The sequence below is a fragment of the Actinophytocola xinjiangensis genome (genome assembly GCF_001921215.1).
Lineage (GTDB): Bacteria > Actinomycetota > Actinomycetes > Mycobacteriales > Pseudonocardiaceae > Actinophytocola > Actinophytocola xinjiangensis.
Genome location: NZ_MSIF01000013.1, coordinates 55,501 through 113,171, shown reverse-complemented (window position 1 = coordinate 113,171; position 57,671 = coordinate 55,501). Strand labels below are relative to the sequence as shown.

The 57,671-nt window shown below is 71.5% G+C and carries 50 protein-coding genes, 1 tRNA gene and 1 pseudogene (2 of these 52 only partly in view); 27 read left to right on the top strand and 25 right to left on the bottom strand.

The window, feature by feature from the left end; all coding sequences use genetic code 11:
* Positions 1-212 carry the 3' portion of a hypothetical protein gene (locus tag BLA60_RS24760; RefSeq protein WP_075135383.1) on the top strand. Its footprint begins 154 nt before the window's first position, so only the last 212 of its 366 coding nucleotides appear in the window; its start codon lies beyond the left edge, outside the window; its stop codon occupies positions 210-212.
* A 5-nt stretch (positions 213-217) separates the two neighbouring features.
* Here BLA60_RS24760 and rho read toward each other — a convergent pair whose 3' ends face one another.
* The 6 genes from rho to argS all read right to left on the bottom strand — a co-directional run bounded on the left by rho (position 218) and on the right by argS (position 9,012).
* On the bottom strand, positions 218-2,254 hold the full coding sequence (gene rho / locus BLA60_RS24755) for a transcription termination factor Rho (protein ID WP_075135382.1): 2,037 nt from the start codon (positions 2,252-2,254) through the stop codon (positions 218-220).
* Positions 2,255-2,639: 385 nt separating this feature from the next.
* On the bottom strand, positions 2,640-3,554 hold the full coding sequence (gene thrB, locus BLA60_RS24750) for a homoserine kinase (RefSeq protein ID WP_245812134.1): 915 nt from the start codon (positions 3,552-3,554) through the stop codon (positions 2,640-2,642).
* A complete protein-coding gene (gene thrC / locus BLA60_RS24745) occupies positions 3,551-4,627 on the bottom strand; it encodes a threonine synthase (protein ID WP_075135381.1) in 1,077 nt (358 codons plus the stop codon). Before thrC ends, thrB begins: the two co-directional genes overlap by 4 nt.
* Positions 4,624-5,910 carry a homoserine dehydrogenase gene (locus tag BLA60_RS24740; RefSeq protein ID WP_425427088.1) on the bottom strand — a complete coding sequence of 429 codons (1,287 nt, stop codon included), beginning with the start codon at positions 5,908-5,910 and terminating at the stop codon, positions 4,624-4,626. The genes thrC and BLA60_RS24740 overlap by 4 nt, the downstream gene beginning before the upstream one ends.
* Complete coding sequence (gene lysA / locus BLA60_RS24735) at positions 5,907-7,343, bottom strand: diaminopimelate decarboxylase (protein WP_075135380.1); 1,437 nt, start codon at positions 7,341-7,343, stop codon at positions 5,907-5,909. Before lysA ends, BLA60_RS24740 begins: the two co-directional genes overlap by 4 nt.
* 4 nt (positions 7,344-7,347) lie before the next feature.
* On the bottom strand, positions 7,348-9,012 hold the full coding sequence (gene argS / locus BLA60_RS24730) for an arginine--tRNA ligase (protein ID WP_075135379.1): 1,665 nt from the start codon (positions 9,010-9,012) through the stop codon (positions 7,348-7,350).
* Positions 9,013-9,066: 54 nt separating this feature from the next.
* Between argS and BLA60_RS46445 the strand changes: the two genes are divergently transcribed.
* From BLA60_RS46445 to BLA60_RS24710, 3 genes are all read left to right on the top strand, one after another.
* Positions 9,067-9,798, top strand: a complete 732-nt coding sequence (locus BLA60_RS46445; RefSeq protein WP_154814562.1) for a DUF3105 domain-containing protein — start codon at positions 9,067-9,069, stop codon at positions 9,796-9,798.
* A 135-nt stretch (positions 9,799-9,933) separates the two neighbouring features.
* Entirely contained in the window at positions 9,934-10,818 is an 885-nt protein-coding gene (locus BLA60_RS24715; protein WP_075135376.1) for a thioredoxin-like domain-containing protein, read from the top strand.
* Entirely contained in the window at positions 10,815-11,516 is a 702-nt protein-coding gene (locus tag BLA60_RS24710) for a DUF305 domain-containing protein (RefSeq protein ID WP_075135375.1), read from the top strand. Before BLA60_RS24715 ends, BLA60_RS24710 begins: the two co-directional genes overlap by 4 nt.
* Here BLA60_RS24710 and BLA60_RS24705 read toward each other — a convergent pair whose 3' ends face one another.
* Together BLA60_RS24705 and BLA60_RS24700 are read right to left on the bottom strand one after the other, a co-directional pair.
* Positions 11,517-12,428 carry a cation diffusion facilitator family transporter gene (locus BLA60_RS24705; protein WP_075135374.1) on the bottom strand — a complete coding sequence of 304 codons (912 nt, stop codon included), beginning with the start codon at positions 12,426-12,428 and terminating at the stop codon, positions 11,517-11,519. It abuts the gene before it with no gap.
* Between the two features lie 60 nt (positions 12,429-12,488).
* Positions 12,489-14,144 carry an SDR family oxidoreductase gene (locus BLA60_RS24700; protein ID WP_075135373.1) on the bottom strand — a complete coding sequence of 552 codons (1,656 nt, stop codon included), beginning with the start codon at positions 14,142-14,144 and terminating at the stop codon, positions 12,489-12,491.
* Positions 14,145-14,216: 72 nt separating this feature from the next.
* Between BLA60_RS24700 and BLA60_RS24695 the strand changes: the two genes are divergently transcribed.
* From BLA60_RS24695 to BLA60_RS24685, 3 genes are all read left to right on the top strand, one after another.
* Positions 14,217-14,289 (top strand) — tRNA-Arg (locus BLA60_RS24695).
* 89 nt (positions 14,290-14,378) lie between these two features.
* A complete protein-coding gene (locus BLA60_RS24690) occupies positions 14,379-15,074 on the top strand; it encodes an NUDIX hydrolase (RefSeq protein WP_154814561.1) in 696 nt (231 codons plus the stop codon).
* Positions 15,075-15,312: 238 nt separating this feature from the next.
* A complete protein-coding gene (locus BLA60_RS24685; RefSeq protein WP_075135371.1) occupies positions 15,313-18,294 on the top strand; it encodes an AfsR/SARP family transcriptional regulator in 2,982 nt (993 codons plus the stop codon).
* A 154-nt stretch (positions 18,295-18,448) separates the two neighbouring features.
* Here the strand turns inward: BLA60_RS24685 and BLA60_RS24680 are convergent, their stop codons facing one another.
* The 8 genes from BLA60_RS24680 to BLA60_RS24645 all read right to left on the bottom strand — a co-directional run bounded on the left by BLA60_RS24680 (position 18,449) and on the right by BLA60_RS24645 (position 28,680).
* Entirely contained in the window at positions 18,449-19,600 is a 1,152-nt protein-coding gene (locus tag BLA60_RS24680; RefSeq protein WP_075135370.1) for a hypothetical protein, read from the bottom strand.
* A gap of 1 nt (position 19,601) precedes the next feature.
* Positions 19,602-20,105: a hypothetical protein gene (locus BLA60_RS24675; protein WP_154814560.1), complete on the bottom strand. Its 504-nt coding sequence runs from the start codon at positions 20,103-20,105 to the stop codon at positions 19,602-19,604.
* A gap of 104 nt (positions 20,106-20,209) precedes the next feature.
* The gene (locus tag BLA60_RS24670; RefSeq protein WP_084735240.1) at positions 20,210-20,902 is read right to left on the bottom strand and encodes an NADPH-dependent F420 reductase; all 693 of its coding nucleotides are present in this window, start codon (positions 20,900-20,902) and stop codon (positions 20,210-20,212) included.
* Between the two features lie 2 nt (positions 20,903-20,904).
* Positions 20,905-22,212: a threonine/serine exporter family protein gene (locus BLA60_RS24665; RefSeq protein WP_084735239.1), complete on the bottom strand. Its 1,308-nt coding sequence runs from the start codon at positions 22,210-22,212 to the stop codon at positions 20,905-20,907.
* Between the two features lie 10 nt (positions 22,213-22,222).
* Positions 22,223-23,902: an aspartate-alanine antiporter gene (gene aspT / locus BLA60_RS24660; RefSeq protein WP_075135367.1), complete on the bottom strand. Its 1,680-nt coding sequence runs from the start codon at positions 23,900-23,902 to the stop codon at positions 22,223-22,225.
* A gap of 4 nt (positions 23,903-23,906) precedes the next feature.
* Positions 23,907-25,607 carry a bifunctional aspartate transaminase/aspartate 4-decarboxylase gene (locus BLA60_RS24655; protein WP_075135366.1) on the bottom strand — a complete coding sequence of 567 codons (1,701 nt, stop codon included), beginning with the start codon at positions 25,605-25,607 and terminating at the stop codon, positions 23,907-23,909.
* 34 nt (positions 25,608-25,641) lie between these two features.
* Positions 25,642-27,342: an aspartate-alanine antiporter gene (gene aspT / locus BLA60_RS24650; protein ID WP_075135365.1), complete on the bottom strand. Its 1,701-nt coding sequence runs from the start codon at positions 27,340-27,342 to the stop codon at positions 25,642-25,644.
* Between the two features lie 141 nt (positions 27,343-27,483).
* Positions 27,484-28,680, bottom strand: coding sequence for a hypothetical protein (locus BLA60_RS24645; protein WP_154814558.1), 1,197 nt, complete (start codon positions 28,678-28,680; stop codon positions 27,484-27,486).
* Between the two features lie 170 nt (positions 28,681-28,850).
* Here BLA60_RS24645 and BLA60_RS24640 point away from each other — a divergent pair, with 170 nt between their 5' ends.
* The 3 genes from BLA60_RS24640 to BLA60_RS24630 are packed head-to-tail and all read left to right on the top strand — an operon-like array spanning position 28,851 to position 30,750.
* A complete protein-coding gene (locus tag BLA60_RS24640; RefSeq protein WP_075135363.1) occupies positions 28,851-29,312 on the top strand; it encodes a hypothetical protein in 462 nt (153 codons plus the stop codon).
* Between the two features lie 32 nt (positions 29,313-29,344).
* Positions 29,345-29,938 (top strand): TetR/AcrR family transcriptional regulator, encoded by a 594-nt coding sequence (locus tag BLA60_RS24635; RefSeq protein WP_075135362.1) that lies wholly within the window; start codon positions 29,345-29,347, stop codon positions 29,936-29,938.
* Complete coding sequence (locus BLA60_RS24630; protein WP_075135361.1) at positions 29,935-30,750, top strand: maleylpyruvate isomerase family mycothiol-dependent enzyme; 816 nt, start codon at positions 29,935-29,937, stop codon at positions 30,748-30,750. Before BLA60_RS24635 ends, BLA60_RS24630 begins: the two co-directional genes overlap by 4 nt.
* A gap of 114 nt (positions 30,751-30,864) precedes the next feature.
* Here the strand turns inward: BLA60_RS24630 and BLA60_RS46565 are convergent.
* Positions 30,865-30,954 (bottom strand): annotated as a pseudogene (locus BLA60_RS46565) (DUF1232 domain-containing protein); the annotation flags it as partial.
* A gap of 329 nt (positions 30,955-31,283) precedes the next feature.
* On the opposite strand from BLA60_RS46565, the gene BLA60_RS43560 reads away from it, so the two are divergent.
* Together BLA60_RS43560 and crcB are read left to right on the top strand one after the other, a co-directional pair.
* Positions 31,284-31,742 carry a fluoride efflux transporter FluC gene (locus BLA60_RS43560; protein ID WP_075135359.1) on the top strand — a complete coding sequence of 153 codons (459 nt, stop codon included), beginning with the start codon at positions 31,284-31,286 and terminating at the stop codon, positions 31,740-31,742.
* Positions 31,739-32,152, top strand: coding sequence for a fluoride efflux transporter CrcB (gene crcB / locus BLA60_RS43555; protein WP_075135358.1), 414 nt, complete (start codon positions 31,739-31,741; stop codon positions 32,150-32,152). The genes BLA60_RS43560 and crcB overlap by 4 nt, the downstream gene beginning before the upstream one ends.
* Here the strand turns inward: crcB and BLA60_RS24610 are convergent.
* Complete coding sequence (locus BLA60_RS24610; RefSeq protein WP_245812133.1) at positions 32,115-34,994, bottom strand: glycosyl hydrolase 115 family protein; 2,880 nt, start codon at positions 34,992-34,994, stop codon at positions 32,115-32,117. The two genes, crcB and BLA60_RS24610, sit on opposite strands and share 38 nt — an antisense overlap.
* A gap of 388 nt (positions 34,995-35,382) precedes the next feature.
* Between BLA60_RS24610 and BLA60_RS24605 the strand changes: the two genes are divergently transcribed.
* Positions 35,383-36,366, top strand: coding sequence for a S1 family peptidase (locus BLA60_RS24605; protein ID WP_075135357.1), 984 nt, complete (start codon positions 35,383-35,385; stop codon positions 36,364-36,366).
* Here the strand turns inward: BLA60_RS24605 and BLA60_RS43550 are convergent.
* A complete protein-coding gene (locus BLA60_RS43550; protein ID WP_154814557.1) occupies positions 36,354-36,512 on the bottom strand; it encodes a hypothetical protein in 159 nt (52 codons plus the stop codon). The genes BLA60_RS24605 and BLA60_RS43550 overlap by 13 nt on opposite strands.
* 156 nt (positions 36,513-36,668) lie before the next feature.
* Between BLA60_RS43550 and BLA60_RS24600 the strand changes: the two genes are divergently transcribed.
* The 5 genes from BLA60_RS24600 to BLA60_RS24580 all read left to right on the top strand — a co-directional run bounded on the left by BLA60_RS24600 (position 36,669) and on the right by BLA60_RS24580 (position 40,215).
* Positions 36,669-37,241 carry a GTP-binding protein gene (locus tag BLA60_RS24600; RefSeq protein ID WP_075135356.1) on the top strand — a complete coding sequence of 191 codons (573 nt, stop codon included), beginning with the start codon at positions 36,669-36,671 and terminating at the stop codon, positions 37,239-37,241.
* A gap of 81 nt (positions 37,242-37,322) precedes the next feature.
* A complete protein-coding gene (locus BLA60_RS24595; RefSeq protein ID WP_075135355.1) occupies positions 37,323-37,568 on the top strand; it encodes a hypothetical protein in 246 nt (81 codons plus the stop codon).
* A gap of 137 nt (positions 37,569-37,705) precedes the next feature.
* A complete protein-coding gene (gene phoU, locus BLA60_RS24590) occupies positions 37,706-38,350 on the top strand; it encodes a phosphate signaling complex protein PhoU (RefSeq protein ID WP_075135505.1) in 645 nt (214 codons plus the stop codon).
* 125 nt (positions 38,351-38,475) lie between these two features.
* Entirely contained in the window at positions 38,476-39,306 is an 831-nt protein-coding gene (locus BLA60_RS24585; protein WP_075135354.1) for an SAM-dependent methyltransferase, read from the top strand.
* Between the two features lie 294 nt (positions 39,307-39,600).
* Positions 39,601-40,215: a response regulator transcription factor gene (locus tag BLA60_RS24580; protein ID WP_075135353.1), complete on the top strand. Its 615-nt coding sequence runs from the start codon at positions 39,601-39,603 to the stop codon at positions 40,213-40,215.
* 43 nt (positions 40,216-40,258) lie between these two features.
* On the opposite strand, the gene BLA60_RS24575 is transcribed toward BLA60_RS24580, so the two are convergent.
* Positions 40,259-42,349 carry a M14 family zinc carboxypeptidase gene (locus BLA60_RS24575; RefSeq protein ID WP_075135352.1) on the bottom strand — a complete coding sequence of 697 codons (2,091 nt, stop codon included), beginning with the start codon at positions 42,347-42,349 and terminating at the stop codon, positions 40,259-40,261.
* A 144-nt stretch (positions 42,350-42,493) separates the two neighbouring features.
* On the opposite strand from BLA60_RS24575, the gene BLA60_RS42355 reads away from it, so the two are divergent.
* Entirely contained in the window at positions 42,494-43,462 is a 969-nt protein-coding gene (locus BLA60_RS42355; protein WP_084735237.1) for a DUF742 domain-containing protein, read from the top strand.
* 66 nt (positions 43,463-43,528) lie between these two features.
* On the opposite strand, the gene BLA60_RS24565 is transcribed toward BLA60_RS42355, so the two are convergent.
* Positions 43,529-45,274, bottom strand: a complete 1,746-nt coding sequence (locus BLA60_RS24565; RefSeq protein ID WP_075135351.1) for a discoidin domain-containing protein — start codon at positions 45,272-45,274, stop codon at positions 43,529-43,531.
* A 305-nt stretch (positions 45,275-45,579) separates the two neighbouring features.
* Here BLA60_RS24565 and BLA60_RS24560 point away from each other — a divergent pair, with 305 nt between their 5' ends.
* The 3 genes from BLA60_RS24560 to BLA60_RS24550 are packed head-to-tail and all read left to right on the top strand — an operon-like array spanning position 45,580 to position 48,037.
* A complete protein-coding gene (locus BLA60_RS24560; protein WP_154814555.1) occupies positions 45,580-46,437 on the top strand; it encodes a DUF1996 domain-containing protein in 858 nt (285 codons plus the stop codon).
* Complete coding sequence (locus tag BLA60_RS24555; protein WP_075135349.1) at positions 46,434-47,000, top strand: DUF305 domain-containing protein; 567 nt, start codon at positions 46,434-46,436, stop codon at positions 46,998-47,000. Before BLA60_RS24560 ends, BLA60_RS24555 begins: the two co-directional genes overlap by 4 nt.
* Positions 47,001-47,026: 26 nt before the next feature.
* A complete protein-coding gene (locus BLA60_RS24550; RefSeq protein WP_075135348.1) occupies positions 47,027-48,037 on the top strand; it encodes a LacI family DNA-binding transcriptional regulator in 1,011 nt (336 codons plus the stop codon).
* A gap of 2 nt (positions 48,038-48,039) precedes the next feature.
* Here the strand turns inward: BLA60_RS24550 and BLA60_RS24545 are convergent, their stop codons facing one another.
* Together BLA60_RS24545 and BLA60_RS24540 are read right to left on the bottom strand one after the other, a co-directional pair.
* Entirely contained in the window at positions 48,040-48,978 is a 939-nt protein-coding gene (locus BLA60_RS24545; protein WP_075135347.1) for a GNAT family N-acetyltransferase, read from the bottom strand.
* Positions 48,979-49,150: 172 nt separating this feature from the next.
* Positions 49,151-50,620, bottom strand: a complete 1,470-nt coding sequence (locus BLA60_RS24540) for a peptide MFS transporter (RefSeq protein WP_075135503.1) — start codon at positions 50,618-50,620, stop codon at positions 49,151-49,153.
* A 455-nt stretch (positions 50,621-51,075) separates the two neighbouring features.
* Here BLA60_RS24540 and BLA60_RS24530 point away from each other — a divergent pair, with 455 nt between their 5' ends.
* Positions 51,076-51,792 (top strand): SDR family oxidoreductase, encoded by a 717-nt coding sequence (locus BLA60_RS24530; RefSeq protein ID WP_075135345.1) that lies wholly within the window; start codon positions 51,076-51,078, stop codon positions 51,790-51,792.
* Here the strand turns inward: BLA60_RS24530 and BLA60_RS24525 are convergent.
* A complete protein-coding gene (locus BLA60_RS24525; protein ID WP_075135344.1) occupies positions 51,743-52,534 on the bottom strand; it encodes a TetR/AcrR family transcriptional regulator C-terminal domain-containing protein in 792 nt (263 codons plus the stop codon). The two genes, BLA60_RS24530 and BLA60_RS24525, sit on opposite strands and share 50 nt — an antisense overlap.
* 60 nt (positions 52,535-52,594) lie before the next feature.
* On the opposite strand from BLA60_RS24525, the gene BLA60_RS24520 reads away from it, so the two are divergent.
* The 3 genes from BLA60_RS24520 to BLA60_RS24510 are packed head-to-tail and all read left to right on the top strand — an operon-like array spanning position 52,595 to position 56,245.
* Positions 52,595-54,862, top strand: a complete 2,268-nt coding sequence (locus BLA60_RS24520; protein ID WP_075135343.1) for an ATP-binding cassette domain-containing protein — start codon at positions 52,595-52,597, stop codon at positions 54,860-54,862.
* A complete protein-coding gene (locus tag BLA60_RS24515) occupies positions 54,862-55,638 on the top strand; it encodes a siderophore-interacting protein (RefSeq protein WP_075135342.1) in 777 nt (258 codons plus the stop codon). The genes BLA60_RS24520 and BLA60_RS24515 overlap by 1 nt, the downstream gene beginning before the upstream one ends.
* Before the next feature lie 25 nt (positions 55,639-55,663).
* Complete coding sequence (locus BLA60_RS24510) at positions 55,664-56,245, top strand: P-loop nucleotide/nucleoside kinase family protein (protein ID WP_075135341.1); 582 nt, start codon at positions 55,664-55,666, stop codon at positions 56,243-56,245.
* A 38-nt stretch (positions 56,246-56,283) separates the two neighbouring features.
* Here the strand turns inward: BLA60_RS24510 and BLA60_RS24505 are convergent, their stop codons facing one another.
* Positions 56,284-56,937 carry a GntR family transcriptional regulator gene (locus tag BLA60_RS24505; RefSeq protein WP_075135340.1) on the bottom strand — a complete coding sequence of 218 codons (654 nt, stop codon included), beginning with the start codon at positions 56,935-56,937 and terminating at the stop codon, positions 56,284-56,286.
* A 290-nt stretch (positions 56,938-57,227) separates the two neighbouring features.
* Between BLA60_RS24505 and BLA60_RS24500 the strand changes: the two genes are divergently transcribed.
* Positions 57,228-57,671 carry the beginning of a M14 family zinc carboxypeptidase gene (locus tag BLA60_RS24500; protein ID WP_084735235.1) on the top strand. The gene runs 2,148 nt beyond the window's last position, so the window shows 444 of its 2,592 coding nt (coding positions 1-444); the start codon lies at positions 57,228-57,230; the stop codon falls past the right edge of the window.

Genomic DNA, 57,671 nt, shown 5'->3' with positions numbered 1-57,671 from the left:
CCGCCGCGGTGACCGCGTTGGTCGAGGTGCGACCGGGGTCGTGGCCGGCGCGGCGGCGCTGGGCGTTGCGGGTCGGCTACCCGGCGGCGGTGTTCGGCTCCGGGCTGTGGCTGGGCGGGGTCACGATCCCCACGCCGACGGCCATCGCCGTCGGCCTGCCGGCACTGGGCATGTTGCTGCTGCTGTGCCGGCAGGCGCGATGGCGACGGTGAGACACCTAGTCGTCGTTGACCGACGGGGTGTTCTTCGCGACCTGCATCAGGAACTCGATGTTGGTGCGGGTCTTGCGGAGCTGGGTCAGCAGCAGGTCGATGGCCTGCTGGTTGTCCAGCGCGTGCAGCACGCGGCGCAGCTTGACCGTCACCGCCAGCTCGTCCGGCGAGAGCAGCAGCTCCTCCTTGCGGGTGCCGGACGCGTCGACGTTGACCGCGGGGAAGGTGCGCTTGTCGGCGATCTTGCGGTCCAGGATCAGCTCGGCGTTGCCGGTGCCCTTGAACTCCTCGAAGATCACCGTGTCACCGGCCGACCCGGTCTCCACCAGCGCGGTGGCGAAGATGGTCAGCGAGCCGCCGTCCTCGATGTTGCGCGCCGCGCCGAGGAACCGCTTGGGCGGGAACAGCGCGGTCGAGTCGACACCACCGGACAGGATCCGGCCCGACGCCGGCGCGGCCAGGTTGTAGGCACGGCCGAGGCGGGTGATGGAGTCGAGCAGCACGACCACGTCGTGGCCCATCTCGACCAGGCGCTTGGCCCGCTCGATGGACAGCTCCGCGACCGTGGTGTGGTCCGACGGCGGGCGGTCGAAGGTCGAGGCGATGACCTCACCCTTCACCGACCGCTGCATGTCGGTGACCTCTTCCGGACGCTCGTCCACCAGCACGACCATCAGGTAGCACTCGGGGTTGTTGGTGGTGATGGCGTTCGCGATCGCCTGCAACACCGAGGTCTTGCCGGCCTTGGGCGGCGAGACGATCAGCGCGCGCTGGCCCTTGCCGACCGGCGTCACCAGGTCGATGACCCGGGTGGTCAGCAGGTGCGGCTCGGTCTCCAGACGCAGCCGCTCGTTCGGGTACAGCGGCGTCAGCTTGGTGAACTCCGGCCGGTTCTTGGCCTGGTCCGGGTCCAGCCCGTTGATCGTCTCGACGCGCACCAGCGGGTTGAACTTCTGCCGCTGCTGCTCGCCCTCACGCGGCTGGCGCACCATGCCGGTGATCGCGTCGCCCCGGCGCAGGTTGTACTTGCGCACGAGCGAGAGCGAGACGTACACGTCGTTGGGGCCGGACAGGTAACCGGAGGTCCGCACGAACGCGTAGTTCTCCAGCACGTCGAGCACACCGGCGACCGGCAGCAGGACGTCGTCCTCGCGCACCTCGGTGTCCGGGCTCTCGCCCCGCCCACCGCTGCTGCCACCGCGACGGCGGCGGTCCCGGAAGCGCCGGCCGCGACGCCGACCGTCGTTGTCGTCGTCATCGTCGTCCGGGCCGTTGTCCCGGTTGTCCCGGTCCCGGTTGCGGTCCTGACCGCGCTCCTGGTTCCGGTTCTGGTTGCGGTCGCGGCCACCCCGGCCGTCACGGCCGTCCCGGCCATCGCCCTGGCGCTCGCCCCGGCTCTGCCGGTCGCTCTTGTCGCCACCGCGGTCACCGCCCCGGTCACCACGGTCACCGCGATCGCCGCGGTCACCGCCCCGGTCGCCGCCCCGGTCACCACGGTCGGAACGCTCGGTGCGCTCGTCGGTGCGCTGCTCGGCTTCCGGGCTGCCGGCCGCCCGGACCGAACCCCGGCGCCGCCGGCTGCCGCTCTCGCGGGTCTCACCGTCGGTGGCCGGCGCGGTCACGGCCGGCGCGGTCTCGGTCTTCGGCTCGGCCTTGGCGGCCTTGCTCTCGGACTTGGCCTCGGTCCTGGTCTCGGACTTCGTCGCGGTCCGGGACGCGGACCTCGGCTCGTCCTTCCCGCCGATGCCCAGTGGCAGCGTGTCGGCGGAGTCGGACTTCGCGGGGGCCGAGCCACCGCTCTGCCGCTCCTTGATGGCGGCGATCAGGTCACCCTTGCGCATACCGGTCGTCCCGGTGATGCCCAGCTGGCCGGCGAGCTCCCGCAGCTCTGCCAGAACCATGCCGGACAGCCCGGCGCGCCGCTTGGTCGTGCCCCCGTTTGCGCTGGTGCGCGGCGCCTGCGCCGCGTCGGCGACAGTCCCGGGCGCGGATTCGACCGCACCGTTGGCTGTTTCGCTGCCCAGCAGATCAGTGTTGCTCACTCATGTCCTTCCTGACCAGGTCCCCGCCTCCACAGGAGGACCCGTGTACCAGCGGACCGCCGCTCGACGAACTCGATACGGCGTATGCCCCGGCTGACTGACCTTCGTCTCGGCCATGGCTACCTGGCTATTCACCATTGCGGACGATGATCGTCAACGCGAAGCTATCTCGGTCACCACGGCTTTGGGTATCCCCCAGCGACGACGTCGACCTCTGGGAGGCCGAGTCGGCATCTGGAACGGATTGATGCGACCCGGAAAGAGTGATCCGGGAACGACACCGGGCGCCCGTACGCGCGGTGACTGAACGCCCCTGAGGGTAGACCGCCCCGCATCCGCGTGCAACAACCGGGTGTGCCGGCGTGGCTGACCGGTACAACCTCGACTACCTGGAATTTGTTCCTGCCGGCTCGACCGTGACCCCGTCCCTGGCGATCTCCAGCGGGCGCACGGCGAAGCCCGAGGTGTCCACCTCCGGTGGCAGCAGCCCGTCACGGGTCGCGGCGAACACGGTCGGTCCGGCACCGGAAACCGTTGCGGCGACACCGTTGTCCCGAAGTTCACGGACCACTCGGCTGGTGTTGGGCCAGGCGTCGGCGCGGTAGTCCTGGTGCAGCACGTCGGCGGTCGCGGGCAGCAGCAGATCGGGACGTTCGGTGAACGCGTGCACGGCCAGCGCCGCCCGGCCGGCGGCGAACGCGGCGTCGGCGTGCGGCACCGTGGCCGGCAGCAGACCCCGGGTGAGCGCGGTCGCCGACTTCTCCGCCGGCACCAGCACGACCGGCCGCAACGCGGCGTGTGGTTCCAGCCGCACGGCGTGATATCGCGGGCCGGTCGGGTCCCGGTCGACCCAGGCCAGCGCCAACCCACCCAGCAGGCTGGCGGCCACGTTGTCGGCGTGACCCTCGAACGAGGCGGCCAGCTCCAGTGCCTCGTCGTCGCGCTCACGGCCCGCCAGGGCGTAGCCGGCGGCCACCCCCGCGACGACCGCCGCGGCCGACGAGCCGAGCCCTCGGGCATGCGGGATGGCGTTCACGCAGGTCAGCGTCACGCCCGGCAGGCGAAGGCCGAGTGCGTCGGCGGTCGCGTACAGCGCGCGCACGACCAGGTGCTTCTCGTCGACGACCAGGCCGGCGCCCTCCCCGGTGACCGTGCCGGTCACCGCACCGTCGGTGACCGTGACCTCCACCCGGTCGTACAGGGCCAGCGCCAGACCCAGCGCGTCGAAACCGGAACCCAGGTTGGCCGTGGACGCCGCAACCGTGACCCGAATGGAACGTTCGCGCGGGGAAAGGCTCAACTCAGTTCCAACGCCGAGGCGACCGCGCCCGGCTCCACCGGAACCGGCTCCACCGGCGCCATGCCCGACAGCGCGGTGTCCGGATCCTTGAGACCGTGCCCGGTGACCGTGCACACCGCCAGCGAACCGGCCGGCAGCCGCCCGTCGCGGGCGGTGCGCAGCAGGCCGGCGACGCTCACCGACGACGCCGGCTCCACGAACACGCCCTCACGCCGGGCCAGCAGCCGGTAGGCGTCGAGCAGATCAGCGTCGGACACCGCGTCGATCAGCCCGTTCGAGGCGTCCCGCGCGGCGATCGCGCCCCGCCACGACGCCGGGTTGCCGACCCGGATCGCGGTGGCCACGGTTTCCGGGTCGCGCACCGGCTCGCCGAGCACCAGCGGCGCGGCGCCCTCGGCCTGGAAACCGAACATCCGGGGGGTGCCGGTGACGACACCGTCGGCGGCATAGGCGGAGTAGCCCTGCCAGTAGGCGGTGATGTTGCCGGCGTTGCCGACCGGCAGCAGGTGCACGTCCGGCGCGCGGCCCAGCGCGTCGCAGACCTCCCACGCGGCGCTGCGCTGACCGACCAGCCGCACCGGGTTGACCGAGTTCACCAGCTCCACCGGGTACTCGGCGGCGGTTTTGCGCGCCAGTTCCAGGCAGTCGTCGAAGTTGCCGTCGATCTGCAGGATCCGCGCGCCGTAGGCGACGGCCTGGGCGAGCTTGCCCAGCGCGATCTTCCCGCTGGGCACCAGGACCGCGCAGGTCATCCCGGCGCGCGCGGCGTAGGCGGCGGCCGAGGCCGACGTGTTGCCGGTGGACGCGCAGATCACCGCGGTGGCGCCGGTGGCCAGCGCGTGCGAGATGGCCACGGTCATGCCGCGGTCCTTGAACGAGCCCGTGGGGTTGGCGCCCTCGACCTTCAGGTACACCTCGCACCCGGTCACCTCGGACAGGTGCCGCGCGGGCAGCAGCGGCGTGCCGCCCTCCTGCAACGTCACCACCTTCGCGCCATCGGGCAGCGTGATCCGGTCGGGGTAGGCGCGGATCACCCCTGGCCAGGCCTGCCGGACTCCGGCCGATGCTGTCATGGTTCCTCTCCTTCGACCCGCATGACGCTGACCACGTCGTGCACCGCCGGCAAACCGGCGATCTTGTCCACTGTGGACCTCAGGGCGCGGTCGGGCGCCGAGTGGGTGACGATCACCAGGCTGGCGTCGTTGGCGCGCCCGCGCTGGCGCACCGCGGCGATGCTGACGTCGTGCTCGGCGAACACCGAGGCCACCGAGGACAGCACGCCCGCGCGGTCGGCCACGTCCAGGCTGACGTGGTACCGGGTGTCCACCTGGGAGATCGGCCGGATCGGCAGCGCCGCGTAGGCCGACTCCCCCGGCCCGCGCCCGCCGACCAGCCGGTTACGCGACACCGCGACCAGGTCGCCGAGCACCGCGCTCGCCGTCGGCGCGCCACCGGCGCCCTGGCCGTAGAACATCAGCGAACCGGCGGCGTCGGCCTCGACGAACACCGCGTTGAACGCGCCGCCGACCCCGGCCAGCGGGTGGCTGCGCGGAATCATCGCCGGGTGCACGCGGACCGCGACCGACTCGACGCCGTCGGTGTCGACGCGTTCGCAGATCGCCAGCAGCTTGATGGTGCGGCCCAGCGTGCGGGCGGCGGCGATGTCGGCCGGGGTGACCGAGGTGATGCCCTCGCGGTACACGTCGGCGGCGGTCACCCTGGTGTGGAAGGCGATCGAGGCGAGGATCGCCGCCTTGGACGCGGCGTCGTAGCCGTCGACGTCGGCGGTCGGGTCGGCCTCCGCGTACCCCAGGCGCGAGGCCTCGTCGAGCGTCTCGGCGTAGCCGGCGCCCGAGGAGTCCATGGCGGACAGGATGTAGTTGGTGGTGCCGTTGACGATGCCCATGACCCGGTTGATCCGGTCACCGGCCAGCGACTCGCGCAGCGGACGCAGCAACGGGATCGCGCCGGCGACCGCCGCCTCGAAGTACAGGTCGGCCCCGGAGGACCCGGCGGCGGCGAACAGTTCGGCGGCGTGCTCGGCGAGCAGCGCCTTGTTCGCGGTGACCACGGACTTGCCCGCCCGCAACGCTGTCGTCAGCAGCGTGCGCGCCGGCTCGATCCCCCCGATCACCTCCACCACGACGTCCACATCGGACTCGACGAGCGCGGCGGCGTCGGTGGTGATCAGGTGCGCCGGGACGTCGGGGTGCCGGTGCGGCCGGCGCACCGCCACCCCCACCAGCTCGACCGACCCGCCGATGCGCGCGGTGAGGTCGTCGGCCTGCTCGGTGAGCAGCCGAACCACCTGCGCCCCAACGGTTCCACACCCCAGCATGGCCACCTTGACACTCACGAAACCTCCAGCCGGAGCAGGTCGTCGATGGTCTCGCGGCGCAGCAGCTGCCGGGACTCGCCGTCGCGGACGGCGACCACCGCCGGGCGGGGCAGGCGGTTGTAGCTCGACGCCATCGCGTAGCAGTAGGCGCCGGTGGCGGCGACCGCGATCAGGTCGCCCGGCGCGAGGTTGCGCGGCAGCCAGCAGTCCCGCACGACGACGTCCCCGGACTCGCAGTGCTTGCCGACCACCCGCGAGAGCACCGGCTCGCCGCCGTGCAGGCCCTCGTCGGAGAACCGGGACACCAGCCGGCAGTCGTACTCGGCGTCGTAGAGCGCGGTGCGGATGTTGTCGCTCATCCCGCCGTCGACGCTGACGTAGCGGCGCGCGGTGCCGTGCCCCAGTTCGACGTCCTTGATGGTGCCGACCTCGTAGAGGGTCACCGTACCCGGTCCGACGATCGCCCGGCCCGGCTCGACCGCGACCTTGGGCACCGGCAGCTCGAACTGCTCGCACTCCTTGGTGACGATGGTGCGCAGCTGCTCGGCCAGCCAGGCCGGCGGCGGCGGGTCGTCCAGCGCCGTGTAGGCGATCCCCAACCCACCCCCGAGGTCCACTGTGGACACGTCGGCGAGCGCCTCGGCGCCGTGCTCGTCACGCAGCTGCGCCAGCAGCGCGATCACCCGGTGGGCCGACAGCTCGAAGGCGTTGGCGTCGAAGATCTGCGAGCCGATGTGGCTGTGCAGACCGACGAGCTTGAGCCCCGCCGAACCCAGCACCCGGCGCACCGCCTCGGCGGCGTCCCCGCCGGCCAGCGAGAAACCGAACTTCTGGTCCTCGTGCGCGGTGGCGATGTACTCGTGGGTGTGCGCCTCGACCCCGACGGTGACCCGCACCAGCACCGGCTGCACGACCCCCTGGTCGCGGGCGATCCGGTCCAGCCGGGCGATCTCGTAGAACGAGTCGAGCACCACCGCACCGACCCCGGCGGACACCGCCTCGGCCAGCTCGGCGGCCGACTTGTTGTTGCCGTGCAAGGTGATCCGCTCCGGCGGGAACTCCGCGCGCAGCGCGATCGCCAGCTCGCCGCCGCTGCACACGTCCAGCGACAGGCCCTCCTGCGCGACCCACTGGGCGATCCGCACCGACAGGAACGCCTTCGACGCGTAGTGCACCAGCGCCGGGTCACCGAAGGCCCGCGCGTGCTCGGCGCAGCGCGCCCGGAAGTCGTCCTCGTCCATCACGAACAGCGGCGTGCCGTACTCGGCGGCCAGCTCGCGCACGTCCACCCCGGCCAGGCGCACCGCGCCGTCCTCGGAGCGGGTGGCGTTGCGCGGCCACACCTCGGGGTGCAGCCCGTCGAGGTCGTCGGTGGTGGACGGTCGGGGAACCGCCGGCCCGCCCGGGGGCAGGACTTCGGCGTGCCGTGGTCCGGCCGGATGTGCCCTCACGACCTCACATCCGTTCCGGCGCGGACACGCCCAGCAGCCCGAGCCCGTTGGCCAGCACCTGCCGGGCGGCCTCGCACAGGGCGAGGCGAGTGGTCATCAGCGGTGTGATCTCCTCGTCGCCCTTCGGCAGGACCCGGCAGCTGTCGTAGAACTTGTGGTAGGCGCTGGCCAGTTCCTCCAGGTACCGGGCGATCCGGTGCGGCTCGCGCAGCGCGGCGGCCGTCGCGATCACTCCGGGGAAGTCGCCGATCGTGCGGATCAGGTCCCCTTCCCGCTGGTGGGTGAGCAGGCCGAGGTCGAGCCCGTCCGCGCTGTCGGGCATCACGAGGCCGACGTCCTCGGCGTTGCGCGCCAGCGAGGACAGCCGGGCGTGCGCGTACTGCACGTAGAAGACCGGGTTCTCGTTGGTGCTGCTGGTCCACAGGTTGATGTCGATGTCGATCGACGAGTCCACCGAGGAACGGACCAGCGCGTAGCGCGCGGCGTCCACACCGACCGCGTCGACCAGGTCCTCCATCGTCACCACGGTGCCCGCGCGCTTGCTCATCCGCACCGGCTTGCCGTCGGCGACCAGGTTCACCATCTGCCCGATGAGGACCTCGACGGTGGCCGGGTCGTCGTCCAGCGCGGCCGCGGCGGCCTTGAGCCGGGCGATGTAGCCGTGGTGGTCGGCGCCGAGCATGTAGATGCACAGGTCGAACCCCCGGCGGCGCTTGTCCCGGAAGTAGGCAATGTCCCCGGCGATGTAGGCCGGGGCGCCGTCGGACTTGATCGCCACCCGGTCCTTGTCGTCGCCGAAGGCGGTGGTGCGCAGCCACCAGGCTCCGTCGGCCTCGTAGAGGTGACCGTGGGCCTTCAGCTCGTCGACCACCTCGGCGACCTGGCCGGAGGAGTGCAGCGAGTCCTCGTGGAAGAACACGTCGAAGTCGGTGCCGAAGTCGTGCAGGCTGCGTTTGATCTCGTCGAACATCAGCCCGACGCCGATGCGCCGGAACGTCTCGGCTGACTCGGCCGGCGGCAGCGACAGCGCGTTGGGCTCGGCGCGCAGCACCTGCGCCGCCACGTCCGACAGGTAGGCGCCGGCGTAGCCGTCCTCGGGCGGCGGCTCCCCCTTGGCCGAGGCGATCAGCGACCGGACGAACCGGTCGATCTGCGCGCCGGCGTCGTTGAAGTAGTACTCGCGGACCACCTCGGCGCCCTGCGCGGACAGCACCCGGCCCAGCGCGTCGCCGGCCGCCGCCCAGCGGGTGCCGCCCAGGTGCAGCGGGCCGGTCGGGTTCGCCGAGACGAACTCCAGGTTGATCCGGTCGCCGGCCAGCGTGTCCGACCGGCCGTAGGCCTCGCCGGCGGCCAGCACCTGGCGAACGATCTCGCCCTGGGCGTCGGCGGCCAGCCGCAGGTTGATGAACCCCGGGCCGGCGACCTCGGCGGTGGCGACGCCGTCGCGGCCGGTGAGGGCCGTGGCCAGCCAGCCGGCGAGGTCGCGCGGCGGCACGCCGACCTTCTTCGCCACCTGCAGGGCGACGTTCGTGGCGTAGTCACCGTGGTCGGGGTTTCGCGGTCGCTCGATCGTCACCGAGGGCGGCAGTGCGGCGTCATCGAGGTCTCGGCTGGTCAGCACGTCCACGGCGACGGTACGGACCAGGTCGGCAAGAGCGGCGGGAGTCACCCGCAGAAGTCTAGGTAGCCCGCCCCTACCCGGCGGAGTGGCCTCGGCCATACGCTGACCAGCGGGGGGACCGACCGGGAGACGATCACCATCGACATCACACGCACGGCCGTCGCCCTGACGGCCGTTCTCGCCCTGCTCGGCGGCTGCAGCAGCAGAACCGGCAGCGATCCGAACGCCGGCCAGAACGGCGACCAGGCCGGCGGGCAGACCCCCGCCCCGGCCCCGTTCCAGCCGGTCGAGTCCAACCCCGACCCGTCCACGAAGATCGAGGGCGTCGAGCTGACCGACCACGCCGGCGGCCTGCACACCCTGCCCGGCCAGCGCGTCGCCTACGACCGGCACCCGCCCACCGGCGGCGCCCACGACGAGGTGTGGGCCAACTGCAACGGCACCGTCTACACCCGGGCGGTGCGTACCGAGCACATGGTGCACGCCCTGGAGCACGGCGCGGTGTGGATCGCCTACGAGCCGACCCTGCTGCCCGCCGCCGACGTGTCCGCCCTGGCCGAGCTGGTCGACGGCCAGCCGTACCTGATGCTGTCCCCCTACCCCGGGATGGACACGCCGATCGCGTTGCAGGCCTGGGACCACCAGCTGCGGGTCACCGAGGCCGGCGACGAGCGGATCGACCAGTTCGTCCAGGCGCTGCGGGACAACGAGTACACCGCGCCCGAGCCGGGGGCACCGTGCGAGACCGACCCGTCGCTGTTCGACACGACCAACCCGCCCCCGTTCGACCCGAGCCCGCCCGGGCCGGACGCCGTGCCCGTCGACGGACCGTGAACCGGTGGTCAGCGGCCTGTGAGCGGCGGGTGAGCGCCGGCCGTTGACGCCGACCCAACAAGATGTCCTTACACTTACCGGTTGGGGTGTGTACATCCGGGTAACAGCGGTGACGAGACGAGGTCCGAGACCGGCATGGCGAGCGGGACGAAGAGCAAGGGCACAACCAAGCCCAAGAGTAAGAACGGCGCCAAGGGGCGCTCCCGCTCGTCGGCCGGGAGGCCGACGCGGCCCAAGCCCTGGGGCACGATAGCGGCCGTGCTGGCCGTCGTGCTGCTGGCCGGCGGGGTGTTCACCTACGCCTTCCTGGAGATCAACGAGAAGGAGCAGTGGGTCGCCTCGGAGGAGAACCCCGACCCGTCGGAGAACATCGACGGGGTGAAGCGGGAGAAGTACGAGTCCGGCCAGCACGTCACCGGTGCGCAGCGGGTGGCCTACGACCAGTCACCGCCCTTCGGCGGCCCGCACGACCAGGCGTGGGCGGCGTGCAGCGGCGTGGTGTACGACACGGCGGTGCGCACGGAGAACATGGTGCACTCGCTGGAGCACGGGTCGGTGTGGATCGCCTACAACCCCGACCAGGTCAAGGGCGGTGACCTCGACAAGCTCAAGGGCAAGGTCGAGGGCCAGCCGTACATGATGATGTCGCCGTGGCCCGGGCTGGACAAGCCGATCTCGCTGCAGTCGTGGGGCCACCAGCTCAAGCTGGACAAGGCCGACGACACCCGCATCGACGAGTTCATCCGGTCGCTGCGCGAGAACCAGTACCAGAACCCCGAGCCAGGCGGTCGCTGTGACGTCGACGGCACCGGGTTCGACCCGGCCAACCCGCCGCCGTTCGTGGCCGAGCCCCCTGGCGACGACGCGGTGAAGATGGACGGCACCGGCGCGGTCGACGAGTCGGCGCAGGAGATGCAGGGCCAGCAGGTCCCGCCGCCCGCGACGGAGGGCACGGCCCCGCCCGCCAGTGAGCAGCCCCCGGCCGCGTCCGGCACGGGCGCCCCACCGCCGAGCCAGTGACCGACACCGACACCGACGCCTCACCGCCCACGAGCAACTCGAGCCGGGTACTGATCATCGTCGCGGCGATGGTGGCCGTGCTGCTCGTGGGCGCCGCCGGCGGCATGCTCCTCGCGATGTCCCGCTCCAACGACGTCACACCGGGCCCCGACTCGGTCGACGTGGGGTTCGCCCAGGACATGCGCGTCCACCACCTGCAGGCCGTCACGATGGCCGGCATCGAACGGGACCGCACCGACGACGGCGAGCTGCGCCGCCTGGCCTTCGACATCGAGTCGACGCAGCTCGCCCAGGCCAGCGAGATGGCAGGGTGGCTGACCGTGTGGGGCCGCCAGAGCCTGCCCGACCCCGGCGCCGGGCACATGGAGTGGATGTCCCAGGGCGGCACCCACGAACACACCGACGCCCTCGGCCAGACGACCACAGGCGCGGTCGACCGCATGCCGGGCATGGCCACCAGCCAGGAACTCGACCAGCTGCGCGCGGCGACGGGCCGGGAGCTGGACGTGCTGTTCCTGCAACTGATGCTGCGCCACCACCAGGGCGGGTTGCAGATGGCGGAGTACGGGGCCCAGCACGCGAGTGCCGGCTACGTACGGAACCTGGCGAAGAAGATCGTGTCCAGCCAGGTCTCCGAGGTCAACCTGCTGACCGACATGTTGACCAGGAGAGGCGCCCAGCCGCTCCCACCGGCCTGATCACCACTGGAGTTCGTGGCAGCCGCCGGCGGCCTCCCCGGTCTCCACCTGAAGCGTCGCATGGTCGATCTGGTACTCCCGCGCCAACAGCTTCCGGGCCGCCGCCAGCACCTCGCCCTGATCCGCCCCCGGCAGCACCGTCAGGTGGGCCGAGGCGACCTCCATCCCCGACGTCAGCGTCCACACGTGCACGTCATGCACCTCGCCCACTCCGCGAAGCGCGCACAACGCCGTGGTCAGCGCGTCGACGTCGACGCCTTCCGGCGCGTGCTGGAACAGGATCCGCAGTGACCGCCGGGCCAGCGTCCAGGTTCTCGGCAACACGAACAGCCCGATGGCGACACCGATGATCAGGTCGGCGTAGCGCCAGCCGAACAGCAGGGTGACCAGCCCGCTGACGAGCACTCCCACCGAGCCGACGAGGTCGGCGAGCACTTCCAGGTAGGCGCCCCGCAGGTTGAGGCTTTCCTTGGCGCCGGCCCGGAGCAGCAGGAACGCGACGACGTTGGCGAGCAGGCCGGCGACGGCCACCAGCGACACCGTCAGGCCCGGTACCTCGGTCGGGTCGCTGATCCGGTGGATCGCCTCGTACAGGACGTAGGCGGCCACGCCGAAGAGCAGGACGGCGTTCGCCAGGGCGGCGAGGACCTCGGCGCGGTAGAGCCCGAAGGTGCGCCCGGCCTTCTGTCGCGAGCGGCGGGCGGCGAGGATCGCGGCGAGGGCGAGGCCGACGCCGATGACGTCGGTGACCATGTGGGCGCCGTCGGAGAGCAGGGCCAGCGACGAGGTGGTGACGGCGACGGTCAGTTCGAGCACCATGAAGGCGGCCGTGACGGCGAAGGCCATGGCCAGACGCCCGACGTGCCGGCCGGACGCGCTCAGCGCCTGGCCGTGCCCGTGTCCCTGCCCCATGCTTCGGCTCCTTCGTCCGGTCCCAGCCGAAACATATAGTCACATGCGCATGAGTGCAACTCAGGAGCTGGTCAAGGAGTCGATCCAGCGGGCGAACGCCCTGGTCGTGGCCGGGAGGTAGCGCACCCCCACGGCCCCCACCCGGGCCTCCGGCGTGACCGGCACGACCAGCCGGTTGTCCTCCACCGCCCGAACCACGGCCGCCGCCACCCGCTCCGGCTCGTAGCCGCGCCGGCGGTAGGCCGCGGTAGCCCGCGCCTGGCGGCGACGCTGCTCGTCGGGACCGGTGCCGGCGAACCGGGCCGTCGCGGTGATGTTCGTGTGCACGAAACCGGGACAGATCGCGCTGACCCCGATCCCCGCCGGCGCCAACTCCGCCGACAGGCACTGGGCCAGCAACAACACCCCGGCCTTCGTCGTGCCGTACGCCGGCAGCGAGGGCAACGGCACGATGCCCGCCGCCGACGCGGTCACCACCACGTGCCCACCCTCGCCGCGCTCGACCATCGCCGGCAGGAAGGCGCGCAGCGTGTGGATGACGCCCCACAGGTTGACGTCCAGCACCCGCCGCCAATCGTCGACCGAGGTCTCCAGGAACGACCCGCTCAGCCCCACGCCCGCGTTGGCCATCACCAGGTCCGGCACCCCGTGCTCGGCCAGCACCCGCCGCGCCACCCGCCCGGTGGCCTCCCCGTCCGCCACGTCCAGCTGACAGGCCGACCCGCCGACCTGCGACGCCACCCGCGCCGCCGCGTCCCCGTCGACGTCGACGCACACCACGTGCGCCCCCTGCCCCGCCAGCGCGACGGCCGTCGCCCGGCCGATCCCGCTGCCCGCGCCGGTGACCACCGCGAGCTGCCCGTCCAGCGCGGAACGCCGGTCCCCCACCCTGGCCCGCGCCAACTCCCGGGGCGCCGCCGCCTCCCCGTCGACGTACTCGACGAACTCGGTGACCAGCCGCGCGACGGCGTCCGGATGCGTGCGCGGCGCCCAGTGCCCGGCCACCAGCTCACGCCGGTACAGCTCGTCGACGCACGGGTCCGCCGCCCGCAACAACGCCGGCGTCACGAACGGGTCGTCCAGCAACGCGATCTGCTGCACCGGCACCGTGACCCGCCGCGTCGGCCGCCGGAACCGGCCCATGTTGGCCCGGTAGAGGTTCAGCCCGTGGCGGGCGTCCCGTTTCCCGGCGCCGAAGGACCGCAGCAGCCGCCCGCTGCCCATCACCAGCTCGGGGATCACCGGCACCTGGAAGGCGCCGATGTACCAGGAGTGCAGTGCCTGGCGCAGCGCCGCGCGCGGGTGCCGGTACCAGCGCCGCAGCCAGTCCGCCGAGTGCCCGAGGTCCGGCCCCGAGATCGAGGTGAACGACCGCACGTCGGCGTGTTCCAACGCCGGCCAACTCTGCACCGAGCCCCAGTCGTGGCCCACCAGGTGCACCGGCCCGTCCGACACCGCGCGCACCACGGCCGCCAGATCCGCCCCCAACGACGCCATCCGGTAGCTCTCGGGCGTGCTGGACCCGCCGTGTCCGCGCACGTCGTAGGTCACCACGTGGAACCGCCGCGCCAACCGCCGCGCGACCTCGTCCCACACGTGCGCGTTGTCCGGATAACCGTGCACCAGCACCAGGGTCGTCGCCGCCGGCGACCCCCGCTCGTACACCGCCAACCGCACCTCGCCCGACTCCACCCAGCGCCGCCGCACGCCACTCATACCCGCAACGGTAGCCGCCCCGACCCCCACCGACCGGGTACGGTAAGCTGCCACCGTTCCAGTGAACGACGGGCCCTTGTAGCTCAGGGGATAGAGCACTGCCCTCCGGAGGCAGGTGTCGCAGGTTCGAATCCTGCCAAGGGCGCCCTCGTGAATTCGCCGCTGACCAGCACGAACAGGTCGGCGGCGATTTGCGTTCCTACTGGGACGACCCCTGTCGAGGAGCCTATGACGATGGCGCGGGTGATCGTCCCCGACCGGCTCCGGCTGGTGCGGGGCACGTTGCCGGCCGTCGACCAGCAAGCCGTGGACCGCGCCTGGGAGCAGGCCGTTCTGGCGGATCCGACCCTGTACGACGGGCCCGCGCTGGCCTGTCCGCGCGTGGATCACCGGCCGGCGGACTCGACACTGACCCTGGAATGGGCCCCGGTCACCTACCGGTACTTCTCCCTGCGGCGTGTTCCCGGCGCGGACGTGGCGCCGGCCCTGTTCGCGGCCGTCGTGCAACCCACGGTCGAGGGTGGACTGGTGGTGGGCCGGACGACGGCGGCGGGTCAGGTGCAGATCCCCGGTGGTGTCGTCGAGCAGCCGACCGGCGCGGTGGACGAGGCGTGGCTGGCGCACGAGGCGGCCCGGGAGCTCGCGGAGGAAACCGGCGTCGTCGTGCCGCCGGAAGAACTCGCGCGGTTCGCGGTGACGTCCACGCCGGGCGGCAATGTCGGGGTCTTCTTCCGTGCGCCGCCTCTCGCGGAGAAGGTGATCCGTGAACGGTTCGCCGTTCTCCTGGCAAAAGAGACCGCGGCCGGGAACGTGCCGGAACTCGCCGAGGTGACGACCGTCGGTTCGCTGTCCGATCTGCTGGAGCTCGGGGGCCCGTACTCGGCGTCGTCGATTCCGGTGGCCCGCCGGTACCTGGACCAGTTCGGCTGACCGCTACACCGCGCGACCTCAACGGCACCAACGGTTTCGTCGGGTTCCCGGCGGTGGCCACCGACGCGATCGGCCAGACCCGGCGACGGCCGGCGGTTCGGGGAACGGGACGGCCCGCCAGGGCGCCCTGTCCGAATCGGGCGGTCCGGGCGAACGCGGTACGACGTATCGGCGAACGGCCCCGGCGCGCCGGTCCGGTCGTCTAGGGTTCACCGCACACTGTGGACGGAGCGAACCCGTGGAGTTCCAGATTCTCGGGGCCTTACGCCTGCGTGCGACGGGGCCCGCCGTCGAGCCGGCCGGTCACCTGCAGCGCGTGATGCTGGCGGTCCTGCTCGCGCGCGCCAACGAACCGGTCGCCGTGGACGTCCTGGTTGACGCCATGTGGTCCGGCCGGCCCGATCCCCGGTCAGGCCAACGACTTCAGGTGCACGTGCACAAGCTGCGGCGGGTGCTCGACGACCCGGCGCGGCTGTCGTTCGGGCCGTCGGGCTACCGGCTGGAGGTCCGCCCCGGCGAGCTGGACCTGGCCCGGTTCACCGACCTGGTCGAGCGGGGCGCCGCCGAGGACGAGCCGTCGCGGCGCGCCGACCTGCTGCGCGAGGCGCTTGACCTGTGGCACGGCCAGCCCTTCGACGGGCTGGACACCCCGGTGCTCGCCGACGAGACCCAGCGCCTGGTCGAACGCCGGCTCACCGCGCTGGAGCTGCTGCACGAGGCGGAGCTGACCGCCGGCCGGCACGCCTCGATCGTCCCCGAGTTGGCCGGGCTGGTGCGCGAACATCCGCTGCGCGAACGGTTCACCTGGCTGCTGATGTCGGCGCTGTACCGCGACGGCCGGCAGGCCGAGGCGCTCGACGCCTACCGTTCCACCCGCGACACCCTGGTCGAGGAACTCGGCCTGGACCCGGGACCCGAGCTGCGGGCGCTGGAGAGCCGGATCCTGTCCGGTGAACCGGACACCCCCGCGCCGCCGGCCGCCCCGGCCCCGGCGGTCGCCCCGGTTCCCGCGCAGCTGCCGGCCAACGTCACCGGGTTCGTCGGCCGCCAGGCCGAACTGTCCCAACTGGACGACCTGCTCGGCGACACCGACACCACCACCGGCGCCGACGCCCCGCCGGTGGTGGTGGTCGCGGGGACGGCCGGTGTCGGCAAGACGACCCTGGCCGTGCTGTGGTCCCACCGCCGCCGCGACCGGTTCCCCGACGGTCAGCTCTACGTCGACCTGCGCGGCTACGGCCCGGCCGAGCCGGCGGCGCCCGAGGACGTCCTCGCCGGCTTCCTTCGGGCACTGGGCCTGGACGGCAGCGCGGTGCCCGGCGAGCTCGACGAACGCTCCGCCCGGTTCCGCACCCTGGTCGACGGCCGGCGCATGGTCATGGTGCTGGACAACGCGCGCACCGTCGAACAGGTCCGCCCGCTGCTGCCCGGCTCGGCGACGGTCACCGTCCTGGTCACCAGCCGCGACGCACTCGCCGGCCTGGTCGCGCGCGACGGCGCCCAGCGTCTCGGGCTCGGCCGGCTGCCGCGCGCCGAGTCGGTCGACCTGCTCAACCGGCTGGTCGGCGAGAACGACCGGAGCCAGGTCGACGAACTGGTCCGGCTGTGCGCGCGGCTGCCGCTGGCGCTGCGGGTGGCCGGCGAGCTGGTGCGGTCGCGGCGGGGTGACGGCATGGCGAGCCTGGTCGCCGAGCTGGTCGACGAGCAGCACCGGCTGGACGTGTTCGACTCCGACGACGACCCGCACACCGCCGTACGCGCCGTGTTCTCGTGGTCCTACCAGAACCTCACCGACGTCACCGCCCGCCTGTTCCGGCTCTGCGGCGCCCATCCCGGCCGCGACGTCGACGCCTACGCCCTGGCCGCGATGGCCGGCACCGACCCGCGCACCGCCCGCCGGGGCCTGGCGGCGCTGGCCCGCGCGCACCTGATCGAACAGACCCACGACGGCCGCTTCCGGATGCACGACCTGCTGCGCACCTACGCCGCCGAACTCGCCGCCGCCGACACCGACGACGCCGACGCCGGCATCGACCGGCTGCGCGCCTACTACCTGCACACTGCCACCCTGGCCACCGACCAGGTCTCCCCGCACCTGGGCGCGCCGCACCTCATCGAGCCCGGCACGGTCGCCGCCCCCACCTTCACCGGCTACGACGACGCACTGCACTGGCTCGACACCGAGATCTCCAACGTGGTGGCCACCGCCGACCCGGCCGTCGCCGGCCACGTCACGGCACTGTCGTACGCGCTGTGGCACTACCTGGACGTGCGGGGCCACTTCGACGAGGCAATCGCGCTGAACACCATGGCCCTGCGGGCGGCGCGGGAGACCGGCGACCGGCGGGCCGAGGCGAACGCCCTGCGCCATCTCGGCTCCGCGTACTTCCGGCTGATGCGCACCGAGGAGTCCATCGCGCACAGCGAGCAGGCGATGCTGCTCTACCGTGAGCTCGGTGACGCGTCCGGCGAAGGCGCTGCCCTGAACAACACCGCCGCGGCGCTGTTCGACGTCAACAGGTTCCGCGAGGTGGTCCCGTTGTGCGAGCGGGCGGTCGAGCTGCTGCGGCGCGACGGTGTGCGGAGTCGGCTGGCGAGCGGGCTGTCGAACCTCGGCTCGGTGTACCGCACGGTCGGCGACTACGCCGCGGCGGCCCGCTACCTGCACGAGGCCGTGGAACTCAGCGACGAGGACGAGGACCGCCACCGGCTGATCTATCCCCTGCACGAGCTGGCGTTCCTCGCCAACGACACCGGTCAGCCGCTGGAGGCGATCGAGTACGCGCAGCGTGCGCTGGACCTGGCCCACCAGACCGGCAACCGCACCATCGAGGGCGAGGCGACCTACAACCTGGGCCGCATCCACCGCCAGCTCGGCGAGCACGACCTGGCGGTGCGCTGCCAGCACGACGCACTGCGGGTCGCCGAGGTCACCGACGACCAGATCCTGCGGTTGCAGGTGCTGGTCGTGCTCGGCCAGCTGCACCTGGACGTCGGCGAGACCGACGCCGCGCTGGAACGCCACCGCGAGGCGCTGGCCATCCCGATCGACCGGCCGCTGGAGAAGGCCCAGGCCGAGGAGGGGATCGGGGACGTGCACGCGGCGCTGGGCGAGCACGACCGGGCCGCCGTCCACTGGCGGCGGGCCCTCACCACCTACCTCGACCTCGGTGTTCCCGGCGCGGAGAACGTCCGCCCCAAGCTCTCCGCCCTGTCCTGACCGTCCGGGCGCCGGGGGGAACGCGCCCGGACCGACCGGGGCGGCAGCGGGTCGGCCGGCGGGTCGCCACGCCGCCGGGGCGCGGGTGCCGGACGCGGCGGCAGTGGGCGCACCATGACCGACAGCACGAGTTCCTCGCTCGCGTCGTTCTCGTTCATCGGTTCTCGGAGATGTCGTAGAGCTCCAGGAACGTGCTGGACACGGCGTTGAGCGCGGTGCGGAACTCCAGCACGTCCTGGGTGTAGGCGGCCTCGGAGCCGGTGAGCGCGCCGTCCATCTCGACCACCGCGTCGTGCAGGTTCCTGGCGACCTCGTGCGGGGTGAAGCTGAACGACACCGACCTGGTCTCCTTGAGGAACTGCTCCCCCAGCCAGCCGACCAGGCTGATCACCGCGCCGTAGGGGGCGGTCACCGGCACGATCGACAGCGCCATGCCCAGGCCCTGCACGGCCTTCCACTCGTTGGTGTGGTCGCTGGTCGTGGTGGTGGTCTGGTCGAGCGCGGCGGTGGCCGAGCGGACCAGACTGAGGCTGTTCTGCTGGTAGGTGTGGATGATCGTGGCCCGCTCGTTGATCAGCGTGCCCAGCCCGTTGGCGATGATGGCGTGGTTGAACAGCGTCGGCTTGGTCGAGGCGAAGATGCCGTTGGCCGCCCGGTCGGCCGCCGCGCCGGTCCACTCGGCCATCCAGTCCTTGTCCCGGTCCCGGTCGACGAACAGCAGGTCGACGGTGTTGGTGAGGGTCAGCCCGGTCACCAGCGCGTCGTCGGCGCCGGCGCCGCCCGCGTCCGGGGTGGCGCCGAAGTCACCGGCCATGGACACCAGGGCGTTGCGGGCGTCCTCCAGGGCCGTCAGGTTGTGGGTGGCGAACGGGGGCAGCGCGTCGGAGATCAGCTTGCGGTCGTTCCAGCACCACTGCTCGACCGCGCCGAGCAGGTCGCCCAGGACGCACCGGGTGTACTCGGGAACCTCGGTCTCCACGCCCTGGTACTCGATGGTCTCCAGGTCGTAGTGGTAGGACTCGCGGATCTTGCCCTCGCAGGAGATCGATCCGGGGCTGCCCTGGGCGCCGGCGTCGATCCAGTTCACGTAGGCGCAGCCGCCGACGACCTGGCCGTAGTTGATGTGCGCGAACATCTCGGCGGTGCGGTACTCGGGCAGCGAGCCGGGGAGTCCACTGAGCGGCGCCGGAATGTCGACCTGGTTGAACACCGACTCCTTGACGACCTGGTACCAGCGTTCCCGCAGTGTCAGCTCGAAGTGCTCCAGGGCCGAGTCGATCTCGTAGGTGTAGCCGTAGTCGGGCACGTCAGTTCCCCTCTTCCGGGTCCAGCCCGGAGAGGTAGCCGTCGCCGGCCTCGATGTTCTCCGCCGGGTTCTCGTCGGTGCCGAAGCCGTCGGGCTGGGCGTCGGTCGCGCCGTCGGGCCGGTCGGTGTCGCCGGCCTCCCTGCCGGGGTCGATGCCCAGGTCCGCCTCGCCGATGTCGTAGGCGTCGAAGTCGTTCTGGTACCGGTTGTAGACGTCCTGCTGCTCGGTGTCGGTCTGGACGTAGTCCCGCGCCGAGGCCTCCAGCTGCTCACCGACGAGCTGGTAGCGGGCGGTGGTGGTCCGCAGGTACTCGTAGAACTCGTCGAGCATCGCGACGACATCGCTGTCCGCGCCGGTCGCCGCGCCGAACTTGTCGGCCAGGTGCGGCGTCGCCGCGTCCGTCCTGGTGATCTTGGTGGTGATCTGGGCGTACTGCTCGGCGGCCGAGTAGCTGTTCTTCGCCAGGCTCATCACCACGTCGATGTCCACGTGGAAGCCATCCACAGTGGTCTCCTTTCGGATGTCCGGTTGTCCCGGGACCACTGTGTCGGCGATCGCTTTGCCGACGCTTCGCCGTGCCTTCGCTGCGCTTCGCCGGCCGGCGAAGGTCAGTCGGTCGGGCCGACGAGCTTCCAGCCGTCGCGCCAGGCCCAGCCGTGGCGGGCGTTGAGGCTGATGTTGAGCAGCGCCAGGTGTTCCAGCGACAGCGCGGCCGACAGCGGGCCGGCGTCGACCGGCCGGTAGCCCAGGCCGGCGAGCAGGTCGCGCACGGTCTGCTTGGCGGGTTCGTGGTCGCCGGCGTAGAACCCGTCCAGCGCGACACCGTGGACGACCGGGTCGGCCTGGTTGGCGGCGAAGACCGTGTTGAACGCCTTGACCACGTGCGCGCCGGGCAGCGCGTCCTGCAGGTGCTCGGCGGCGGAGCGGTCGGTGACCGCTGACCGGCCCGGTTGGTCACCGACCGGGTTGGTGGCGTCGATGACGACCTTGCCGGTGACCGCGCCGGACAGTTCGCCGGCGAGCCCGGCGGTGGCGGTGTGTGGCACGGCGATGATCACCGCCTGCGCCGACTCGACGGCGTCAGCGGCCGTCGCGGCGGCGGAGGCCCCGGTCTGGTCGGCCAGCGCGCTGGCGTGGTCGGGGTCGGTCGCGGTGACGGTGACGGCGTGCCCGGTGCGGGTCAGGCCCCTGGTCAGCGCGCCGCCGACGTTGCCGGCGCCGATGACGGCGATCCTCATGGCGGTGTCCCTCCGTGCTGTCCCTTGTGGACAGATTCTGCGGCCGTCCCGGCGGGGCCGCATCTTCACGGCAGGTAGCGCTGGGCGGTGCGGGTCAGGCTGGAGCCGACCAGCACGCCCAGCGCGATCGCCACGACCGCGAGCAGCGCGCTGAGCAGGTCGGCCAGGCCGGAGCCGGCGTTGGTGCCGACCAGTTCGGACACCCCGCTCAGGCCAAGCGCGCCGGGCACCAGCAGCCAGAACGCCGGCAGGAACACCACCTGGGACGGCGGCCCGTGGTGGCGCTGGGCGAAGTAGGCGATCGGCACCAGCATCAGGCCGCCGACGAACCCGCTGAGCATGCCCAGCCCGGCGAGGGTGGTGAGGAACTGCGAGCCCCACGCCAGGTAGAGGGTGATCAGCAGCCAGTGCAGCGACCCGCGCGGCGCCGAGGAGTTGAGCGACTGGCCGACACCGAACACCAGCACCCCGACCAGCGGCGCCCACCAGCCCAGCGCGGCCGGCGGCGAGGTCGGCTCGGTCGGCACACCGACCAGCTGGGTGCCGGCCAGGATGCCGAAGGCGAGCAGCATCAACGAGAAGAACCCGGACACCAGCCGGCTGCTGCCGCCGACCAGCGACCCGGCGGCCATCTCCACCGCGCCCATGGTGAGCGCCGCGCCGGGCAGGAAGGTCACCAGCGGCGGGATCAGCAGCTGGGTCGGCCGGTCGCCGACCAGGTACTCGCCGAACTGGTAGACCAGCACCGTGACCAGCATGGCGGCCACCACCGGCAGCGCCATCGCCAGCACCTCCACCCGGTCGGCCAGCAGCCGCAGCAGCCCGACGATCGCGCCGAGCACCAGGTAGCCGGCCAGCGCGCGCGGGTCGGCGTTGAGCACCAGCCCCAGGCCGGCGGTCAGCCCCGCGTGCCCGATCACCCGCACCCACCAGGGGAACCGCGGCTCGGTGGCGCGGATCTCGGCCAGCCGGGCCACGCCGTCGGCCGGCGCGACCCGGGTGGTCCTGGCCTGTTCGAGCAGCGCGTACAGCTCGCTGATCTGGTCCAGGCGCAGCGGCGCCAGGTCGGTCGGCGCGAAGTCGACGGTCGAGGACGGGCCGGTGCCGATGCGGACGAACACCCCGGTCGGCAGGACGAAGAAGTGCACGTCCGGCACGCCGTAGGCGGCGGCGACCTCGTCCATCTCGGCGGTCACCCGGTTGGCGCCGTCGCCGGCCTGGCACAGCGCGACACCGAGCTGGCGGAGGAAGTTGATCAGCTCCTCCGGCGGGGGCGGCGGCCCCTCGGGTTCGCCGGGGACCGCCACCTGCCCGGCCAGCCGCCGGCCGAGCGTCACCGCCAGACGGCGCAGCGACCAGTGGTAGGCCCTCATCGCGTGCGGCTCAGCCGCCGATCAGCCCGACCACGATCGGCCCGGTCAGCGGCAGCAGGATGCTCGACATCGCGTAGGTCACGGTGTAGCCGATGAGCGGCACGCTGTTGCCGGCGACGTTGGTGATCGCGGTGATCGCCGGGGTCGAGCACTGCTGGCCGGCGATCGCGCCGATCAGGATCGGTGGTTCGAGCTTGAGCAGCTTGCGCCCGACGAACAGCGAGATCAGCGCGGGCACCAGCACCATGCCGATGCCGCAGAACGGCAGCAGCACCCCGTACTTGGCCAGCAGCGGACCGGCCTGCGGGCCGGCGGTCAGGCCGGTGGCGGCGATGAACGTGGCCAGCCCGAGGTCCTTGGTCATCGCCGCGGCGGCCGGCGGGAAGTTGCCGATGAACTGGTGGCGGGAGCGGAACCAGCCGAACACCAGCCCGGCGAGCAGCGCGCCGCCGCCGGTGCCCAACGACAGCGGCACGTCGCCGATGCGGATCGACAGCTGACCGATCAGCATGCCGATCGTGACACCGAGCCCGAGGTAGACGAAGTCGGTGGTGATCGTGCGCGGCACCGCGTAGCCGGCGAGCGTGGTGACCCGGTCAAGGTCGGAGGTGGCGCCGGTGACGGTCAGCTCGTCACCCCGGTGCAGCCGGGTCCCGCGGGACAGGTCCAGGTGCTGCTCGGTGCGCGACAGGCCGGTCAGGAACACGCCGTGGGTCCTGGCCAGCTCGTTGTCACGCAGGTCGCCGATGGAGCGGCCCTCGACGTCCTTGCGGGTGACCACGACGTGCCGGGTCTCCAGCTCCATGTCCAGGCCGGCGCCGCCGGCCTGCTCCTCGCCGATGACGTTCTCGGCGTCGACCAGCGCGGCCCGCTCCCCCACGACCAGCACCAGGTCCCCGTCGCGCAGCGCGAGGTCGGGGGCGACGTCGACGGGCTTGCCGTCCCGGCTGACCTTCTCGACGGTGGCGCGGGCCGGCAGCGCGGCCTCCAGCTGGGCGACGGTCCGCCCGGCGGCGGCGCTGACCCGGTAGTCGCGGCCGACGAGCCGGGGGGCGGCCGGCGCCTCACCGGGGTCGTCGTCCCCGCCGCCCATCTTGCGCAGCAGCGCGGCGGCGGACTCGCGCAGGTTGATCCGCATCAGCACCGGCGCCAGCCCGCTGGTGAACAGCACGATGGTGACCAGGCCGAACAGGTAGCAGACGGTGTAGGCGGTGGCCACGTTGGACTGGAAGACGCTGGTCTGGTCGCCGGACAGGCCCAGGTTGCCGATCGCCTCGGTCGCCGTGCCGACGACCGCCGACTCGGTGGCCGCCCCGGCCAGGATGCCCGACGCGGTGCCCACGTCCAGCCCGGCGAGACCGGCGATGATCAGCACCAGGACGACCACGCTGACCATCTCGATGACCGAGAGCAGGCCCATCCGCAGCCCGGAGGAGTTGAAGTTCGCGAAGAACTGCGGGCCGCCGGTGAACCCGAGCGCGAAGATGAACAACGCGAACGCGATGTTCTTCACCTCGTCGTTGAGCGACACCCCGATCAGCCCGACGAGCAGCGCCACGATCAGCGTGCCGCAGATGCCGCCGAGCTGGATCGGCCCGACCCGCAGCTTGCCGACCAGGTAGCCCAGGGCCAGGCAGATGAACAGGGTGATCTCGGGGGTTCCCTGCAGGAACTCCTTGAGCCAGTCCACCGGTTCAGGTCCGGGCCGTCGCGGTGGCCGATCCCTGGCGTGGCACGGCGGCCTCGCCGGCGCTGGCCCGCCACTCGTCGAGGTACTCGCCGAGGATGGTGTGCAGGTGGTGGCCGATCTTGAGGTAGTCGATGTCGTCCAGGTTGGCCAGCGACACCCGCACCGACCACTCCGGACCGTCGAACCCGCCGCCGTTGAGCAGCACCACCGAGCTCTGCTCGGCGATCCGGAACAGCGGGTCGATCGGCTCGTAGTTGTCCTTGAGGTAGCTGGCGAACTCCTTGCCGTGGACGCGTTCCGCCTCGGCCATCAGATCCAGCTCCAGGTAGTAGCCGGCCCGCTTGGGGTCCTCGGCGATCTTCATCTGGGCGCCTTCAAGGAGCAGTTCGAGCCGGGTCCGGACGATCTCGCGGACCCGCGCCTTGTACGCCTTGCCCTCCGGTTGCAGCGCGAACAGGGAGAACAGGGTCATCTGGACCTGTTGGGGGGTGCCAAGACCGGAGGTGTGGTTGAGCGCGACGCGGCGGGAGTCGGCGACCAGCCGGTCGATGAACCGGATGTCGTCGGGTTCGAGGGTGAGCGTGCCGTAGCGCTCGCGCAGCCGGGCCTTCTGGTCGTCGGGCAGCGCGGCGAGTTGGTCGTCGAACACGTTGTCGTCGTGCAGTCCGATGACGCCAAGGCGCCAGCCGGTGGCGCCGTAGTGCTTGGAGTAGGAGTACACGAGCAGGGTGTTGCGCGGCAGGTCGGCGGCGATGCTGCGGAACCCGTCGACGAACGTGCCGTAGACGTCGTCGGTGACGATCATCAGGTTGGGGTTGTCGGTGCGCACGATCTCCTGGATCTGCTCGCTGACCCGGTCCGACAGCGCCAGCGACGGCGGGTTGCTGGGGTTCACCAGGCACAGCGCCTTGACCGACGGGTCGGCGAGCTTGGCGACCTCCTCGGTCGGGTAACGCCATTCCCGCACGCCGGTCTGGGCGAACATGCTGGCCTGGACGAGGACGATCTCCAGGCCGTAGGTGTCGAGCACGGGGATCTCGATGTAGGGGGTGAAGATCGGCACCATCAGGGCGATCTTGTCGCCCCGGTGGAGCAGCCCGTTGGCCATCAGCGAGTCGAACACGTAGCACATGGCGGCGGTGCCGCCCTCGGTGGCGAACAGGCTCAGGTTCTGGTTCTGGGGTGGGCGGCCGTCGAAGATCTCCTCCTGCAGGTAGCCCCGCACGACCCGCTCGGTGTGGGTGAGGATGCGGTCGGGCACCGGGTAGTTGTCGGCGATGACCGCGTCGGCGAGTTCGTGCACCCACGGGTCCGGTTCGAACCCGAACCGCGAGACCCCCAGCTCGATGGCGCTTTCCAGTTGGGCGATCCCCGGCAGGTTGGGGTTGGCGCGCGCGAAGGCCCGGAACCGCCCGGCGATGCCGTACTCCTCCGGCATGCCGCCGAGGTTGTCGGCCGTCCACACGCGACGGCATTCGCCGAGCGCGAAGTGCCCGAGGGCGAGGAAGGCCTCCCGGGGCCCGGTGGCGACCCAGTTGGGGTTGCCCCGGCCGGCGTTGAGCATGACGGTCGCCGCGCGGTGCTTCTGGGTTCCCTGGCTGGCCGCGTGCCGGTCGGCCAGTTCCATGAACCTGCCCTTGAGCTCGAAGGGACTGAGCTGGCCGAGAGCGCGCATCTCGTCCCGGCTGTAGGACGACTTGGTCATGGTCGGTTCCCTTCGTTGGGGTTGGTGCGTTCGGTCAGTGGTGGAGGATGACGATCACCGCGCCCCAGATGGTCAGCAGGACGTTGCCGACGGCGTAGGGGATCGTGTAGCCGAGGGTGGGGATCTGGCTGCGCGCGGACTCGTTGATCGCACCGATGGCGGCGGTGGTGGTCTGGGCGCCGGCGAGGACGCCCATCAGGATCGGGAAGCGGACCTTGAGCAGCCAGTACCCGACGACGAACCCGGCCAGCAGCGGAATCACCGTCGCGATGGCCCCGAAGACCAGCAGCCCCCACCCGGCCTGGGAGAGCCCACTGGTGAAACTGGGCCCCGCGTTGATCCCCACCACCGCGACGAACAGGCAGAGCCCGAACGTGTCCATGAACCACTGCGCGCCGGGGGGAACGTTGCCGAAGGTCGGGTACTTGCCACGCAGCCACCCGAACACCAGCCCCATGATCAGGGCCCCACCCGACGTGGACAGACTGATGGGAACCCCGCTGACGGTGAGCGCCGGAATCCCGACACATCCGCCGAGAACGATCCCCAACCCCACCCACGCCATGTCGGTGACGTAGCTCGTCCGCACCAACTTCCCGATCTCCCGACCGGCGGGATCAACCAGTCGCCGGGGCCCGGTCAGGACGACGGTGTCCCCACGCTCGATCCGGGTACTCAACCGGAACGGGTACTCGGCCCCCGACCGATACATCTTCTCGACATAGACACCGACCATGAACGGCTCCCGCCGAAGGCGGGCGATGCTCGTCCCCAACCGCGCGCGCTCGGACACGACGACATGGACGGTTTCGGTCTGGTAGCTGAGCAGCCCGACGTCGTCGACCTCGGCGCCGATCTCCCGTTCGGGGTCGAGAACGACCAGATCCCCCCGCAGGGCGCTGACCGCCACCACGTCGCCTTCGGCGAGCACCCGCCCCTGGTCGTGTTCCAGCAGCCTGCCGTCCCGCCGAACCCGGGTGATGTAGATCCGCCGGCCGTCCTTGGCCTGGGCCCGTTCGAACTCGTCCACGGTGCGCCCCACCAGCGCCGGCCGCTGCACCCGGAAGGCCCGCAGGATGACCTCGTAGTACCCCTCGTCGAGGTCCGGGTCCTCGGCGCCCGCGTCGAGTTCCTTGGCCAGGGTGGCGCTTTCCCGAGCCAGGTCGTGCCCCGTCAGCCTGGGCAGAACGGAGGCGAGCAGCACCGCGCACAGAATGGTGCCCAACGGATAGGTGACCGCGTACCCGATGGCCACCAGATTGGCTTCCGACGCGGCCTGCGCCGACGAGAGGCCCGGCAGGTTCCCGATGGCGTCCCCCGCCACCCCGATCACCGCCGACTGGGTCAGCGCCCCACCCAGCAACCCGGCACTCAACCCCGGCCCATATCCCAGAACGGCGGCGAACAACCAACACACCAACAACCCGGTGACGCACACCACCAGCGAGATTCCCACCTGCGGAAGCCCGTCCCTGCGCAACCCGCGGAAGAACTGCGGCCCCACCCGGTAGCCCAGGGCGAAGAGGAACATGATGAAGAACAACGCCTTGACGGTGGAGTTGACCGAAACATCGAACACCCACCCCAGGAACAGTCCCGCGATCAGACATCCGGTCACGGCCCCCAGGGCGATCGACCGGTACCGAAGACGTCCCACCAGGAACCCGACAGCGACGGTCAGGAAGACGAGCAACTCCGGATAGGGCTTGAAAATGTTGTCCCTGAGGAACCCCATTCCCCACCTGCTCCCCTCGTCCCCACACCTCCCACCAGGTCCGGCTCCCGCCCGCGTCTCAGCGTCAACCGAGATCGCCGTCGGCGCCCCCAGAGCCCCGCACAACCACCCGAACGGGTAACGACGAAAGTCGCACCACCACTAGTCACGAACCAGCGAAGGAACGTCCACCGCGGGCCACCCCGCCGCCTCGTCAGGCTCGGCCAACCCCAACAGCCGGTACACCACCTCGCGCAGCGCCTCCCCCGACACCCCCAGCCGCGCCGCCACTCTTCCCCGCACGATCCGCCCCTGCTCCGCCCCCGCCTCCCTGGCCGCGCGCACCTGCTCGGACAACGACACCCCGTCCCGAACCCTGGGCCCGCACCCCGCCAACGCCGCCATCACCGACCCCTCGGCCACTTCCCCGTCCGGAAAGTGCCCGAACAGCACGGGAATCCCGGCCGCCGCCGCGTAGGCGGTCACCGAGCCGTGGTCTCCGACGACCACGTCCGCCGCCGTGACCAGGCCGCGCCAGTCCTCCCCGGCGTCGACCAGGTCGACGCCGGCGGCCCGGACGTCCCGCAGCGCCTGGTGGACCTGCCGGACCCCGTGTGCGGACCAGACCGCCGGGTGCGCGGTGGCGATCACCCGGTGGTCGCCGGGCAGTTCGGCGGGCAGTCGGGTGAGGAGGTCGCGGCGGGCGCCCAGCAGGGAGTGCGGGCCCCAGGTGGACGCGACCACGACGAGGACCTGACCGCCGCGCACCCCGAGCGCCGCCCGGTACCGTTCCCGTTCCCCCGCGCAGCCGACGAGCCGGTCGAGGCACGGGTCGCCGGCGACGACCGCCGTGCGCTCGGCCTCGGGGCACTGCCGGCGCAGGGTCGTGAGGTGTTCGGCGTGCGGCAGGACCAGGGCGTCGAGCACGGGCCGGCCACGGCCGTCCAGCAGTGAACGGCGGTCCAGGCCGTACACCGGCCGGGTGCCGCCCATCATCGGGCGGGACCATTCCGGCCAGAGTTTGGTGAAGCCGGCACCGTGCGGTACGGCCATTTTCCGATTCGCGGGAATGTCCCCGAGACGGTGCAGGCTGACGCCGATGACCAGATCGAACCGTCGTTCCACCGGCCACGGCACGACACTGACCCGGCGTTGACGCAGCCACTGGTCGACGTCGTTCCCCAGGGCGTCCGGAACCTGGGTGTAGCGCACCTGGATCCGGGGATCGCTCTCGAACAGCGGCACGATGTCCTCCAGCCGGGCCAGGCTGGTCAGTGTGTGCGCGGCGACCAGCACATCCCGTTGTACGGCCAGGGTGCGCCAGTCCTGTGGTACACCTGGTGAACGCGAGAAAATCATGGCGACCCCCAGTGAGTGAATTTCGCCCATCGTAAACAGCGAAATCCCCGGCTGACAACAAAAGAATGCCGACTAAAACTGGAATGCAGGGGCACGAGAAATCCGGTGCCACGCGGCCTTCGGTCCGAAGTCGGGCCACCGGCGACACGAAGACCACTATCCTCGGGCGCATGTCGAGGGTCAGGCGAACCGCCGCGGTGTTCCTGTTCGCGCTCGCGCTGTCCGGCTGTGTCAGCCGGTACGCCGGCCCGGGATCCACCGCCGAGACGACCACCACCACCACCTCGACGGAACGGGTCAGCACGGCCGACGGCACCGACCTGACGGCCTGCGCGGACGGCACCTGCGAGGTCCTGCTCACCGCGCGGACCTCGGCCGTCCCCGTTCCGGGCGGCACCGTCACGGTCACCGTCGACGGGCGGCGGGTCGAGTACGAGGTCAGCCTGAACGGCGGCGGCGCCAGCGGTTCGGCCGAGGGTTCCTGTGTGGTCACGTTCGATCTGGACGGCTCCGGCACCGGTTCGGTCTGCCACGCGGGCGGTCCGACGCCGGATCCCGACCCGGGGCCGGGCGAGATGGCCATGGTGGTCAGCGATGAGGGGCCGGTCCTGCGTCTGGTCACCGGCTCTTGACTGACCGGTCAACTCGTGGCTAGCGTGCCGGCATGGACACCCGCGACCGGATCGTCCGGTCGGCCGCCAGGCTGTTCCTGACGCGCAGCTACCGGTCGGTCGGTATCGCCGACCTGTGCACGGCGGCCGACGTGCGCAAGGGCAGCTTCTACCACTACTTCCCGTCCAAGACCGACCTGGCGAAGGCCGTCGTGGACCTGCACGCCGAACAACTGCGACGCCGGCTCGACGACGCACGCACCGACGACCCGGCCGCCACCCTGCTCGCCGTGGCCGACGCCGTCGGCGAGATCCACGACGGGTTCGAACGCCGCTTCGGCCGGGTCGTCGGCTGTCCGTTCGGCAACCTGGCCGCCGAACTGTCCACAACGGACGACGAGCTGCGCGCGCACGTCGCCGGGGTGTTCGCCGGCTGGGAAACCACGATGGCGCGCGCCTGCCACGACGCCGCCGACCGTGGCGTGCTGCGCGCCGACGTCGACCCCGACGGGCTCGCGCACATGATCCTGGCCCAGATCCAGGGCCTGATCCTGCTGGCCAAGGTCAGCGACGCCCCCGCCGCCGGCATCGCGCCCGGCCTGCGCGCCCTGATCACCGCGACCCTCCGGGAAGGTGCACCGACGTGACCCTCGACCAGCACACCGTCCTGCCAGCCCTGCTCGACGAGTGGACCGCGCTCGACGCACTGCTCGGCACGCTGGCCCCCGCGCAGTGGGCCGCGCCGACCGCCCTGCCCGGCTGGTCGGTGCACGACAACGTCTCCCACCTCGTCGGCACCGAGTACGCGCTCAGCGGCCGGCCAACACCGCCGTGCGAGGTCGACGTCCGCGCCCTGCCGCACGTGCGCAACGACATGGGCGCGGCCAACGAGGCGTGGGTCATCGCGCTGCGCGAGGTCGAGCCGGGCGAACTGCTGGCCCGGTTCCGGGAGATCACCGGCGTGCGCCGCGAGTACCTGGCGGCGCTGTCGGCCGCCGAGTGGGACGCCCCGTCGTGGACCCCGGCCGGCGAGCGCACCTACGGCCGGTTCATGCGCATCCGCCTGTTCGACTGCTGGATGCACGAACAGGACATCCGCGACGCCCTCGCCCTCCCCGGCCACGAGGACGGCGCCAGCGCGCGGGTCGCGCTCGACGAGATGGCCGACGCCCTGGGCTACCTGGTCGGCAAGCGCGCCGGCGCCCCGGACGGCGCGTCGGTCACCATCGAGCTGACCGGCCCGCTGCCCACCACCTGGCACGTCGCCGTCGACGGCCGCGCGGCGCTCGTCGAGCGGCTACCCGGCCCGGCCACCGCCACCCTGCGCCTGTCCTCGACCCTGTTCACCCGGCTCTGCGGTGGGCGGGTCCCGGTCGCCGAGCGGCTCGGCGACATCGCGGTCACCGGCGACACCGACCTGGCCGGGCGCGTCGCCAACGCCCTGCCGTTCACGATCTGACCCCGCCACCCGGCACAGCACGGCGAACCCGTCGTCGGTGCCGCGCCAGTGCCGCCGCAGGGCCGCCAGCCCGGCGCGGCGCACCACCCCGCGCAGCACCGCGACCATGACGATCACGTCGTCGGCCTGCCCGAGTACCGGCACGAAGTCGGGCACGAGGTCGATGGGCAGCAGCAGGTAACCGCCGAGCAGCCACAGCCGCACCCGCACCCCGCGCGGCAGGTCACGGTCGCCGGCCAGCCGCCGGACCAGGCCAAGCACGTCCGGCAGCAGCCGCAGGGCCTCCCCCAGGCGGTGGCCGCGCGGCCGCAGGACCAGCAGCGCGACCACCAGCAGCAGCCAGGTGCCGGCCAGCCCGATCCCGACACCGATGACGATGCCGATCACCGTGTCCAACCCGGTCTCCCGGTGTAGCGTCGTCGTCGCGGCGGTGGGGCCCGCCGCTCCGGTACCCCGGACAACCGCGCCAGGACGGCTGCCAACGGTCCCTACTCGTCAGGGCACCAGCATGCCCGCCGGAGTGGGAGACGACCATGGACCCGAAGCCGGTCGACCCGGACGTCGATCTGCACGTTCCCGCCCAGCGGCGGGAGCTGACCCACCACCACCTGTCGGTACTCGGGGTGATCGCGGCCGGCGGCGGGCTGGGGGCGTTGGCGCGCCACGGCCTGGCGCAGGCGCTGCCCACCGCCCCGCGCGGGTTCCCGTGGCACACGCTGATCGCCAACGTGGCCGGGTGTCTGCTGATCGGGGTGCTGATGGTGGTGATCACCGAGGTGATCACGGCCCACCGGCTGGTGCGGCCGTTCCTCGGGGTCGGCGTCCTGGGAGGTTTCACCACGTTCTCGACCTATGCGTCGGAGATTCGTGCGCTGCTGGCGCCGGGAACGGTGGCGTTGGCCTTCCTGTACCTGGCCGGCACGCTGGTGGCGGCCCTGCTGGCGGTCGTCGCCGGCATGGCCGGCACCCGGGCGCTGGTGGGTGGGCGGTGACCGCGCTGCTGGTCCTCCTCGGGGGAATGGTGGGGGCGCCGCTGCGGTACCTGGTGGACCGGGCGGTCCAGTCCCGGCACGACAGCGCGTTTCCGTGGGGGACGCTGGCGGTCAACGTCGGCGGCTGTGTGGTGTTGGGGGGACTGACCGGGGCCGGCGCGGCCGTTCCCGGGGAGGTGTTCGCGGTGGTCGGGACCGGGTTGTGCGGGGCGCTGACCACCTACAGCACGTTCGGGTACGAGACCGTGCGGTTGCTGGAGCGGCGGTCGTACTTCTACGCCGTGGCCAACGTGCTGGTGAGCGTGGTCGCCGGGCTGGGGGCCGTGCTGGTCGCCTACGTCGCGACCAGCGCCGCCCTGCCCTGGGGTGAGGTCAGCGGCGGGCGCTCTCCGGCGGCCCCAGGTAGCTGACCTCCAGCCCGCCGGTGTCGACGACGACCTTCTGGACGACCACACCGGGATCGACGGCCCACACCGTCAGCACGTGTCTGCCTGGCCCGACGACGTGCCCGGTGGCGGTCCGGTTGACGTTGTCCGAGGTGTTGCGCTCCCACTCCCGGTTCATGGTCGTGTCGTCGGCCCCGCGGATGACCTCGACGGTGCGCGCCGGGGCGGAGTCGAACGACACCGCGTACCGCAGACCGTCGGTGAGCACGGCGTTGCGGGGCGACACGTGGACCCACACGGTCACCGGGCCGCCGGAGGTCAGGTCGACCTCGAACTCCAGCCTCCCCGAGTTCCCGCGCATCCCGTCGGAGTCCCGCCCGATTCCCGGGATCCGCGTCCAGTCCCCCACGACCCGGTCGGCGTGCGCCGCGTCCATCGACACGTACCCGTTGGCCTCGACGAACCCCCGCCGCCCCGGCGTGTTGTCGACGACGGCCAGCACCTCGACGACCCGGCCGGCGCCGTGCACCCGCAGCGGCACCCGGCTGACGCCGTCGGGCGCCCGACGCCAGTCCACCCGCACCTCGACCCGGACCTGCTTGTCCACCACGCCCCGCGCGGGAGTCGCCACGACCCACGGCCGCGTGGCCTCGACCCGGTAGGCGAACGGGTCCGAGCCCCGGTTGAACACCTCCAGGTACTGGCCCGGCTGGGTCTGGTACCGGCTGAACTCGGGCAGCACGGCCGCCGATGACGCCTGCGGCCACCACCGCGCCGACCCGTCGATCGCGACCCCCATCTCGGAGCCGGGCGGCACCTCGATCCGCCGCACGGCCGGGAAGACCTCGTCGGGCAACGCGACGTTGTCCCGTTCTGGCTGCTGCCACGGCGCGTTCGGGCCGTAGCGTTCGACGTCGCCGTAGCCGATCTTGGGCTGGGTCTGGAAACCGTTCCACTTCCCGCCGGCCAGCGCGGTGTTGTAGTAGTGGGACATCGACTGGTCGACGGCGAAGAGCCGGTCGGTCAGGTCGGCCTGGTCGTTGGCGGCGGCCCGGCCCTGCTCGACGTACCGCAGGTTCGTGAACTCGGCCTGGCGCAACGCGTACAGGTTGGCCGTCGCGGCCACGGCATAGCCGACCAGCTGGTGGTAGGCGTCCTGGTGGGAGTCCGGCAGCCGCCGGCGGACCCGTTCGGCGCGGGCCGCGAGGTCGCGCCACTCGTCGGTGACCCGGGCCATCTCGCCGTAGTGTTCCAGGGAGAACGGGGTCTGCTGGTCGTCGTAGGTGATGGTGCCGTCGGCGGCGGTGGTGATCCGGCGGTTGAGCAGTTCGGGCTTGCGGCGCGACTGCAACCGGCCGTAGGTGTTGAGCACCTCGGCGATCTCACCGGCGTGGGCCGGGCCGAAGTTCTCGGCCGCGTAACGACGTTCCCACTCCGGCAGCCGCGACACCGGCCACGCGTCGGGATCCCAGGCGTAGTCGAGGAAGAACTGGGTGGGCAGCTCCTCGTTCTTCAGGTCACCGACGTTGACCACCCACAGCCGGTCGACGCCGGCCTCGTAGGCGGTCGACAGCTGCTCCCACGTGTTGGCCAGGTTGACGGTGTCCACCCACTTGTAGTTGCGGCCGCCGCCCACGTAGTCGAAGTGGTAGTACAGGCCGTAGCCACCGGCGCGCGGCGCCAGCGTCGGGTCGGGCAGCCTGCGCAGGTTGCCCCAGTTGTCGTCGGTGAACACGACGGTCACGTCGTCGGGGGCGCGCAGGCCCTTGTCCCAGTAGCGCTGGACCTCCTTGTACAGGGTCCAGACCTGCGGGGTGTCGGCCGGGTCACGGCCGGTGGTCTCGGCGATGATCCGGCGTTCGTTGTCGATGATCTCGCGCATCAGGTCGATGCCGTCGCCGTCGGGCAGGCTCACGTCGCCGTTGCCGCGCATGCCGATGGTGACCACGCTCTCGCTGCCCTCGTCGACCATCCGCTCCAGGCCGTCGCGCCAGTAGGCCCTGATGGCCTCGGCGTTGCGCCGGTAGCTCCACTCGCCGGTGCCGCCGTAGGGGTCGTGGCCGGGGGTGACGACGGTGCCGTCGGCGTCGCGAACCGCCGGGACGGCGTGCCGGTTCCACTCCTCGATGCCGCGCGCCATCGGCGCCTCGTGCGAGGTTCCCATGATCACGCCGTACTCGGTGGCCCTCGCCTGGTTGGCCGGGTCGTCCTCGGCGAACGCGCGGCCCCAGACCGCCGGCCACAGGTAGTTCGCCTTGAGGCGCAACATGGTTTCGAAGACCCGGGCGTAGAAGTCGCTGGTCAGGCCGCCGGGGTGGCCGGGGGCCTTGCCGGGGCCGAAGTGTCGCGGCGCCCAGGTGCCCAGCGCGGGGTTCTCGTCGTTGATGAACAAACCCCGGTACTTGACCGCCGGGGTGCCCTGGGTGTGCCGGCCGGGGAGTACGTGCAGTTCGGCCGAGCGGCGGGCCGGCACGTCGTCCCACCAGTGCCACGGGGAGACGCCGATGCGCCGGGACACGTCGTAGGCGCCGAAGATCGTGCCGCGCTGGTCGCTGCCGGCGATCACCAGCGCCTGCCGCACGCCGGGCAGCGGGTCGCGCACGACCTGCTGCAACGAGGTCTCCCACGAACCGGCGATGCCGGTGACGTCGAGCGTGCCGTCGGCGACGAGGGCGTCGATCAGCGGGCTGAGGCCGAGGGTGCCGACGATGACCGGGGTGGCGCCGCGCGGGACGGTGTCTCGCAGAAGTTCCGGGCGCTGGCCGGTGACGCGTTCGATGTCGGTGGCCAGGTCGCCGGCGACCCGGTGTACGCCGGCGTGGTCGGTCGAGCTGACCACGATCGGCGCGGCCCGTCGCCTTGCCACCAGAGGAAAGGATCCCTTCCGGGGCGCTGTGACCACATAGGACTCCGAAGGGCCGGTGGCCGGCCTGGCGGGGGGTTTGGTAGGCGCCGCGGTCGTCAGCGCGAGGACGGCGACCAGCAGGGGGACGGGCATCTTCATGTCGATCTCCGGTGCTCGCGGCCGAAAGTTTCGAACATCTTCCGCAACATAGTCACGATAGCGTTACAGGGATCAGGAAGCCAGTGGCCGGAGTGCTTGACCCACAGGAGCGGTGTCGACGACACGACCGAAACTTTCGGTGACAACCCCGGCCGACAAACGGCAACTGTTGTCACCGAACGGCGGCTGTCGCGCGCGACACGTCGAGGCTTACCGTCGCCGGAAACCGAGGATGGACAAGGGGTAGGCCATGAGACACCCGCGCATCCTGTTGGTGGCAGCCACTCTCGCGCTCACCACCGCCGTCACCCCCGCCGCCGCCGTGGCTGCGCTGGCCCCCGACGACCCGCTCACCATCGGCCCGGCCACCCTGACCGGCGCGGTGACCGACGCCGTCACCGGGGCACTGTCGGCGACGCTGTCGGCCAGCGTCACCGACGACGGCAGCCCGACGGCCGCGCTGAACCTGGCCGCCGCCAACCGGCCGTGGTCGGTCACCGGCTGGCACACCGACCCGAGGACCGGCGAGGTGACCGTGTCGGTGTTCGGCTCCGCCGACGGGGTCGCCGACTGGGCGGCCGACAGCGGCGTCACGCGGATCGCCGTCGAGCACGTCGCCACCGCGCCCCGCCCGTACTGGGACCTCGTCGGCGGCCAGCTGATCTACAGCGGCGCCGCCCGGTGCACGCTCGGCTTCAACGCCCACGCCGGCGACGTCCGCTACGTGCTCTCCGCCGGCCACTGCGTCGCCGGCGGCTCGACGGCCTGGTACGGCGTCGGCGGCTACATCGGCCCCGGCTCGGGATCCTCGTTCCCCACCAACGACTACGGCCTGATCCGGGTCGCCTCGGCCGACGCGGAGTCCACCCCGCTGGTCGACCGCTACGGCGCCGGCGGCGACGTCACCATCACCGGCTCGTCGTCCGCCGTCGTCGGTTCGTCGGTGTGCTCGTCCAACCCCGTCAGCGGCTGGAACTGCGGCACGGTCACCGCCACCAACACGACCGTGTGCTACCAGCAGGGCTGTGTGTACCAACTGATCCGCACGAACATGTGCTCGGCGCCGGGCGGCTCCGGGGCCCCGGTGGTGACCAACCCCGGCGCCGGCTCCACGGTCCGCGCGATCGGCATGGTCGCCGGCGGTTCGGGCAACTGCACCACCGGCGGCGTGACCTACGCCCAGCCCATCCAGGAGGTGCTCGCCGTCTACGGGCTGACCCTCTACACCGGCTGATCCGGTGGCTCGGGCAGTGGCTCGGGCAGCGGGTTCGGTGGGTTCGGTGGTGGTGGCAGCGGCGGCTGCGGCGGGTCGGTCGGCTGGGGGGTCGGCTCGGGCGTCGGCGGGATCGGGTCGGGGGTGGGCGGTGTCGGCGTGGTCATGCGCGCGGATGCCCTGGCCGGCCGGTGGTGAAACCCCGAGCGAAACCCCCGGGCACCGCCACTCGATCAGGTGATGATTCTTGACGGTGTCCGGGAAGTTCCGCTTGGGTCCGGTCTCAGGCTTCCCCGTATCGACGGGAACGTAAGGGGTCCCCGGTGGGCTACACGCAGGACAGGACTCCGGTCACCGCGGCCAAGATCGTGGTCGCCGGCGGTTTCGGAGTGGGCAAGACGACGTTCGTCGGGGCGGTCTCGGAGATCGCGCCGCTGAGGTCGGAGGCGGCGATGACCGCCGCCGGCATCGGCATCGACGACACCGACGCCGTGCCAGGCAAGACCTCGACCACGGTCGCCATGGACTTCGGCCGGATCTCCCTCGGCGAGGACCTCGTGCTGTACGTGTTCGGCACGCCGGGCCAGCACCGGTTCTGGTTCATGTGGGACGAGATCGTGCGCGGGGCCATCGCGGCGATCGTGCTGATCGACACCCGCCGCCTCGCCGACTGCTTCGCCGCGGTCGACTTCTTCGAGTCCCGGCGCGTGCCGTTCCTGGTGGCGGTGAACAACTTCGAGGGCGCGCACCGGTTCCGCGAACGCGACATCCGGGAGGCGCTGAACCTGCCGGCGGACATCGCCGTCGTCGACTGCGACGCCCGCTCCCCCGCCTCGGCCCGCAAGGTGCTGATCACGGCGAGCGAGTACGCGCTCTCGCTGACCGGAGTGGGCTGACCCACGCCAAGGTGTGGGCGCCGGTGCCCTGGGTATCCCCCAGTCACCTGGTCCCCGAGACCGCCTGGGAGGTCGACAGCGATGCACCCTCAACCCGACAACGCACCGGTGAACGGGTCCATGGTGACCTTCCTGCTCCACGACGAGGACGGCGAGCGTTACCGCGTCGGCGAGGTCGTCGGCCCGGTCGAGGAGGACCCGCAGACCGGCGAGATCTGGGTCGGTGTCCGGGTGTGGCACGCCCCGCCGGCCCGTGCGCTCAGCCTCATCCCGCTGACGACCGTGCTCAACATCGCCCCGCCGAGCGAGGGTGACCGCGCGGCCTGAGCAGGGCCTTTCCGGCCGCTTTCCGGTCGTCCGCGAATGGTGGGCGGCTGGAAAGCGGCTGTGTCCAGCGCCGTCATTGGGTAATCTGACCTGTCCAACAGGTGAACGGCAGGTTAACGACCCAAGGGGCGATGGGCATGCGAGACGTATTCCAGACCGACCTGGACGCGCTGCGTGAGCAGCTGGCCGAGATGGGCGTACTGGCGGCCAGAGCCATGCGCGACGCCACCACGGCCGTGCTGACCAGCGACGGGGAGCTGGCCGAGCGGGTCATGGCGGCCGACGCGGAGCTCGACGTGGCCCGCGACCGGTGCGACGAGACCGTCCAGCGGCTGCTGGCCCTGCAGGCGCCGGTGGCCGGCGACCTGCGACTGGTGATGACCGCCGTCTACTGCGCGGACAAGATCGAGCGGATGGGCGACCTGGCGGCGCACGTCGCCGACACGGCCAGGATCCGCCACCCCGAGTGCGCGGTGCCGGCCGAGCTGACCGCGTCGTTCACCGAACTGGGCACGATCGCCGCCGGGATGGCCGACCGGCTCGTCGAACTGATCGGGCGGCCGGGCCACGGCGGGTTCGCCGAACTGGACGACACCGACCGGGCCGTCGACTCGCGGCACGCGGCGGTGATGGCGGCGGTCACCGATCCCGACTGGCCGCACGGCATTCCCAGCGCCACCTCGCTGGCCCTGTTGGCCCGCTACTACGAGCGGTTCGCCGACCAGGCCGTCTCGGTCGCCAAACGACTCGACTTCGTGGTGACCGGGGTCATCGCGGCCTAGGCCGACCGGCAAGTACGGCCTCCACTTTCGTGGAACAGCCACCGTCAGTGACCCGGACGGTGGCCGACAGGTGAGCCTGGACGGCGGAGTGACCACCGTCTGAATGCTCCGGTAACGTACCGAAAGTGACCCGGGACGCACAGCTACCAACACTGGAGTTGGTGGACCAGAACAAACCGAGCGTCGCCCGGATCTACGACTGTTTCCTCGGCGGCAAGGACAACTACGAGATCGACCGGCAGGTGTTCCGGCAGATCAGCGCGGTCGCCCCGGAGATGAGCCAGCTCGCCCGCACCGGGCGCTACTGGCTGTTGCGCGCGGTCCGGTTCCTGGCCGGCTCGGCGCGGATCACGCAGTTCATCGATCTCGGGGCCGGCCTGCCGACCACCGAGAACACCCACCAGGCCGCCCAACGGATGAACCCGTTGGCCCGGGTGGTCTACGTGGACAACGACCCGGTGGTCGCCGCGCGCGGGCGGGCGCTGCTGGAGGAGAACGACCGGACCCACCTGGTGTTGGCCGACCTCACCGACCCGGAGGAGATCCTGCGCGGCGCGGCGGTCGGGGCGCACCTGGACCTGACCCGGCCGATCGGCCTGCTGCACAGCGCGACGATGCCGCACGTGCCCGACGAGCGGGACCCGTGGGGCATCCTCGCCCGCTACGTCGAGCTGCTGCCCAGCGGTTCCTACGTGGCACTGAGCCATTTCCACGATCCGCGCGACGGTGGGGAGGGCGGTCTGCTGGCGACCGTGCTGGAGGACGCGTTCGTCAACGGCGCCATGGGCTCGGGCTACTTCCGCACCCGTGAGCAGATCGGGCGGATGTTCACCGGGTTGGACCTGGTCGAGCCGGGTCTGACCGCCCTGGCCGACTGGTGGCCCGACGGGCCGAGGGTGTTCGCCGGCACACCGGCCGATCTGGTCACCCTCGGTGGCGTCGGGCGCCGACCCTGACCTACCAGTCCACAAAGGACTGTCCACATGAAACGTTCAGGACCGCCGGCCGGTGGCTGGGGGGAGCTACCGGCCGGCGGCATGGTCGCCGGCGCACGAACAGGCTGCGTCAACAGTGCTTGTGGGGGAGTCGCACCGCCGGAAAGCCCGTTCGCCCTGGCTCAGGCGGCGACCATCCAGTACAACGGCGCGGATGCCCGTTCCGTTCCCGCCACGACGTGCCGTCGGTCACTCTCCGAACACGGCCGCGTCGGTACCATCCACCCGACCCACCGCGACCGGTGAGGGGCGCCCATGCCGCAGGTGTTGCTCGTCGAGGACCACGACATGGTCGCCGAGGCCATCGGACGCGCACTGGACCAGGCCGAGGGCATCACCGTGGTCGCCAGGGCTCGCTCCATCGCCGAGGCCCGCGCCCAGGCCCACCAGCACCGCCCGGACGTGGTGGTCCTCGACCGCCGGCTGCCCGACGGTGACGCCATCAACGCGATCGCCGACCTCAACGCCGCCGGTGCCAGGGTGCTGGTACTCACCGCCGACGCCAACGCCTCGGTCGCCGCGCGGGTCGCCCAGGCCGGCGGCGCCGGCCTGCTGCTCAAGTCCTCCCGGCTCGACGAGCTGGAGACCGCCGTACGCCAGGTCGCGGCCGGCGAGGCGGCCTTCGGCCCCGGCCTGCTCACCGGTGTGCTCGAACGGCTCTCCAGCCCCGCCGGCAACCCGCTGACCGCCCGCGAACAGCAGACCCTGGTGCTGCTGGCCGCCGGCGCCAGCACCGACGAGATCGGCGAACGCCTGGGCGTCACCCGCAACACCGTGCGCAACCACGTCCAGCGCGTCCTGGACAAGCTCGACGCCCGGTCCAAGCTCGAAGCCGTGGTCATCGCCCGGCGCGAGGGCCTGCTCGACTGACGCGGGGCGCGCGGGCCCCGCGTCAGTCGAGCGGTCGATCCGGTCAGCCGGCGGCCTGGTGGTCGCGCGCCACCCGCAGCAGCTCGACCAGACCCTCGGCGTACTCCTGGGACTCGGCGTGCGCCTCGGGGAACGGCGGCTGGAAACCGACGCCCTCCCACCGGTTCGTCTGGTCGTTCCACCGGTCGTTGCCGATCTCGAAGTCCCACGCGAAGATCCCCAGCTCGTAGTAGAGCTGGTCGGCGGAGTTGCCGGCCGCCGAGTACAGCACGTCGGCCACCGGGCCGGTACGCGACGGCCAGGTCACCGTGCCCCGGCTGGCCGCGATCGCGCCGACGATCCGCTTGGCCGACGCCTGGAACAGCGCGCCCTCCTCCGGCGACGGCCGGGGCAGGGTGATCCGGCCGGGCATCGCGTAGGCCCCGGGCGGCCACATGAAGTAGCCGCCGTAGGAGTGCACGTTCATGCCGAACCGGATGTTCGGGTACGCCTTCGCCAGCGCGACGACGTTGTTCGCCTCCGGCTCGGACAGCTCCTCGGTGCCGGCGTAGTTGCCGGACAGGCAGTTCGCCGACGCGCCGACGTAGCCGTCGAACAGCGAGCCGACGGTGTAGTTGCGGTTGACGTCCACGCCCCACGAGTCGGCGTTGCGCGGGTCGCGCTGCGCGCCGGTGCAGTGGTTGGACAGGTTCTTGCGCTGGAAGTTGGCGTCGTTGAACGAGTAGTTCGCGCCGTCGGGGTTCACCACCGGGATGACGAACACGTCGACCTGCGCCAGCAGCGCGCGGGTGTCGGCGTCGGTGGCGTGGTTGGCCAGCAGCCGCTCGGCGAACTCCAGGGTCACCAGCGGCGTCGCCCACTCCCGCGCGTGCTCCTGGGAGTAGGCCAGCACGCCGATCTTCGAGTCGTCGGTGTGCCCGCCGATGCGCAGCGCCTGCACGGTCCACGGCTTGTGCGGCACCCCGGCCGGCGCCGCCAGCCCGTCGGACATCCGCACCGCGCCGACCACCGGCATGACCTTGCCGGCCGAGCCGTCCTCGACGAACGCGCTGACCCGCTGCGGGAACCTGGCCGAGATCAACGCGGCCACCTGGTCGGTCGTGCTGATCACCGCGCCGTCGCGGCCGGTGGCCAGCGAGACGGTCAGTACCCGGTCGCGCCAGCTGGCCTGCGCCGGCCGGTTGGGCTTGCCGGGGTCGACCGTGCGGACCTGCCAGCCGTTGGGGCCCTGGTCACCGAAGCGCACCGACTCGACGACCACGGCCGCGGCCGCCGGGTCGCCCAGGTAGGCGGTGGCGGTGCGGCGGTAGCCCTGGGTGCGGTGCGGCAGGTCGATGACCTCCACCAGGTCCGGGTACTGGCGGGCCAGGCGGGCGATCCTGGCCTTGATGTCGATCGGCGTCAGGTAGGCGTCGATGAAGTCCTTCTGGTAGCCGTCGGGCAGCGGCGGCGGCGTGGCGCCCGGCCAGTGCGACGGGGTCTGCGGGCGGCTGGTGCCGCCGAGGCTGGAGGTCGCGGTGACCCGCACCGGCCGCGACGGCAGCACCTGCGGCTCGGCGACGTGGTACTGGTACTCGCCGGCATCGGTGAACCGGCGCAGCGCGAAGGAGCCGGTGGTGCCGTCCTGTCCGGTCCAGTTCACGGTGATCTCGACGTCAGGGTCGTACACGGCGGTGGTGGCGACCCGGGTCTCCAGGAAGGTGCGCCCGCCGGTGACCCACCAGGAGGCGGACAGGAACTGGAGGGTGTCGGCAGCCGTGTCGACGGCCGAGGCGGCGCGCGCGGTCCCGGCGACGCTGCGCTGGTAGTGGCGGGCGGCGTCGCCCTCGGTCTGGATGAGCTGGGTGGGGGTGGCGCCCCGCGCGACCATCCGGTCGAGGGTGGGGCCGTCGAGCACGAGGTCGGCGGTGACCCGGCCGTTGGTGTCCCGGCCGGACGCGGCGACGTCGGCGCCGGCGGCGATCAGCTCGTGGAGCATTTGTTCGGTGGGTAGCTCAAATCGCACCAGCGCCAGTTCACCGTCGGCGACGGTGATGGTGGCGCCGGGGGTGGCGTGTGCCGGCACGGTGCCGGCCACGGCCGAGCACAGCAGGGCGAGCGCGGCGGCGGCGCTGCCGCATCTGCGCTTGAACATGGGGCCTCCCAGGCAGAGGACGGTGGACACGGGAATTCTTCCCCACATAGTTGAAAAGGCAAGTGTTTCTTTCACCGAATTGTCCTTTGAGGACCCGCTATGGGTTGTGGACGCCGCCCGGGTGCGAGGTTGTAAGTTGCCCTCGTGAACGCCCCTGGCGACCTTCCGGAGTCGGGCGACGAGTGGGACGCGGCCTGGCTGGAGTTCCACGCTGCCTGGCGGCCGAGATTGCGCGCGTTCCTGACGTCGGTGTGTGACGACAGCGCCGATCTTGTCGAGGACATCCTGCGGGTGAGCCTGCTCCAGCACCGCAGGCAGTGGGCCACCCTCGATGATCTTGACCTGGCCCATGTTCTGCTGTTCGAGATCGTGCTCGACCAGGTAAGGGCGTTCCGCGGCCAGGCGTCGGTGACACCCCTGCGGTCCACCGCGACGGTGCTGCACGAGTTGGTGGAGCTACCGGTCGAGGACATCGCCGCGGTCGCGAGGACCAGCGTGCGGGTGGTGCGGATGCATCTGGCGCTGGGCGACCAGGACCACCCGCTCGTGCTGGCGACGCCGGAGTTGGACGGTGTCGACCACGGCGTGGCGTTGCTGCGTTCGGCCTACGACCAACTGACCGTTCCGCGCCCGGGGGCCGCCGACGACGAACCAGAGGCGGACTACGCCCTGGGACTGGTCTGCGAACAACGCGGCGACCTGCGGGGGGCGGCGCTGTGCTTCCAGCGGGCGACCGCCCACAACTTCGAGGACGCGGCGGAACGGTTCGTCTCGGTGCTCGCGCAGTTGAGCCTGCCGAGCCGGGGGCGTCACGCGCTGGCCGATCCCCCGCCGGCGGCCGACCCCGGGGAGCGGCTGGCGCTGGAGGCGTTGGTGGTGGCCAGCGGGGTGGACGTGGAGGGCTTGTCGCTGTCGGGGGAGGCGCGGGCGGTGTGTGCGCTGTGCGGACAGGCGCGGGGGGTGGTCGAGGTGGCGGCGATGCTGGGGATGTCGCTGGAGGTCGTTCGGGACGTGGTCGGGGAGCTGGCGTCGCTGGGGTTGGTGGTGGTGCACGAGAGCGGGGTCTCGGCGGGGGTGATGGAACGGGTTCGGGTCGGGCTGCTTGGTCTGTGACCGGCCCCCGACGGCCGACCACAGGGGCCTGGCCGGCGCCCTGCCCCTGTGGTCGGCCCTGTTCCCTCAGCGGTAGACGCGGACGTAGTCGATCATCATGTTCTGCGGGAGGACCGTGCCGGGACCGGGCGGGCCAGGCCAGTCGCCGCCCACGGCGTTGTTGAGAATGATGAAGAACGGGTGGTCGTACACCCACGGCCCTCGGGTCCGCTCCAGCTGGTCGCGGTCGACGGTGAAGAAGGGGTTGTCGTCCACGAAGAACGTCATGTGGCTCGCGTCCCATTCGACGGCGAACACGTGGAACGCGGCGCTGGCGTTGGTGCCCAGCTCCAGGGGTGCGCCGTGGCCACCGGCCCCGAAGTACGCGGGGGCGTGCAGGGTCGAGTGGACCAGCGTGGGTTCGCGACCGATGTGTTCGAGGATGTCGATCTCACCGGACGCGGGCCAGGGGACGCCGTCGAAGAAGTTGCCGCCGAGCATCCAGAACGCGGGCCACAGGCCCTGGGTGCTGGAGACCTTGATCCGTGCCTCGACACGACCGTAGGTGGTCTCGAACTTTCCGGCGGTGTTGAGGCGACCCGACGTGTACTGGCACGTCGTGCTGCCGCCGCTGTTCGGGTCCGGCGGGCAGGCCGAGCCCGGCGTGACCTGGCGCCTGGCCTGGATGACCAGGTTGCCGGCACCGTCCATCCTGGCGTTGTCGTTGTTCGTGTAGTACTGGAGTTCGTTGTTCACGCCGGGGCCGACCTCGGGGGTCCACTTCGCCGGGTCCGGGGTGGAACCGTTGGCGCCGTTGAACTCGTCGCTCCACACCAGGTTGTCGAAGTCGGGGGCGGGCGGGGCGGGCGGCGGCTGGGTCGGGGCACCGCCGGTGCCGTAGACCTGGAACTCCCACAGCGAGTAGCCGTAGCCGTTGGACCGTTCGGTGCCGTACATCCGAACGTAGCGACCGGTGCCGGACACCGTCACGGTTTCCTTGAAGCCCGTGCCCGAGGTTGTCGTGTACATCGTGCGCCAGGTCGCGTTGTCGTCGGACACCTGGAGCTGGTAGTCGACGGCGTAGGCCGGGTCCCACTGCAGGACGACGCTCTCGATCGTCGCGGTGGCGCCAAGGTCGATGGTGATCCAGCCCGGGTCGACCCAGCCGTTGGTCGCGCTGGTCGCCCAGCGGGTGGCGGGATCGAGGTCCGTCGCCTTGGACGGGGTGCAGGCGCGACAGGCGCCGTCGTCCTGGAAGGTCGAGGCGGTGGCGGGTTTCTGGTAGGAGAGCAGGCCGTCGGGGCCAGGACCAGGGCCCGGGTCGGTGCCGGTGGTGCCGTACACCTGGAACTCCCACAGCGAATAGCCCCACTGGGTGGCGCGGCTGGTCAGTCCCAGGCGGACGTAGCGGCCGTTGCCGGTGACCGGCAGCGCCTGGACACCGCCGGTCGCGGTCGTCGTTGAGTACACTGTGGACCACGTGGAACCGTTGTCGGACAACTGAACGGTGAATGATCTCGCGTGGGCGGCCTCCCAGTTGAGGCGCACCTCGTCGATCGCCGCCGGCTGGCCGAGGTCGACCTGGATCCACTGTGGATCGGCGAACTGGCTCGACCACCGGGTACCGGTATCACCGTCGACGGCGGCGGTCGCCGGGAAGGCGGCGGACTCCGACGAGGACGCCGTGACCGGGCGCCCCTGGGACAGCAGCGAGCCGGCGGCCACCGCCGGGGCGGCCGGCGACAGGACCTGGACCAGCGCCGTCGCCAACCCCGCGGCGAGCGCCAACGTGAACAACCGGCGACCACGCCGCCGGAACAGAACCGGTTTCATGCGTGCTCCTTCGCACGCCGCGGCGGCACGCCAGCGGCGCGAGGGGAAAAGTGAATGGGAGAGGCAAGCCGTGAGAGCGCTCTCTCCGGACAGAGAGTGCCTTTCGGGCTACCAACTGTCAAGAGCGTGCGCACAGTGGGCCAGAAGTAGCACCGCGTGCGTCCAAATGGCGTCTATTTGTTCCCGTGCGGAACAAAATCATTGACCGACCCTGTGAGCCAGGTCATGCTCTGTTCGTGAGAGCGCTCTCTCGATTCCCTGCACATCCTGAGAGCCGAGGGAGTTCGTCTTCAATGGGGAAGAACATGACTAGCTGGCGCGCTCTGCTCAAGATCGGGCTGGTGTTCGTGCTCGCCGCGAGCACCGTGGTCATCGGCGCGATCACCGGCGCGGCCAATCGGGCCGACGCGGTGATCCGGGTCGCCGAGTTCCCGGCCGACTGCACGTTGAGCCACCGCCTGCCCGACGACCCGATCGTGTTCCCGAAGCTGCCGGGTGCCTCGCACTCGCACGACTTCTTCGGCAACACCGCGACCGACGCCCACTCCGAGTACGGCGACCTGCTCGGGCAGACCGGCACCTGCGACCCGAACGTCGACATCTCCTCCTACTGGGTACCGACCCTGTTCCGCGACAACCAACCGGTCGTCCCGACGGGCATCACGTTCTACTACCTCGGTGAGGGCGTGAACAACCCGGCGGCCACCCAACCGACACCGGTCGGGCTGAAGATCGTCGCCGGCAACGCGCGGGCCACCGGCGACGCCGACAGCCTCGCGCGCTGGTCATGCCTGCACGCCGGACACGTGCCACCGTCGAAGAACTTCGTCAACTGCCCGTCCGGCACCCAGCTGGAGACCTATCTCGACTTCCCGCAGTGCTGGAACGGGACGACGCTCGACTCGTCCAACCACATGAGCCACATGGCCTACCCGGTCGGCGGCAACTGCCCGTCCACCCACCCGGTGCAGGTGCCCAAGCTGCGGATGGTCCTGCGCTACCCGGTCAGCGGCGACCCCTCCGCCCTGCGGCTCGCCTCCGGCGACGGCCGAACCATGCACGGCGACTTCTTCAACGTGTGGCCGGCCGACGAGATGGAACGGCGGGTGCGTGACTGCATCCGTCCGGTGATCAAGTGTGGTCACGACGGGCGCCCCCTGTGACGCTGTTTCGCCTGTTCGTGATCTTCCTGCTGGCCACAGGCGTCGCGGCCTGTGGCCAGCAGGCCCCACCGCCGTCGGTCCCGGCTCTCCCGCCGCCGGTGACCACGTCCTCGGTGGCGCCGGGAGGTTTCGGCGCCACCGAGGAGTCCTTCGTCCAGCTCGCGATCGCCACCGACGACCAGGCCCTGCTCCTGCTCGACCTGGGCGCCACCGACGCGACCGATCCGTTGCTTCGTGACTTCGCCAAGGACCTCGCCGCCGCCCGCCGCACCGAGCTGACCGCCCTGCACGGCCTGCTCGACGCCGCCGCCGTGGAGTACCAGAACCTCCACAAGGGCCACGACATGCCGGGCATGCCCACCGAGGACGAACTGGCCACGCTGCGCGCCGCGCCGGCGTTCGACGTGGAGTTCGCCCGACTGGCCCGCGCGCACCTGACCGAGTCCAGGACGGTCGCCGCGTCCGCCGCCGACAACGCCACCCATCCCGACACCCGGGCACTGGCGGCGTCGATGGTCGACGAACGCGACACGACCCTCGCCAGACTGGACACCCTCGCCTGAGATCCGCGCCCGGGTATAAAGAAGCGGTGTCCGACCCGCGCCGTACCTCGTCGAAACGCGTCACCCTCGAGGAGGTGGCCCGGGTGGCCGGCGTGTCCCGGGCCACCGCCTCCCGCGTGGTCAACGGGGTGGCGACGGTGGACGCGACGATCCGCGCGGCGGTGCAGAACGCGATCGACGCGACCGGGTACGTGCCGAACCTGGCGGCGCGCTCGCTGGTCACCCGCCGCGCCGACGCCATCGGCCTGGTGCTGCCCGAGGAGTCCCGGCTGGCCGGTGACCCGTTCTTCGAGACGGTCATCCGGGGTGTGATGTCGGTGATCGGCCCGAGCGGTGTCCACCTCGTCCTGATGACGATGGACACCAACACCCGCGACCAGGTGGTCAGCGACCTGCGCCGGGGCCGGCTCGACGGCGTGATCCTCATCCACACCGACCGCGACGACCCGTTGCCCCGGCAGCTGATCGAGGCCAACCACCCCGTGGTGATGTCCTCCCGGCCGCTGCACCCGCTCCCGGTGACCTACGTGGACGTCGACCAGACCGCCGGCGGCGCGCTCGCCGCCCAACACCTGATGTCCCTACGCCGCAACCGGATCGTGACCATCGCCGGGCCGCAACACACCTCGGCGGGCCAGGACCGGCACACCGGTTTCCTGGACGCCGTCGCCGACCCCGACCTCCCGTGGACGGAGGGCGACTTCACCCGGGAGAGCGGCGAGACCAGCATGGTCCACCTGCTCCGCGCGCATCCCGGCCTGGACGCCGTGTTCGCCGCCTCGGACCTGATGGCCCAGGGCGCCATGACCGTCCTGCGCGCCACCGGCCGCCGCGTCCCGCAGGACGTCGCGGTGGTCGGGTTCGACGACAGCAGCGCGGCCCTGGCCTGCGACCCGCCGCTGACCACCGTCCGGCAACCGGTCGCCGACATGGCCGCCGAGATGGCCCGGCTGCTGCTGGCCAGGGTCGCCGACCCGGACGCCCCGCCCACCAGGGTGGTCTTCGAACCGACCCTGGTGGTGCGAGGCTCGGCCTGAGGTCAGGGCTGGTCCCAGACCAGGTTCACCGTGCGTTCGAAGTTGTCGTAGCCAGCACGCAGGAAAGCGTTTGCCATCGGGGTGTTGCCGAGATCGGTCGCCGCCCGGATGCGCGGGACGTCCTGGGCGGCCAGCACCCGGGTGCCCTCGGCGAGGATGTCGTCGACGTAGCCGTTGCCACGGTGCTCCGGCAGGACGGCGATGTAGCCGATGATCGGGTTGTAGTCGTTGCGGGCCGGGGTGACGAAGCCGACCGGCGCACCGCCGGGCAGCGTCGCGACCCGCCACCAGTCACGCGGACCGCGGTAGTGCGCCAGCTCCTCCTCGAAGTGCTCGACGGCGGCCTCGCGGGCCGACAGCCGGGTCAGGCTGTCCTGGCTGTGGGCGTCCAGGGTCCCGTCGAGGACCCGGGTCATCAGGTCGAGGAGTTCCTCGGTGTCGTGCGGTGTCCGGAACGTCAGGCGCCCGTTCGGTTCGGGGACCGGGGTCCCCGGGTTCCACTGGAACCGCAGTCGTTCGACGAACGGGTGCGCGCCCACCCGCTCCACCACGGCCAGCCGGTCCTCGACGACACGGCGGGCCGGGGCGACCTCGCGCCAGTCGGACGGGATGTCACGCAGGTACTCCGGTGGACGTGTGCCGGGCGGGACGACCGTGGCCATGGCCGTACGCAACAGTCGCACGCCGATGTCGACGCGGTCCGCCGCGGTGTCGTCGAGGTCGAGGATGTCCAGCAGGAACGGGGTGTCGTCGCCCGCATTGGTCCACCAGGCGAGCCTGGCGAGCACCCGGTCGCCGCGCACGGCGACCCACATCCACTCCGGCCGGCGGCGGCGCTCGACCAGGTCGTCGGCGAGTTCGTGGTTGAGGGTGTAGGGCAGTTGGTTGAACAGGTCGAGCTCGTCGCCCCCGGTGATCGGGCGCAGGGTCAGGTCGTGCACGGCACTCTCCGGTACGGAAGGCGCCCACTCCCCCAGGGTCAGTTCCGGCCCCGGGAGGACGCGAGCGCGGTGATCATGGCGGTCATCGGCTCCTCCTCTCGTTCTCGACGCCCACCGGCGGCGGGCGTGCCGGGACAGCAGTACCGGACCGGCCGTCCCGGGCACAAACGGTTTAGTGGACCCCGCTCATCAACCGCCGGATGAACGGGCTCACCACCCACAACAGGATCCCGAACGCCACCGCGACCCCGCCGACGACCAGGAAGTACCCGCCCTCGTCGTCCACCGAGTAGTACTTGGCGAACGACCCGGCCGCGGCCGTGCCGAGCGCGACCGACAGGAAGTTCAGCGCCACCATCTGCGTGCGGAACAGCGCCGGCGCGAGCTTGGTCGACACCGACAGCCCGACCGGCGAGAGCAGCAGCTCGCCGATCGTGAACAGCAGGATGATGCCGACCAGCGCGATCAGCGGCGTGGTGTTGCCGGTGCCGCCCGACCACGGCAGGAAACACAGGAACGCCACGCCCATGAAGATCGTGCCGAGCGCGAACTTGACCGGCGTCGAGGGTTGCCGCGGCCCCAGCCTGGTCCACAGCGCGGCGAACACGGCGGCCAGCAGGATGATGAACACCGGGTTGATCGAGTTCGCCCAGGACACCGGCATCTCCCAGCCGAAGATCGTGCGGTCCAGGCGCTGGTCGGTGTAGATGACCAGCACGGTGAACTGCTGCTGGAACAACGAGAAGAACACGAAGCTCGCCAGGAACAACGGGATGAAGCTGGCGACCCGGCGGCGCTCCAGCGCCGTGATCCGCCGGCTGGACAGGATCACCGCGAAGTACGCCACCGCCGCCACGATGATCACCACCACGGTCACGTTGGCCAGGTTCGCCGCCGTCACCACCCCGGCCATCACCACCAGCACGATCCCGGCGACCACCACCGCCGCGCCCGCCGCGACCCAGCCCCGGCGCCCGGGCGGCAGCGGGTTGGGCACCTCGTTCGCGTCCGAGCTCAGGTTCGCTCGCCCCAGGGAGTACTGGACGAGCCCGGCCGCCATGCCGATCGCGGCCAGCCCGAACCCGTAGTGGAAGCCCAGGTTCTGCTGCGCCAGCCCGGTCAGCAGCGGCCCGATGAACGCGCCAAGGTTGACCCCGAGGTAGAACAGCGAGAACCCCGCGTCCCGCCGCTCGTCCTCTGGCGCGTACAGCCGTCCCACCAGCGAGGTCGCGTTCGCCTTGAGCCCGCCGCTGCCCACCGCGATCAGCACCAGCCCCGCCCCCACACCGGTGAACCCGGGCAGCAGCGCGAGGCAGATGTGCCCGCACATGATCATCACGGCGCTGAGGAACAGCACCCGCTCGGACCCGGCGACGCGGTCGGCCAACCAGGCCCCGACGATCGTCGACAGGTACACCAGCCCGCCGTAGGCACCGACGATGCTGGTGGCCGTGCCCTCGGACAGCCCGAGTCCGCCGTCGGCGGCCGAGTAGTAGAGGTAGATGGTGAGGATCCCCTGCATCCCGTAGAACGAGAAGCGTTCCCACATCTCCAGGCCGAACAGGTTCCCCAGGGCTCGCGGATGCCCGAAGAACCCGGTGCTCGGCGCGGACCTCGTCTCCGCCGTCTTCCCCGTCTCCATGCGGCAACTGTTGTGCAGTCCCACGAACCCGCCCCGCCGCGACGCCCCGAACATCCCCCGATGGAGTGACGCCGCCGCGCCCGGGCGGCACCGGGCGCGGCGGGATCGTCAAGCCCTCAGGGCCTCTTCCCGGGACATCGGGCGGGTTTCCTCGAGAGGCGGTGTGTCGGGTTGGTTGGCCTGGTGTTGGTCGCGGTGTTGGTCGCGGTGTTGGTCGCAGTGTTCGTCGCGCTGGTCCTCGTCACGCGCGGCCATCTGCTCCCGGCAGTGCCGGGCCACCTGACGAGCGTGCACAGTCATGGCGTTCTCCTCCGTCCCGCGCGACGGATACCCTTCACGAACTCCCACCACACCCGGTTCCCCGGTTTGCTCGCGCGTTGTCAGGGTTCTCGACCACAGGAGAACCTGATCGGGTGGCCCGACCCTCGAACGGGTGAGTCTGGGAGGCTGGCCGGGTGGACACCACTCTGGTCACCGGAGGCACCGGAACGCTCGGGCGCGCGGTCGTCGAGCGGCTCACCGAGCGGGGAACGCCTCCGCGCGTGCTGAGCCGAAGCACCGGTGAGGTCCGGGGCGACCTGCGCACCGGGGCCGGCCTCGACGCCGCACTGTCCGGTGTGGACACGGTGATCCACTGCGCGACCGCGCTGGGCCGACACGACCTGACCCACGCCCGCAACCTCGTCGACGCCGCGCTGCGCGCCGGCCGCCCGCACGTCGTGTTCGTCTCGATCGTCGGTGTCGACGCCATCCCGCTGCCCTACTACCGGACCAAGCTCGCGGTCGAACACCTGCTGGCGACCTCCGGCCTGCCCTGGACCACCCTGCGCGCCACCCAGTTCCACGACCTCGTGCTGCGCCTGTTCACCGTCCAGCGCCGCCTGCCCGTCCTGCTGGTCCCGGCCGGCCTGCGCGTCCAGCCGGTCGACGTGCGCGACGTCGCCGGGCGGCTCGTCGAACTGGCCGACGGTCCGGCCGTCGGGCGGGCCGAGGACTTCGGCGGGCCGCAGGTCCGGCCGGTCGAGGACTTCGCCGACCGCCGCGCCCTGCGGATCCCGCTGCCGGGCGCGGTGATGCGCGGCTACCGCTGCGGCGCCAACCTGGGGCCGGCGCGGGGCGTGATCACGTTCGAGGAGTTCCTGGCAACGCGGCCTCGACCCCGTCGAGGATGAGCCCCAGCCCCACCCGGAACGTCTCCGCCGCCTGGGCCTCCAGGTACGGCTCGCCCTCCGGCACCCGGAACGTGTCCTCGGTGGACAGTCCGACGATCGTCGGGTAGCGCCGCGCGAAGTCCGGGGCGACCTCGGGCATCAGCGCCGAGCGCGCGAACCACCAGTCCTCGTTGGACGTTCCGGTCGCGCGCGCGGCCAGCCGGGCCTCGGCGACGGTCTGTGCCGCGCCACGGACGAAGTGGAACAGCGTGCTGATCGTGCGCAGCAGCAGCGGTGCCGACAGACCGCTGACCCGCAGGATCCGCGCCGCCGACTCGACCACCGCGTACTCGTGCGGCCCGAGCACCGGGCGGACCTGGGAGACCCGCAGCACCCACGGGTGCCGCTGGTAGAACGCCCACAGCTCCCCCGCCCACGCCTCGACGCCAGGGCGCCAGCCGTCGTCGGCCGGGGGGCCGTCGGGCAGTTCGGCGTGCACCCGGTCGTACATCAGGTCGATCAGCTCGTTCTTGTTCGGCACGTAGGTGTAGAGCGCCATGCCGGTGCGGCCGACGCGCTGGCCGACCGCGCGCATCGACAGCGCGTCCATGCCCTGCTCGTCGGCGATCGCGATGGCCGCGTCGAGGATCGCGTCGAGGGTCAGCGCCGGCTTGGGGCCGGGGCGCACCTCGTCGGGCGCGGGGGCGCGCCACAGCAGCTCCATCGACCGGCGGGCGTCGCCCTGCCCGGCGAAGACCACCACCCTAGTATCTCCTTACAGCGTAAAGTATCATCACTGTACACCCCAGAAGGAGAGAGTGCATTGGGTAACGCGCATCCCGCGGACGGTCACGAACTCATCGAGGTCCGCGGCGCCAGGGAGAACAACCTGCGAGATGTCAGCGTCGACATCCCCAAGCGGCGACTGACGGTCTTCACCGGCGTGTCCGGCTCGGGGAAGTCCTCGCTGGTGTTCGGCACGATCGCCGCCGAGTCGCAGCGGATGATCAACGAGACGTACACGGCGTTCCTCCAGTCCTTCATGCCCAGCATCGGCCGCCCGGACGTCGACGGGCTGCGCAACCTGAGCGCGGCGATCGTCGTCGACCAGGAGCGGATGGGCGCCAACGCGCGGTCCACGGTCGGCACCGCCACCGACGCGCACACCATGCTGCGGATCGTGTTCAGCCGCCTGGGCGAGCCGCACGTCGGCACGTCCGGTGCGTTCAGCTTCAACCTGGCCGAGGGCATGTGCCCGGCCTGCGAGGGCCTCGGCCGTGTGTCCGATGTGGACGTCGACGGTCTGGTCGACCGGAACCTCTCGCTCAACGAGGGCGCGATCACCGTCCCGAACTTCACCGTCGGCTCCTGGTACTGGAAGGGCATGGCCGACTCCGGGTTCTACGACCCGGACAAGAAGCTGCGCGAGTTCACCGACCAGGAGTGGGACGACTTCCTGTACAAGCCGTCGACCAAGGTCAGGCTGGCCGAGATGAACACGACCTATGAGGGGCTCGTGGTCAAGGTCAAGCGGCTGTACCTGTCCAAGGACCGCGAGTCGATGCAGGCGCACATCCGCGCGTTCGTCGACCGCGCGGTCACGTTCAAGGTGTGTGACGCGTGTGGCGGCGCGCGCCTCAACGAGGCGGCGCTGTCCTCGCGGATCGCCGGGCGCAACATCGCCGAGTGTTCGGCCATGCAGATCAGCGACTTGGCCGAGTTCGTCCGCGGGCTCACCGACGAGTCGGTGGCGCCGCTGGTCGCCACGCTGCGGGAGACGCTGGAGTCGCTGGTCGAGATCGGCCTGGGCTACCTGAGCCTTGACCGCGAGTCCGGCACGTTGTCGGGCGGTGAGGCACAGCGCGTGAAGATGGTGCGGCACCTCGGGTCCAGCCTCACCGACGTCACCTACGTGTTCGACGAGCCGACCGTCGGCCTGCACCCGCACGACATCGCCAGGATGAACGACCTGCTGACCCGCTTGCGGGACAAGGGAAACACCGTGCTCGTGGTGGAGCACAAGCCGGAGACGATCGAGATCGCCGACCACGTCGTCGACCTCGGGCCCGGCGCGGGGTCGGCCGGCGGGCAGGTCTGCTACACCGGTGACGTCCCCGGCCTGCGGGCCTCCGACACGCTCACCGGCCGCCACCTGGACCACCGCGCGTCACTGCGAACCGACGTTCGCCAGCCGACCGGCACGTTGCCGATCAAGGACGCGAACCTGCACAACCTGCGCGATGTGAGTGTGGACGTCCCGCTGGGTGTGCTGACCGTCGTCACCGGGGTCGCCGGCTCCGGCAAGAGCTCCCTGATCCACGGCTCGCTGTCCACCCGCGAGGACGTGATCGTGGTCGACCAGTCGGCGATCCGGGGTTCGCGGCGCAGCAACCCGGCGACCTACTCGGGCCTGCTCGACCCGATCCGGGCGGCGTTCGCCAAGGCCAACGGGGTGAAGGCGTCGCTGTTCAGCGCGAACTCGGAGGGCGCCTGCCCCAAGTGCAAGGGCATCGGCCTGGTGTACACGGACCTGGCGATGATGGCCGGCGTCGCCTCGGTGTGCGAGGAGTGCGGCGGGCGGCGGTTCACCGCCGAGGTGCTGACGCACACGTTGCGCGGCAGGAACATCGCCGAGGTGTTCGCCATGTCGGTGGCCCAGGCGCGGGAGTTCTTCCCGTCCGGCCAGGCGCGGCTGATCCTCAACCGGTTGGCCGACGTCGGCCTCGGCTACCTCAAGCTCGGTCAGCCGCTGACCACCCTGTCCGGCGGCGAGCGGCAGCGCCTGAAGCTGGCGATCCACATGGCCGAGAAGCGGGCGACGTACGTGCTCGACGAGCCGACCACCGGCCTGCACCTGGCCGACGTCGACCAGCTGCTGGCGCTGCTGGACCGCCTGATCGAGCAGGGCAACACGGTGATCGTGATCGAGCACCACCAGGCCGTGATGGCCCACGCCGACTGGCTCATCGACCTGGGCCCCGGCGCCGGCCACGACGGCGGTCAGATCGTGTTCACCGGCACCCCCGCCGAGCTGGTGGCGACCGGCGACTCGCTGACCGCGCGGCACCTGCGCAAGTACGTGGAGGCGTGATGGAGGAGGCAGGGCGGCTGGAGGTGCTGGCGGTGGCGCGGCCGACCCCTCGGGTGCGGCGCGTCACGTTCGCCGCGCCCGAGGGCTTCGAACACTGGCCCGACCAGCAGCTCAAGCTGTACTTCCCGCGCGGCGGCGCCCTGCGCCTGCCGGAGTCGGACGCCGACACGATGCGCTGGTACCAGGCGTACCTGGCGATCCCGCTGGACCGGCGGCCGTGGATGCGCAGTTTCACGGTCCGCGCCGCCACCCCCGACACCCTGGAGATCGACTTCGTCCTCCACGACACCGGTGGGCCGGCGGTGCGCTGGGCCCGGCAGGCGGCGGCGGGGCAGGTCGTCGGCCGCTACGGCCCGTCGGTGGCGTACCGGCGAGCGCTGCCGGAGGCGGCGGAGTACCTGTTCGCCGGCGACGAGACCGCCGTTCCGGCCGTGACGTCACTGCTGGCCGCCCTGCCGTCGACGGCCAGGGCGGCGGTGGTGCTGTCGGTCCACTCCGAGCAGGAGGAACAACCCCTGCCCTCGGCGGCGACGGTCGAGACGCACTGGGTGCGCGGCGGGTTGGCGGAGCGGATCGCGGAACTGCCGCTACCGGAGGTGGCCTGGCTGGCGGGCGAGGCCGGCGAGGTCCGCACCCTGCGGCGCCACCTGACCGGCCGGGGGATGGCGAAGGACCAGATCGAGTTCACCGGCTACTGGCGACGCGCCCTCACCCAGGACGACCCGCCGACGAACGAGGACCTCGCCGAAGCCCAGGAGCGGGTCGCCGGGTCCTAGGGTGTGTCGCTCGAAGGATGGGGGGATGGTGGCGCGAGCGGTGGTGGTGGCGGTGTGTGGGTCGCCGGGCGCGGGGAAGACGACCGTGGCGCGGGCGGTGGCGGGCCGGTTGGGGGTGCCGTGTCTGACGCGGGACGAGGTGAAGGTCGGGCTCGGGTTGTCGGGGGCGACGATCGGCGCGGGGCGACAGCTGCGGTTCGCGGAGGAGTTCTTCGTGGCGGGTGGGGCGGTCAGTGAGCGTGCGGAGGAGGTCATGGTCGAGGCCGCCGGGGTGCTCGCCGCGGGCGGGGTGAGCTTCGTGGTGGAGTCGTCGGTGGTCTCGGAGCGGCTGGTGGGGGTGTTGGTGGGTGCCGGGGCGCGGGTGTTGGCGGTGTGGGTCGTGGCTCGGGACGCGGTGATCGGTGAGCGCCTGCGGGGACGGGCCGCCGGGGGTGGGGCCGTGGACCGGCAGCTCGCGGAGGCGTCTCGGCGGGGTGAGCTGCGGGAGTCGGTGTTCGAGCCGGCGGCGGGGGTCACGGCGGTCGTGCGGGTGGATACCTCCGACCGGAGCAGCCCGGATGTCGTGGCTGTGGTGTCGGCGTTCGGCGATCTGGTGGGTGAGGACTGACCTCGGTCGACCGGATCGGCGCGGCGGGGTGGCCAGGATCAGGGTTTGGACAGGTATCTGTCCAGGGCGTTGGCGGATTTGCGGACGTGGCGGCGGGCCAGGCGTTCGGCCTGGGAGCCCTGGCCGGCGGCGATGGCGGCGATGATCTCCGTGTGTTCGGACAGGGCGGCGGCGGGGCGGCCGGGGACCCTGGCCGACGTCGCCCGGCCCAGGCGTAGTTGGCCGATCATGTTCTCGGCGACGTGTTGGAGGCGGCCGTTGCCGGCGGCGGTGAGGATCTCCTGGTGGAACAGGACGTCCAGGTCGCCGTAGCCGGACAGGTCGGGTTTGGCCAGCTCCTTGGCCTGTTGGTCCACCAACGCGTTGAGGCGGGTGACCAGGCCCGATCGGTCGGGCGCGGTCGCCGCTCGGCGGGCGGCTATGCCGTCGAGGACCTCTCGTAGTTCGTACAGCTCCCGCATGTCGGCCCGGTTGACCTCGGGGACGAAGAAGCCTCGGTGCGGCCGCAGGACGAGGAAGCCTTCGCGTTCCAGGGCGTGCAGCGCGGCCTTGACCGGCGTGGCCGACAGGTCGAACTCCTCGCAGAGGGGGCGGACGCTCACGTGCGACCCCGGGGCCAGCCGGCCGCTGAGGATCGCGTGGCGCAGCGCCTGGTAGGCCATGCTGCTCAGGGTGCTTCTGGGCAGTGACATCGGGTCCGTACCCCCTCCCTCGTGACCGGGACACGTTACCGACTCCGGCCCCGCCCCGCTCTGTTACGCCAACCAGCCCAACCTGACACGAAGATTAAACATTAGATCTAAAATCAAGTCTTGCCCAGCGCCTCACCTCGGTGTTAGAAACGAGTGAGACCAGGAACCACCATCCTCCACAGAGGACCTTTCCTGGTCGACCCTCCCATTCCGCTACGGGGCGACGGCACCGCCGTCGTCCGCTTGTGCACGCACGCTTGACAACTGGATATGACACCGAAGGAGCGGACATGCGCGCACCTCTTCGGAGGATGGCCGTGGTCACGACCGCCGTCATCGCTCTGGTGGCGCCGGTGCTGCCGACCGCGTCGGCAGCGCCCAGCATCCCCAATCCCGAGCAGTACTTCGGCTTCCGCATCGGATCCGACGGCAAGCTCGCCACGATCGACACGATGTTCCCCTACTTCAAGCTCATCGCCGAGCGCAGCAACCGCGTCGACTACGAGGAACTCGGCCGCACGACCGAGGACAACCCGTACGTCATGCTGACGATCAGCTCACCGAAGAACCTGGCCAACCTCGACCGGCTCGTCGAGATCAACTCCCGGCTCGCCGACCCCCGTGGCCTGTCCCCCACCGACGCCGAGAAGCTCGCCCGCGAGGGCAAACCCTTCTACTACGTCCAGGCCGGCATCCATGCCAACGAGGTCGGCAACGCCCAGGCCATGCTGGAG

What these genes read in the sequence shown, in the direction of transcription:
- BLA60_RS24575 (WP_075135352.1), bottom strand. Translation starts at nt 42,349, where the DNA reads ATGTTCAAGCGCAGATGCGGCAGCGCCGCCGCCGCGCTCGCCCTGCTG.
- BLA60_RS24635 (WP_075135362.1), top strand. Translation starts at nt 29,345, where the DNA reads ATGGACACCCGCGACCGGATCGTCCGGTCGGCCGCCAGGCTGTTCCTG.
- BLA60_RS43560 (WP_075135359.1), top strand. Translation starts at nt 31,284, where the DNA reads ATGGACCCGAAGCCGGTCGACCCGGACGTCGATCTGCACGTTCCCGCC.
- BLA60_RS24705 (WP_075135374.1), bottom strand. Translation starts at nt 12,428, where the DNA reads ATGGGGCAGGGACACGGGCACGGCCAGGCGCTGAGCGCGTCCGGCCGG.
- BLA60_RS24665 (WP_084735239.1), bottom strand. Translation starts at nt 22,212, where the DNA reads ATGAGGGCCTACCACTGGTCGCTGCGCCGTCTGGCGGTGACGCTCGGC.
- BLA60_RS24580 (WP_075135353.1), top strand. Translation starts at nt 39,601, where the DNA reads ATGCCGCAGGTGTTGCTCGTCGAGGACCACGACATGGTCGCCGAGGCC.
- phoU (WP_075135505.1), top strand. Translation starts at nt 37,706, where the DNA reads ATGCGAGACGTATTCCAGACCGACCTGGACGCGCTGCGTGAGCAGCTG.
- BLA60_RS43550 (WP_154814557.1), bottom strand. Translation starts at nt 36,512, where the DNA reads ATGACCACGCCGACACCGCCCACCCCCGACCCGATCCCGCCGACGCCC.
- BLA60_RS24605 (WP_075135357.1), top strand. Translation starts at nt 35,383, where the DNA reads ATGAGACACCCGCGCATCCTGTTGGTGGCAGCCACTCTCGCGCTCACC.
- BLA60_RS24645 (WP_154814558.1), bottom strand. Translation starts at nt 28,680, where the DNA reads ATGATTTTCTCGCGTTCACCAGGTGTACCACAGGACTGGCGCACCCTG.
- BLA60_RS24715 (WP_075135376.1), top strand. Translation starts at nt 9,934, where the DNA reads ATGGCGAGCGGGACGAAGAGCAAGGGCACAACCAAGCCCAAGAGTAAG.
- BLA60_RS24640 (WP_075135363.1), top strand. Translation starts at nt 28,851, where the DNA reads ATGTCGAGGGTCAGGCGAACCGCCGCGGTGTTCCTGTTCGCGCTCGCG.
- BLA60_RS24595 (WP_075135355.1), top strand. Translation starts at nt 37,323, where the DNA reads ATGCACCCTCAACCCGACAACGCACCGGTGAACGGGTCCATGGTGACC.
- BLA60_RS24690 (WP_154814561.1), top strand. Translation starts at nt 14,379, where the DNA reads ATGGCGCGGGTGATCGTCCCCGACCGGCTCCGGCTGGTGCGGGGCACG.
- BLA60_RS24565 (WP_075135351.1), bottom strand. Translation starts at nt 45,274, where the DNA reads ATGAAACCGGTTCTGTTCCGGCGGCGTGGTCGCCGGTTGTTCACGTTG.
- BLA60_RS24505 (WP_075135340.1), bottom strand. Translation starts at nt 56,937, where the DNA reads ATGTCACTGCCCAGAAGCACCCTGAGCAGCATGGCCTACCAGGCGCTG.
- BLA60_RS24560 (WP_154814555.1), top strand. Translation starts at nt 45,580, where the DNA reads ATGACTAGCTGGCGCGCTCTGCTCAAGATCGGGCTGGTGTTCGTGCTC.
- BLA60_RS24700 (WP_075135373.1), bottom strand. Translation starts at nt 14,144, where the DNA reads ATGAGTGGCGTGCGGCGGCGCTGGGTGGAGTCGGGCGAGGTGCGGTTG.
- BLA60_RS24540 (WP_075135503.1), bottom strand. Translation starts at nt 50,620, where the DNA reads ATGGAGACGGGGAAGACGGCGGAGACGAGGTCCGCGCCGAGCACCGGG.
- aspT (WP_075135365.1), bottom strand. Translation starts at nt 27,342, where the DNA reads ATGGGGTTCCTCAGGGACAACATTTTCAAGCCCTATCCGGAGTTGCTC.
- BLA60_RS24655 (WP_075135366.1), bottom strand. Translation starts at nt 25,607, where the DNA reads ATGACCAAGTCGTCCTACAGCCGGGACGAGATGCGCGCTCTCGGCCAG.
- BLA60_RS24510 (WP_075135341.1), top strand. Translation starts at nt 55,664, where the DNA reads ATGGTGGCGCGAGCGGTGGTGGTGGCGGTGTGTGGGTCGCCGGGCGCG.
- BLA60_RS24515 (WP_075135342.1), top strand. Translation starts at nt 54,862, where the DNA reads ATGGAGGAGGCAGGGCGGCTGGAGGTGCTGGCGGTGGCGCGGCCGACC.
- BLA60_RS24670 (WP_084735240.1), bottom strand. Translation starts at nt 20,902, where the DNA reads ATGCGGCCCCGCCGGGACGGCCGCAGAATCTGTCCACAAGGGACAGCA.
- thrC (WP_075135381.1), bottom strand. Translation starts at nt 4,627, where the DNA reads ATGACAGCATCGGCCGGAGTCCGGCAGGCCTGGCCAGGGGTGATCCGC.